This window comes from Pseudomonas sp. TH34 (assembly GCF_016650865.1).
GTDB lineage: Bacteria > Pseudomonadota > Gammaproteobacteria > Pseudomonadales > Pseudomonadaceae > Aquipseudomonas > Aquipseudomonas yamanorum.
The window spans coordinates 57,672-112,160 of sequence record NZ_JAEKFB010000031.1 but is presented as its reverse complement, the minus strand read 5'-3'; the positions used below and the strand labels follow the sequence as shown (position 1 = coordinate 112,160).

General features: G+C 59.9%; 61 protein-coding genes, 1 tRNA gene and 1 pseudogene (2 of these 63 running past the window's edge). 28 read left to right on the top strand and 35 right to left on the bottom strand.

From position 1 onward, the window contains the following. On the top strand, positions 1-618 hold the 3' portion of the coding sequence (locus JFU58_RS23480; protein ID WP_201142505.1) for an AraC family transcriptional regulator. 159 nt of this gene lie to the left of the window's left edge; only the last 618 of its 777 coding nucleotides appear in the window; its start codon lies beyond the left edge, outside the window; its stop codon occupies positions 616-618. Between the two features lie 265 nt (positions 619-883). Next, on the top strand, positions 884-1,309 hold the full coding sequence (locus JFU58_RS23475; RefSeq protein WP_063031704.1) for a GNAT family N-acetyltransferase: 426 nt from the start codon (positions 884-886) through the stop codon (positions 1,307-1,309). Here the strand turns inward: JFU58_RS23475 and JFU58_RS23470 are convergent. The 9 genes and pseudogenes from JFU58_RS23470 to JFU58_RS23430 all read right to left on the bottom strand — a co-directional run bounded on the left by JFU58_RS23470 (position 1,306) and on the right by JFU58_RS23430 (position 9,662). Continuing rightward, complete coding sequence (locus tag JFU58_RS23470) at positions 1,306-2,658, bottom strand: ATP-binding protein (RefSeq protein ID WP_201142504.1); 1,353 nt, start codon at positions 2,656-2,658, stop codon at positions 1,306-1,308. The two genes, JFU58_RS23475 and JFU58_RS23470, sit on opposite strands and share 4 nt — an antisense overlap. Then, complete coding sequence (locus JFU58_RS23465; RefSeq protein WP_201142503.1) at positions 2,634-3,299, bottom strand: response regulator transcription factor; 666 nt, start codon at positions 3,297-3,299, stop codon at positions 2,634-2,636. The genes JFU58_RS23470 and JFU58_RS23465 overlap by 25 nt, the downstream gene beginning before the upstream one ends. Before the next feature lie 85 nt (positions 3,300-3,384). Next, positions 3,385-3,819, bottom strand: a complete 435-nt coding sequence (locus JFU58_RS23460; RefSeq protein WP_201142502.1) for a hypothetical protein — start codon at positions 3,817-3,819, stop codon at positions 3,385-3,387. Between the two features lie 19 nt (positions 3,820-3,838). Next, positions 3,839-4,602 (bottom strand): annotated as a pseudogene (locus tag JFU58_RS23455) (COG4705 family protein). A 58-nt stretch (positions 4,603-4,660) separates the two neighbouring features. Beyond that, positions 4,661-5,716 carry an ABC transporter ATP-binding protein gene (locus JFU58_RS23450; RefSeq protein ID WP_093199091.1) on the bottom strand — a complete coding sequence of 352 codons (1,056 nt, stop codon included), beginning with the start codon at positions 5,714-5,716 and terminating at the stop codon, positions 4,661-4,663. Then, positions 5,713-7,311: an ABC transporter permease gene (locus tag JFU58_RS23445; protein WP_177026033.1), complete on the bottom strand. Its 1,599-nt coding sequence runs from the start codon at positions 7,309-7,311 to the stop codon at positions 5,713-5,715. Before JFU58_RS23445 ends, JFU58_RS23450 begins: the two co-directional genes overlap by 4 nt. 3 nt (positions 7,312-7,314) lie before the next feature. Next, positions 7,315-8,331: an iron ABC transporter substrate-binding protein gene (locus tag JFU58_RS23440; protein ID WP_201142501.1), complete on the bottom strand. Its 1,017-nt coding sequence runs from the start codon at positions 8,329-8,331 to the stop codon at positions 7,315-7,317. A 178-nt stretch (positions 8,332-8,509) separates the two neighbouring features. Continuing rightward, a complete protein-coding gene (locus JFU58_RS23435) occupies positions 8,510-9,013 on the bottom strand; it encodes an SPOR domain-containing protein (RefSeq protein ID WP_063031691.1) in 504 nt (167 codons plus the stop codon). Between the two features lie 103 nt (positions 9,014-9,116). Further along, a complete protein-coding gene (locus tag JFU58_RS23430) occupies positions 9,117-9,662 on the bottom strand; it encodes a DUF4410 domain-containing protein (RefSeq protein ID WP_017478821.1) in 546 nt (181 codons plus the stop codon). 332 nt (positions 9,663-9,994) lie between these two features. Between JFU58_RS23430 and JFU58_RS23425 the strand changes: the two genes are divergently transcribed. From JFU58_RS23425 to pcp, 3 genes are read left to right on the top strand one after another with little or no spacing between them, the layout of a single operon-like run. Next, the gene (locus JFU58_RS23425) at positions 9,995-10,708 is read left to right on the top strand and encodes a DUF969 domain-containing protein (protein ID WP_063031689.1); all 714 of its coding nucleotides are present in this window, start codon (positions 9,995-9,997) and stop codon (positions 10,706-10,708) included. After that, complete coding sequence (locus JFU58_RS23420) at positions 10,705-11,655, top strand: DUF979 domain-containing protein (RefSeq protein WP_063031687.1); 951 nt, start codon at positions 10,705-10,707, stop codon at positions 11,653-11,655. The genes JFU58_RS23425 and JFU58_RS23420 overlap by 4 nt, the downstream gene beginning before the upstream one ends. 7 nt (positions 11,656-11,662) lie before the next feature. Then, positions 11,663-12,310 (top strand): pyroglutamyl-peptidase I, encoded by a 648-nt coding sequence (pcp, locus tag JFU58_RS23415; RefSeq protein ID WP_201142500.1) that lies wholly within the window; start codon positions 11,663-11,665, stop codon positions 12,308-12,310. Here pcp and JFU58_RS23410 read toward each other — a convergent pair. From JFU58_RS23410 to JFU58_RS23390, 5 genes are all read right to left on the bottom strand, one after another. Next, positions 12,303-13,715: a heavy metal sensor histidine kinase gene (locus tag JFU58_RS23410; protein WP_201142499.1), complete on the bottom strand. Its 1,413-nt coding sequence runs from the start codon at positions 13,713-13,715 to the stop codon at positions 12,303-12,305. The genes pcp and JFU58_RS23410 overlap by 8 nt on opposite strands. After that, entirely contained in the window at positions 13,712-14,383 is a 672-nt protein-coding gene (locus JFU58_RS23405) for a heavy metal response regulator transcription factor (RefSeq protein ID WP_063031680.1), read from the bottom strand. The genes JFU58_RS23410 and JFU58_RS23405 overlap by 4 nt, the downstream gene beginning before the upstream one ends. A gap of 51 nt (positions 14,384-14,434) precedes the next feature. Further along, positions 14,435-14,683, bottom strand: coding sequence for a DUF2790 domain-containing protein (locus tag JFU58_RS23400; RefSeq protein WP_017478827.1), 249 nt, complete (start codon positions 14,681-14,683; stop codon positions 14,435-14,437). A 111-nt stretch (positions 14,684-14,794) separates the two neighbouring features. Further along, complete coding sequence (locus JFU58_RS23395; RefSeq protein WP_063031677.1) at positions 14,795-15,565, bottom strand: alpha/beta fold hydrolase; 771 nt, start codon at positions 15,563-15,565, stop codon at positions 14,795-14,797. 162 nt (positions 15,566-15,727) lie between these two features. Then, positions 15,728-15,940, bottom strand: a complete 213-nt coding sequence (locus JFU58_RS23390; RefSeq protein WP_063031676.1) for a hypothetical protein — start codon at positions 15,938-15,940, stop codon at positions 15,728-15,730. A gap of 243 nt (positions 15,941-16,183) precedes the next feature. Here JFU58_RS23390 and JFU58_RS23385 point away from each other — a divergent pair, with 243 nt between their 5' ends. Next, complete coding sequence (locus JFU58_RS23385; protein WP_201142498.1) at positions 16,184-16,858, top strand: HAD-IA family hydrolase; 675 nt, start codon at positions 16,184-16,186, stop codon at positions 16,856-16,858. A 60-nt stretch (positions 16,859-16,918) separates the two neighbouring features. On the opposite strand, the gene JFU58_RS23380 is transcribed toward JFU58_RS23385, so the two are convergent. After that, a complete protein-coding gene (locus JFU58_RS23380) occupies positions 16,919-17,179 on the bottom strand; it encodes a hypothetical protein (protein WP_063031672.1) in 261 nt (86 codons plus the stop codon). A gap of 169 nt (positions 17,180-17,348) precedes the next feature. Here JFU58_RS23380 and JFU58_RS23375 point away from each other — a divergent pair, with 169 nt between their 5' ends. Next, the gene (locus JFU58_RS23375) at positions 17,349-17,807 is read left to right on the top strand and encodes a DUF2214 family protein (protein WP_201142497.1); all 459 of its coding nucleotides are present in this window, start codon (positions 17,349-17,351) and stop codon (positions 17,805-17,807) included. Between the two features lie 120 nt (positions 17,808-17,927). Here JFU58_RS23375 and csrA read toward each other — a convergent pair whose 3' ends face one another. Then, positions 17,928-18,122 carry a carbon storage regulator CsrA gene (gene csrA, locus JFU58_RS23370; RefSeq protein ID WP_003192511.1) on the bottom strand — a complete coding sequence of 65 codons (195 nt, stop codon included), beginning with the start codon at positions 18,120-18,122 and terminating at the stop codon, positions 17,928-17,930. A gap of 248 nt (positions 18,123-18,370) precedes the next feature. On the opposite strand from csrA, the gene JFU58_RS23365 reads away from it, so the two are divergent. Then, positions 18,371-18,763, top strand: a complete 393-nt coding sequence (locus JFU58_RS23365; protein ID WP_093199074.1) for a penicillin-binding protein activator LpoB — start codon at positions 18,371-18,373, stop codon at positions 18,761-18,763. Between the two features lie 43 nt (positions 18,764-18,806). Here JFU58_RS23365 and JFU58_RS23360 read toward each other — a convergent pair whose 3' ends face one another. The 3 genes from JFU58_RS23360 to JFU58_RS23350 all read right to left on the bottom strand — a co-directional run bounded on the left by JFU58_RS23360 (position 18,807) and on the right by JFU58_RS23350 (position 21,070). Further along, positions 18,807-19,496 (bottom strand): endonuclease, encoded by a 690-nt coding sequence (locus JFU58_RS23360; RefSeq protein WP_201142496.1) that lies wholly within the window; start codon positions 19,494-19,496, stop codon positions 18,807-18,809. Positions 19,497-19,500: 4 nt separating this feature from the next. Continuing rightward, on the bottom strand, positions 19,501-19,752 hold the full coding sequence (locus JFU58_RS23355) for a DUF1654 domain-containing protein (protein WP_201142495.1): 252 nt from the start codon (positions 19,750-19,752) through the stop codon (positions 19,501-19,503). A gap of 229 nt (positions 19,753-19,981) precedes the next feature. Beyond that, positions 19,982-21,070: an asparaginase gene (locus JFU58_RS23350; protein ID WP_003219965.1), complete on the bottom strand. Its 1,089-nt coding sequence runs from the start codon at positions 21,068-21,070 to the stop codon at positions 19,982-19,984. A 567-nt stretch (positions 21,071-21,637) separates the two neighbouring features. On the opposite strand from JFU58_RS23350, the gene JFU58_RS23345 reads away from it, so the two are divergent. Genes JFU58_RS23345 through JFU58_RS23315 form a run of 7 tightly spaced genes read left to right on the top strand, consistent with a single transcriptional unit; the run spans position 21,638 to position 28,605 of the window. Further along, on the top strand, positions 21,638-22,597 hold the full coding sequence (locus JFU58_RS23345; protein WP_063031662.1) for a sugar ABC transporter substrate-binding protein: 960 nt from the start codon (positions 21,638-21,640) through the stop codon (positions 22,595-22,597). Positions 22,598-22,655: 58 nt separating this feature from the next. After that, positions 22,656-24,209, top strand: coding sequence for a sugar ABC transporter ATP-binding protein (locus JFU58_RS23340; RefSeq protein WP_201142494.1), 1,554 nt, complete (start codon positions 22,656-22,658; stop codon positions 24,207-24,209). After that, a complete protein-coding gene (locus JFU58_RS23335) occupies positions 24,206-25,183 on the top strand; it encodes an ABC transporter permease (RefSeq protein ID WP_063031658.1) in 978 nt (325 codons plus the stop codon). Before JFU58_RS23340 ends, JFU58_RS23335 begins: the two co-directional genes overlap by 4 nt. A 3-nt stretch (positions 25,184-25,186) precedes the next feature. Further along, positions 25,187-26,209 (top strand): LacI family DNA-binding transcriptional regulator, encoded by a 1,023-nt coding sequence (locus JFU58_RS23330; protein ID WP_063031656.1) that lies wholly within the window; start codon positions 25,187-25,189, stop codon positions 26,207-26,209. A gap of 23 nt (positions 26,210-26,232) precedes the next feature. Beyond that, a complete protein-coding gene (gene rbsK / locus JFU58_RS23325) occupies positions 26,233-27,150 on the top strand; it encodes a ribokinase (protein WP_063031654.1) in 918 nt (305 codons plus the stop codon). Next, positions 27,147-27,551, top strand: a complete 405-nt coding sequence (gene rbsD / locus JFU58_RS23320; RefSeq protein ID WP_201142493.1) for a D-ribose pyranase — start codon at positions 27,147-27,149, stop codon at positions 27,549-27,551. The genes rbsK and rbsD overlap by 4 nt, the downstream gene beginning before the upstream one ends. A gap of 25 nt (positions 27,552-27,576) precedes the next feature. Then, positions 27,577-28,605, top strand: coding sequence for a nucleoside hydrolase (locus tag JFU58_RS23315; protein WP_201142492.1), 1,029 nt, complete (start codon positions 27,577-27,579; stop codon positions 28,603-28,605). A gap of 33 nt (positions 28,606-28,638) precedes the next feature. Here JFU58_RS23315 and JFU58_RS23310 read toward each other — a convergent pair whose 3' ends face one another. Continuing rightward, entirely contained in the window at positions 28,639-28,851 is a 213-nt protein-coding gene (locus JFU58_RS23310) for a hypothetical protein (RefSeq protein WP_201142491.1), read from the bottom strand. Between the two features lie 143 nt (positions 28,852-28,994). On the opposite strand from JFU58_RS23310, the gene JFU58_RS23305 reads away from it, so the two are divergent. After that, positions 28,995-29,300, top strand: a complete 306-nt coding sequence (locus JFU58_RS23305; protein ID WP_063031647.1) for a hypothetical protein — start codon at positions 28,995-28,997, stop codon at positions 29,298-29,300. A gap of 147 nt (positions 29,301-29,447) precedes the next feature. Then, positions 29,448-29,768: an I78 family peptidase inhibitor gene (locus tag JFU58_RS23300; RefSeq protein ID WP_017478844.1), complete on the top strand. Its 321-nt coding sequence runs from the start codon at positions 29,448-29,450 to the stop codon at positions 29,766-29,768. Between the two features lie 73 nt (positions 29,769-29,841). Here JFU58_RS23300 and JFU58_RS23295 read toward each other — a convergent pair whose 3' ends face one another. Both JFU58_RS23295 and JFU58_RS23290 read right to left on the bottom strand, forming a co-directional pair. Continuing rightward, a complete protein-coding gene (locus tag JFU58_RS23295; RefSeq protein ID WP_003179963.1) occupies positions 29,842-30,054 on the bottom strand; it encodes a cold-shock protein in 213 nt (70 codons plus the stop codon). A gap of 289 nt (positions 30,055-30,343) precedes the next feature. Next, a complete protein-coding gene (locus tag JFU58_RS23290) occupies positions 30,344-30,658 on the bottom strand; it encodes a hypothetical protein (RefSeq protein WP_081253185.1) in 315 nt (104 codons plus the stop codon). 364 nt (positions 30,659-31,022) lie between these two features. Between JFU58_RS23290 and thrS the strand changes: the two genes are divergently transcribed. From thrS to JFU58_RS23245, 9 genes are all read left to right on the top strand, one after another. After that, positions 31,023-32,945, top strand: coding sequence for a threonine--tRNA ligase (gene thrS / locus JFU58_RS23285; RefSeq protein ID WP_003219944.1), 1,923 nt, complete (start codon positions 31,023-31,025; stop codon positions 32,943-32,945). After that, positions 32,945-33,496 carry a translation initiation factor IF-3 gene (gene infC, locus JFU58_RS23280; RefSeq protein ID WP_169875357.1) on the top strand — a complete coding sequence of 184 codons (552 nt, stop codon included), beginning with the start codon at positions 32,945-32,947 and terminating at the stop codon, positions 33,494-33,496. The genes thrS and infC overlap by 1 nt, the downstream gene beginning before the upstream one ends. A 59-nt stretch (positions 33,497-33,555) precedes the next feature. After that, positions 33,556-33,750: a 50S ribosomal protein L35 gene (gene rpmI / locus JFU58_RS23275; protein ID WP_002553160.1), complete on the top strand. Its 195-nt coding sequence runs from the start codon at positions 33,556-33,558 to the stop codon at positions 33,748-33,750. A gap of 28 nt (positions 33,751-33,778) precedes the next feature. Further along, positions 33,779-34,135, top strand: a complete 357-nt coding sequence (gene rplT, locus JFU58_RS23270; protein WP_003219940.1) for a 50S ribosomal protein L20 — start codon at positions 33,779-33,781, stop codon at positions 34,133-34,135. Between the two features lie 109 nt (positions 34,136-34,244). After that, a complete protein-coding gene (gene pheS / locus JFU58_RS23265) occupies positions 34,245-35,261 on the top strand; it encodes a phenylalanine--tRNA ligase subunit alpha (protein WP_063031643.1) in 1,017 nt (338 codons plus the stop codon). A gap of 26 nt (positions 35,262-35,287) precedes the next feature. Then, positions 35,288-37,666 carry a phenylalanine--tRNA ligase subunit beta gene (gene pheT, locus JFU58_RS23260; RefSeq protein ID WP_201142490.1) on the top strand — a complete coding sequence of 793 codons (2,379 nt, stop codon included), beginning with the start codon at positions 35,288-35,290 and terminating at the stop codon, positions 37,664-37,666. 3 nt (positions 37,667-37,669) lie between these two features. Next, complete coding sequence (gene ihfA / locus JFU58_RS23255) at positions 37,670-37,972, top strand: integration host factor subunit alpha (RefSeq protein WP_002553164.1); 303 nt, start codon at positions 37,670-37,672, stop codon at positions 37,970-37,972. Beyond that, the gene (locus tag JFU58_RS23250) at positions 37,953-38,309 is read left to right on the top strand and encodes a MerR family transcriptional regulator (protein ID WP_003219935.1); all 357 of its coding nucleotides are present in this window, start codon (positions 37,953-37,955) and stop codon (positions 38,307-38,309) included. Before ihfA ends, JFU58_RS23250 begins: the two co-directional genes overlap by 20 nt. Before the next feature lie 90 nt (positions 38,310-38,399). Continuing rightward, positions 38,400-38,476 (top strand) — tRNA-Pro (locus JFU58_RS23245). A gap of 129 nt (positions 38,477-38,605) precedes the next feature. Here JFU58_RS23245 and JFU58_RS23240 read toward each other — a convergent pair. The 8 genes from JFU58_RS23240 to JFU58_RS23205 all read right to left on the bottom strand — a co-directional run bounded on the left by JFU58_RS23240 (position 38,606) and on the right by JFU58_RS23205 (position 47,538). Next, positions 38,606-39,877 (bottom strand): OprD family porin, encoded by a 1,272-nt coding sequence (locus tag JFU58_RS23240; RefSeq protein ID WP_201142489.1) that lies wholly within the window; start codon positions 39,875-39,877, stop codon positions 38,606-38,608. A 73-nt stretch (positions 39,878-39,950) separates the two neighbouring features. After that, positions 39,951-41,156, bottom strand: a complete 1,206-nt coding sequence (gene mhpT / locus JFU58_RS23235; RefSeq protein ID WP_201142488.1) for a 3-(3-hydroxy-phenyl)propionate transporter MhpT — start codon at positions 41,154-41,156, stop codon at positions 39,951-39,953. An 82-nt stretch (positions 41,157-41,238) separates the two neighbouring features. Continuing rightward, a complete protein-coding gene (gene dmpG / locus JFU58_RS23230; protein ID WP_201142487.1) occupies positions 41,239-42,258 on the bottom strand; it encodes a 4-hydroxy-2-oxovalerate aldolase in 1,020 nt (339 codons plus the stop codon). A 10-nt stretch (positions 42,259-42,268) separates the two neighbouring features. Beyond that, entirely contained in the window at positions 42,269-43,204 is a 936-nt protein-coding gene (locus JFU58_RS23225; RefSeq protein ID WP_201142486.1) for an acetaldehyde dehydrogenase (acetylating), read from the bottom strand. A gap of 32 nt (positions 43,205-43,236) precedes the next feature. Continuing rightward, positions 43,237-44,031 carry a 2-keto-4-pentenoate hydratase gene (mhpD, locus tag JFU58_RS23220; protein WP_201142485.1) on the bottom strand — a complete coding sequence of 265 codons (795 nt, stop codon included), beginning with the start codon at positions 44,029-44,031 and terminating at the stop codon, positions 43,237-43,239. A gap of 14 nt (positions 44,032-44,045) precedes the next feature. After that, entirely contained in the window at positions 44,046-44,909 is an 864-nt protein-coding gene (locus JFU58_RS23215) for an alpha/beta fold hydrolase (RefSeq protein WP_201142484.1), read from the bottom strand. A gap of 15 nt (positions 44,910-44,924) precedes the next feature. Then, positions 44,925-45,878 carry a 3-carboxyethylcatechol 2,3-dioxygenase gene (gene mhpB / locus JFU58_RS23210; RefSeq protein WP_201142483.1) on the bottom strand — a complete coding sequence of 318 codons (954 nt, stop codon included), beginning with the start codon at positions 45,876-45,878 and terminating at the stop codon, positions 44,925-44,927. 1 nt (position 45,879) lies between these two features. Next, positions 45,880-47,538, bottom strand: a complete 1,659-nt coding sequence (locus JFU58_RS23205; RefSeq protein ID WP_201142482.1) for a bifunctional 3-(3-hydroxy-phenyl)propionate/3-hydroxycinnamic acid hydroxylase — start codon at positions 47,536-47,538, stop codon at positions 45,880-45,882. 134 nt (positions 47,539-47,672) lie between these two features. Here JFU58_RS23205 and JFU58_RS23200 point away from each other — a divergent pair, with 134 nt between their 5' ends. Further along, on the top strand, positions 47,673-48,464 hold the full coding sequence (locus tag JFU58_RS23200; RefSeq protein WP_201142481.1) for a DNA-binding transcriptional regulator: 792 nt from the start codon (positions 47,673-47,675) through the stop codon (positions 48,462-48,464). A gap of 155 nt (positions 48,465-48,619) precedes the next feature. After that, positions 48,620-48,781, top strand: a complete 162-nt coding sequence (locus JFU58_RS23195; protein ID WP_201142480.1) for a hypothetical protein — start codon at positions 48,620-48,622, stop codon at positions 48,779-48,781. Between the two features lie 272 nt (positions 48,782-49,053). Here the strand turns inward: JFU58_RS23195 and JFU58_RS23190 are convergent, their stop codons facing one another. The 5 genes from JFU58_RS23190 to JFU58_RS23170 form a co-directional block, all read right to left on the bottom strand. Then, the gene (locus JFU58_RS23190; RefSeq protein ID WP_242488324.1) at positions 49,054-49,920 is read right to left on the bottom strand and encodes a SphA family protein; all 867 of its coding nucleotides are present in this window, start codon (positions 49,918-49,920) and stop codon (positions 49,054-49,056) included. Between the two features lie 170 nt (positions 49,921-50,090). Further along, the gene (dmpG, locus tag JFU58_RS23185) at positions 50,091-51,110 is read right to left on the bottom strand and encodes a 4-hydroxy-2-oxovalerate aldolase (protein WP_201142478.1); all 1,020 of its coding nucleotides are present in this window, start codon (positions 51,108-51,110) and stop codon (positions 50,091-50,093) included. Positions 51,111-51,120: 10 nt separating this feature from the next. Next, positions 51,121-52,059, bottom strand: a complete 939-nt coding sequence (locus JFU58_RS23180) for an acetaldehyde dehydrogenase (acetylating) (protein ID WP_201142477.1) — start codon at positions 52,057-52,059, stop codon at positions 51,121-51,123. A 183-nt stretch (positions 52,060-52,242) separates the two neighbouring features. After that, the gene (locus JFU58_RS23175; RefSeq protein WP_201142476.1) at positions 52,243-53,793 is read right to left on the bottom strand and encodes a bifunctional 3-(3-hydroxy-phenyl)propionate/3-hydroxycinnamic acid hydroxylase; all 1,551 of its coding nucleotides are present in this window, start codon (positions 53,791-53,793) and stop codon (positions 52,243-52,245) included. Continuing rightward, positions 53,790-54,489 carry the 3' portion of an alpha/beta fold hydrolase gene (locus JFU58_RS23170; RefSeq protein WP_201142475.1) on the bottom strand. Its footprint extends 125 nt past the window's final position, so 700 of the gene's 825 nt are visible here — the last part of the coding sequence; its start codon lies off the right edge, out of view; the stop codon is at positions 53,790-53,792. The genes JFU58_RS23175 and JFU58_RS23170 overlap by 4 nt, the downstream gene beginning before the upstream one ends.

Genomic DNA, 54,489 nt, shown 5'->3' with positions numbered 1-54,489 from the left:
TTGGCCAACCGCACCCTGGTGCAGCGGTGCGGGTTGAAGGACTTGCAACCGTTGCTCGGGAAAACCAGTGCCGAGGTCTTTCCCGCGCAGTTGGGGCCCGGCTATACCGAACAGGATCGGCGGGTGCTGGAGCAGGGATTTGTGCTGGAAGACCAGCTGGAATTGCACCTCTACGGCACCCGCGAGCCGGGTTGGTGCCTGACCCACAAATGGCCGCTGTACAGCCGCGACGGCGCGATCATCGGCCTGGCGGGCATCTCGGTCGACCTGCAAACCGCCAGCGAAACCCACCCGGCTTATCAACGGCTGGCGGCGGTGGACGAGTACATCCGGGCGCATTTCAATCGGCGTGTCACCCTGGGTGAATTGACGCGGATTGCCGGGATTTCAGTGGCGCAGCTGGAGCGCTACTGCAAGCGCGTATTCCACCTCACGCCGCGCCAGATGATCCAGAAGGTCCGCCTGGAGCATGCGCACCGCTTGCTGCATACCGAGCTGCCGATCACTGACGTGGCGTTGCAGTGTGGGTACACCGACCACAGTGCGTTTACCCGGCAATTCAAGGCGTTGACCGGGTTTACGCCGCGCCAGTATCGTCAGGCGACCGGTGGGCAGTGATGTCTAATTGGATCTACGTGAATGTCATGAGCAGCGGTGGCGCCAACAAGGAGGGTGCCAACGCTCTTCGCAGTTGCGCAAATCTGGTCAGTTTTATCCCTGCCGTTGGCGCGATTTATCAAGTCATCCAGTCCGTGCCCGTGAGTGGCTGCGTGGTGGATATCACCGACAAAACTACCGGGCACTCTCCTGATTCGTTCAGAAGAGAAGCGGTCGTGCCCGTCTTCAACCATAGCCGTGTTCAAACTGTCAGGAGTCCAACGAGATGGAATCGGCGATAGAGTTATCTTTCGAGGTTACCGAGCAAGAGCGCCAGGCCATTCTCCAGCCGCTGCGGGAATACAACATCAGCCAATGCGGCGAGAACCCGTTCGAAACCTTCGGGCTGTTGTTGCGCGATCCCGTGAGCGAGGAAGTGGTAGGCGGCCTCTACGGGAAAATCTCCTATGGCTGGATGTTCGTTGAGCTCTTGAGCGTGCCGGAATCGCTGCGCACCCAAGGCATGGGGTCGCGGCTGATGCGCGCGGCGGAGGCGCTGGCACGAGAGAAGGGCTGTGCGGGGATCTGGCTGGACACCTTCAGCTTCCAGGCGCCCGGGTTCTACCGGAAGCTGGGTTTCAGCGAGTTCGGGCATATCGCCGACTACCCGCCAGGGCACACGCGCCACTTTTTCCAGAAGCATCTGGCTTAGCGCTTACAGGCAAGGCTCACCGTGACACACAACCCGGTGTTGTTGATTTCATCGGTGAAGCCCAATTGCACCCGCGCTCCGGTTCGCTCGGCGATCGCCTTGACGATCGAAAGGCCGAGCCCCGAGCCGGCCTCTTCAGTCCCCAGGCTGCGATAAAACGGATCAAACACCCGCGCTTGTTCATCGGCCGCGATTCCCGGCCCGGTGTCCTTGACCTGCAACCGCGCGAAGCCCTGCACCTGCTCAACCGACAGATCCACTCGCCCGCCTTCGGGGGTATAGCGGATCGCGTTGTCCACGAGGTTCTTGACCAGGGTGAACAGGTCCAGCTCGTTGATAATGACCTGCACGTCCTCGACACCTTCCGCACCGATATCGATGCGCTTGCGTTCCGCCAATGGCAGCAGGTCTTCCAGCACCTGGCGATACACCGCGTGTACGGAGACCGGCGCCTGTGGCCGGTTTGCGGCAGATTGCGCGGCGGCCAGGGTCAGCAACTGATCGATCAATTTGCGCCCGCGCTCAATGCCCCGAATCAACGGGAGCAGGCGGTCGCGGGCTTGGGTTGGCATCTCGCTGGCCGACAGTCGCTCGGCTTGCAGCGACAGCGCCGTCATCGGCGAGCGCAGCTCATGGGCGGCGTCGGCAACAAAGCGCCGCTGGCTGTCCATGGACTGCGCAACGCGTTCGAGCAGGCGATTGATGGCGACGACAAATGGCCGTACCTCGGTGGGCAAATGCTGTTCATCAATCGGGTGCAGTTCCTGTTCGGCTCGCTGGTCGATTTCCGCCGCCAGGGTGGCGATGGGGCGAAACAGTTTGCGCACCAGGTCGCTGACCACCAATAGCAACACCGGAAACAGGATCAGGAACGGCAACAAGCTGCGCCAGGCGCTCTCGCGGGCGTCCTTGTCGCGGCCGCCGGTTTCCTGGGCGACGGCAATGCGCTCACCGCGTGCGGTGGTGCGGACCAGCACGCGAAACGCTTCGCCGCCGACCTCGACCGTGGACAAGCCATCGGCCAGGCTCGTGGGCAGCGGCAGCGGTATCACCTCATCGTTGCCGGCCACTGCATGCTTGCCGTCGGCCAGGTATTGAATGATCACCCTAGACTCTTCGTCATCGCCTTCGATGCCTTGGCCTTCGGGGTAGCGCAGGGTCATGTGCTGGCGGTCGAACAGCACGGCGACCTGGCGCAGGGTATCGTCCTGCAGTTCGTGGGCCTCATCGAAAGCCGAGACGAACGCGAACACGCTGGCGAGTGCCGCTACCAGCAGAATCGCCAGCGCAAGCGCCACGGAAAGCCTGAGCTGGACGGACTCGGTCAAACGTTTTTTGAAACCATCCATCCCATGCCCCTGACGTTCTTGATGACGTGGCTGCCCAGCTTGCGCCGCAGGGCGTGGATTAGAAACTCGATGGCGTTGCTTTCCACCTCATTGCCCCAGCCATACAGGCGGTCTTCGAGTTCGCTGCGCGAGAGGATTGCTCCCGGACGGATCAACAAGGCCTGCAACAGCGCGAACTCGCGGCTGGAGAGGGCCACGCCGCTGTGTTCGTCGGTGCTGGCTTCCTTGGAGAGCAAGTCCAGTGAGACCACGCCATTGCCCAGCAAGGGCAGCGCGGCGCCGCCCTTGCGCCGCAGCACCGCGCGCATGCGCGCCAGCAGTTCGGCCATGTCGAAGGGTTTGAGCAGATAATCGTCAGCGCCGCCGTCGAGCCCGCGCAACCGGTCGTTGAGGCTGTCCCGGGCGGTGATGATCAGCAAGGGCACAGGGTTGTTGCGCGCGCGAATACTGGACAGCACGTCGAGACCGTCCTTGCCGGGCAGGCCGAGATCCAGCAGCACCAGGTCGTAGGCATGGGTGTCCAGTGCGGCGAGGCCGGTGAGGCCGTTCTTGACCCAGTCGGCGGCGTAGCTCGCGTCGGTGAGGGCGCGCTGGATTGCGTCGCCAATCATCGGGTCGTCTTCAACCAGCAATATCCGCATGAAGCGCTCCTGCATGAAAGAGGCGCGAGGGTGGACCGTCGCGCCTGTAGTGAAGCACCTATGGGGCGGTTTGTCCGCCGAGGGGTTATGGCTTGGCTTTCATTGAGTCAAACGCTTGCATCAACGTGTCCATGGCGGCCTTGCAATCGGCCTGGTTCGGGGTGCCGGCACGCAGCGCGTCCAGGGCGTGGTCGATAGCCTTGTCCAACACATGCCAATCACTGGCGGCGCGGGGTTTGATCCCGGCTTCGGCCGAGTCCCAGGTGGTTTCCAGGTCCTTGATCCGGGCTTTGGCGCCGGGCAGGTCATTCTTGCTGACGAGGGCGATCACGTCCGCCGCGATGGTGCGGAACTCGCTCAGGTCGCCCAGTTTCGAGCCCGACTGACTTTGGGTGGACACGGCATTGCCGGTGGTTGCAGCCGGCTTGTCGGCAGGTTTCGAACAGCCGGCGGCGATGCCCAGCAAAGCGATCGACAAGACGATGGCAACGCGGCGAATAAGGTTGTGTGCAATACGCATGAGGACGTTCCTGATGGAGTTATTGAGTGATGGATTTACGGTGGCCGACGCTGATTTGGGCGGCGGTCACCAGCAGGACGATGACGCAGAGGAATATCGCGCTGGTCCAGGTGGCGCCCATGCCCAGGCCGCCATAGGTCTTGGCCTGGGTCAGCAAGTCACCCAGTGACGCGCCGAACGGACGGGTGAGGATGTAGGCGATCCAGAAAGCCGGCACCACGTTGGCCCCCATGCGCCAGGCCAGCAGCGTGGCGGCGATCAGGGCGGCGAAGATCACGGCACCAAGGGTGAAACCCAGGCCCAGTGCCTCGGTAGCCAGGTCGCCGGCGGCGGTGCCGAGGGCAAAGGTGCAGAGCACCGTGGCCCAATAGAACAACTCCCGTCGCGGGGTGACGATTTCACGGATCGAGAGGGTGTGCTCCGACCGGTACCAGACCAGGAAGTTGACTGCCAGTAACACCGAGAAAATCGCCGTGCTGGTGTAGAGGCTGACGTCGAGTTTGTCGGTGAGGATGTCGGTAATCTGCGTACCGACGATGCTCACCAGCACCACCGTCAGCCAGTAGATCCAGGGCGTGTAGGCCTTGGTGCGCAGTTGGTAGAACAGCGCGATCGCCAGCAGCGTCGCCATGCCGACGCTGGTCCAGCCGACGCCGAAACCGGCGTCGACGGCGAGAAAGTCGGCGCCGTTTCGCCCACGGTCGTCGACATTACTTTGATCACCCAGAATGACAGCGTCACCTCGGGCACTTTGTTCAGCCAACGGGCTGCTGTGGCATTCATCGGGGTTACCTCTCCTGTACGCGGCAAGTGGCGCAGGGGAGAAGGTACGGCACGACACTTAGCTGGGACTGAGGTCCGTCAGTACGTGTGCCCGGCCTACGGTTGTGAGGTGCACGACACTGCCGGTCGGCGGTGCCTGCAGCCCGGAACTGCGCACCAGCAAGGATCGACCTGTGCCCGATTGCAGCGCCACGGTCAGGGTGCAGGTGTTGCCGCCAAAATCACGCTCGGTCACCACGCCCTGACAGCCTTCAGTCGCTGGCTCGCCCAGGCTGATGTGCAGTTGCTCGGGGCGCAACATGATCTGTGCCAGCCCGTGGTTGCCCAGGCTGTTGACCGCGATGCGGCCCAGGTCGCAATGGGCCCAGCCACCTTCGATGCGGGCGGGCATCAGTACGGCATCGCCGAGAAACAGGGCGGTCTGTTCGTCCCTGGGAAACTGATACAGGTCCATCGGATTGCCGGATTGCACCAGGCAACCCTGACGCATCACCGCCAACTGATCGGCGAACGACAGGGCTTCGCTCTGGTCGTGGGTCACCAGAATGGTGGTCACACCCGCGTCTTCCAGGAGCCTGGCGACCATTTTGCGCATCGCCGCGCGCAAGCCGGTATCCAGGGCGGAAAAGGGTTCATCCAGGAGCATCAGCCGTGGCTGTTGTGCCAGGGCCCTGGCCAGCGCCACACGCTGTTGTTGGCCGCCAGAAAGCTCATGGGGCCAACGCTTGGCCATGCTGGCGTCAAGCGCCACGCTGTCCATCAGTTCGGCAATTCGCTGTTGCCGCACATCGCCCTTGGCTTTGAGGCCGAAGCCTATGTTGTCGGCCACCGTCATGTGCGGGAACAACGCGCCATCTTGCGGCACATACCCGATCAGGCGTTGATGGGCCGGGACTTCATGCTGCTCATCCACCAGTACCTGGCCATTGAGGGTGAGGCTGCCGGAATCGGGAAACTCGAAGCCGGCAATCATCCGCAGCAAGGTGGTTTTGCCTGAACCGGAAGGCCCGACGATAACCGTCCGGCTGCCGGTGGGCACTGACAGGTTGATGTTTTCCAGGGCGCGTTGGGTGCCGAAGGATTTGCAGATCGCGGTGAGTTCGAGAGCGTTCATCGGCCAGCCGTGCGTTTGGATTGGTGATAAAGAAGACCGGTCAGCGGCAGCGACAGCAGGATCATCAGCAGCGCATACGGGGCTGCGGCTGCGTAGTCGATTTCACTGGTCATGGCCCAGAAACCGGTGGCCAGGGTGCGGGTACCGTTGGGGGCGAGCAACAGGGTAGCGGTCAGCTCGTTGGTGATTGCCAGGAACACCAGCGCGGCCCCGGCGGCGGCACCCGGTGCGGCCAGGCGCAAGGTGATCAGCCATAGGGCGCGGCCAGGAGAACGGCCGAGGCTGCGGGCCATGTTTTCCAGCTCTACCGGTGCCTGGGCGATACCGGCGCGCAAGCTCACCAGCGCCCGTGGCAGGAACATCAGCATATAGGCCAGCAGCACAGTGATCGTGGTTTGGTAAATCGGCCGGGCGAAGTGGATAGTCACCGTCACCAGGGCCAGCGCCACGACGATACCGGGCAGCGAGCTGGTGATGTAGTTGCAGCTTTCCAGCACCCGCTGCAAGCGGCCTGGTGCACGAATCGACAGCCAGGCAATCGGCACCGCTGCGCAGGTCGTCAGCACCGCACCGGCGATGCCCAGCAGCAGGGTTTGCTCCAGCGCCGGCAGCAATTCCCCCAACTGCCAGACCTCGCGGCCACCGGCAATCAACCATTTGCCCAGGGTGATCAGCGGCACGCCGAGGGCCAGCAGGCAGGTCACGGTTTGCAGGCCCAGGGCGAGGGCGGTGGTGCCCGCCTTCAAGCGTACGATTCGCTGTTCCCGTGCGCTGCCCGAGCCGACACGGGCGTAACGGGCATTGCCCCTTGCTGCGGATTCGGCGGTGAGCATCGCCAGGCAACACAGCGCGAGTACCGCCGCGAGCATGTTGGCCGCCGGGCCATTGAAGGTGGACTTGAACTGATCGAAGATCGCCGTGGTGAAGGTGTCAAAGCGGATCATCGCGTACAGCCCGTATTCGGCCAGCAAGTGCAGGCCCACCAGCAGCGCGCCACCGCAGATCGCCAGGCGCAATTGTGGCAGCACCACCCGGAAAAACACCGCCCAGGGTTTTAGCCCGAGGGATTCGGCCACGTCCTCGATGGCAGGGTCGAGCCGGCGCAGTGTCGCCGCCACTGGCAAGTAGAGAAACGGGAAATAGGCAATCACCGACACCAGCACGCCCGCCGGCAGGCCGTGAATCGATGGCACCAGGCTGACCCAGGCGTAGCTGTGAACAAACGCCGGTACCGCGAGCGGCGCGACGGCCAGTAGCGACCAGGCGCGACGCCCGGGCAGGTTGCTGCGCTCCGTGAGCCAGGCCAGCGCGACGCCCAGCACCACGCACAGGGGCAGGGTGATCAGTACCAGCAACACGGTATTGACCAGCAATTCGCCCACTCGCGGTCGTAACACCAAGGCAGCGATCTGCGCCCAGCCAATCTGCCAGGACACGCCGATCACAAAGGCTATCGGCAACAGTGCCAGCAGTGAGACCCATACGGATAAACCGGTCACCCACGCGCCGCCGCGGCCTTTGAACAGGCCACGGGAGCGTCGGGCAGAACGGGCGGGCAGCGCGTGCGCGATACCCGGCGGCAGGGATTCAGGCAGCAATCAGAGCAGTCCGGCCTGGGTCATGAGTTCGACGGCTTTTTTGCTGTCGAGTTTGGACGCGTCGACTTTCGGCGCATCGAGTTGCGCCAGCGGCACCAGTTTCGGGTTCGACTGGGCACCCTGGCCCACGGCGTATTCGAACGAGTTACCGCTCTCGAGAATCGCCTGGCCGTCTTTGCCGGTGATCCACTTCAGGAACGCCTGCGCTTGTTCCGGGTGTTTGCTGGAGGCCAGCACGCCGCCACCGGAGATGCTGACGAAGGCACCCGGGTCCTGGTGCTTGAAATAGTGCAGCGCGGTGTTCTTGCTGTTTTCGCCGGTCTTGGCCTGATCGACGAAGCTGTAGTAGTGATAGATCACGCCGCTGTCGACCTGGCCGGCGTTGACGGCTTTAAGCACTGCGCTGTTGCCGCGATAGATGGTGGCGTTGGCTTTCATCGCCTTCAGCCAGTCGAGGGTGGCGGCTTCGCCTTTGAGCTCCAGCACGGCGGCGACGATAGCCTGGAAGTCGGCACCGGCCGGGGAGGCGGCCCAGCGGCCTTTCCAGCTTGGCGCGGCGAGATCGAGCAAGGACTTTGGCAGGTCAGCTTCTTTCAAGGTGTTCGGGTTGTAAACAAATACCGTGGAGCGTGCGGCGATCCCCAGCCACTTGCCGTGGGCCGGGCGATAAGCGGCGCCGACCTGTTCCAGCGTGCCCGGTGCCACGGGCGCGAACAGCCCTGCATTATCCACCAGCACCATGGCCGGGGAGTTTTCAGTGAGGAATACGTCTGCCGGCGAAGCGCTGCCTTCCTGAACGATCTGGTTGCCCATCTCGGTGTCGTCGCCATTGCGCACGGTCACCGGAATGCCGGTTTCCTGGGTAAAGCCTTCAACCCAAGCCTTGGTGAGGCTTTCGTGTTGGGCGTTGTAGACCACGATGCCCACCGAGTCGCTCGCCGCATAGACATGTCCGGCGCTGACCAATGCAGTGGCCAACAGGGCCTTTTTCAGAAAGGAAGGGATGCGGGTAATCATGCCGGGCGAACTCCTGGGCTCTTATCGTTGGGCGATGCAATTAATTCCCGGGGCAATAGGAATCATTTGCATGTTTTGGCGCGGCGAATGTAGAGCGGGGAATGAGAAAAAAACGTCAAATAAATCGTTAATCCTCGTGATAAGAACTCGCGAAGCGGGTCTGCATCATGGCAGAGCGTTATCTCGCTACAGACCGCCAGGTCACCAGGCCGTCCAGGCCATGATCGGACTTCAAGTACCGAAGCACATTCTGCGCCTGGGCCTTCTCCTCAAACGGGCCGACAAAGGCGTGAGGTGCCTCATCGAGCACGGTGGGTACATCGAGCGCCTGCAACTGCGCAACCAGCTCGCCAAACGCTGTGTCGGTATCGGCGGAAAGACGCACGACCCAGCCGCTGCGATATTTCAGGGGGATGGGCTCTACCTCGGCGCCACAGTGCTTGCAGTGCGCGGCGGCGGCTTTGATCGGGCTGGAACAGGCAGGGCAGGGGCGCAGGTCTTCGTGTACCAGGGCGTCTACACCGGTCTTGGGAACGCGTGGCATCAGCAGGAGGACGATCAGGGGGATCAAGGGCACGAACAGCCCTATCGCAAACCATCTTGGCCCTGATCTGCCGCGCTCGCTGGCGAGGTAGGCGGTCACGGCGGTGACTGCCAGCCAAAGGGAAAGGTAGATGCTCATGTGCACGTCCTTGTCTTGATTTAGCGGGAGTGATGGCGACGCTGAGCCTGTTCAGCCCCGCGTCGCCATCGGCAGCGCAAACAACAGGGAGGCCGCCAGGTGCTTACTGCGCCTTGGCGTTCTTGATGTCCGCAATCACCTGCTTGGCAATCGCCTGGACCTGCTTCTGGGTCATGGCCGACGCCACGCCTTCCCAGGCTGATGACTCGGTTTCATAAGTGCGTGCGCCCAGCGGTGCACCGGATTTCAAGTCGGAAAAGTCAGCTTTCGAGAACACCCAGGCATTACCCACCAATGCCCCAGCAGCGTAGCGGCTGCCGGCCGTCAGGTAACGAAACTTGCTGACGTTAATGGTGATGCCCACCCCGTCGGCACTGCCGGTGTTGATGGTGGGTGTTTCCTTGAGGCTATAACCGGCTTGTTGCGCCTCGGTTTGCAGGGCCGCGCCCCATTGTTGCTTGAGCAGTGGCCAGTCCTGGTTTTGCTCGACAGTGGTGTTGCCTTTGAAGCTCACGACCAGGTTTTGTTTAGCCGATTCCGGGATGGCCAGGGTGTCTGCACCACCGCTTTTTACCTTGGCTGCACAGCCACCCAGCATCGAGAGGGCAACAGCGAACGACAGGGCGTAAAGCGCCTTGGAGGTTTTCATTGAATTTCCGTATCCACAACAATTGAGAAAGGGGGAGGCCACCGCATCGGATGGGGCGGCTACGATGCTTGAACCTCCCGGCGTCTGGCAAGCGATGACTGCCAAATGCCCTCTAACACTTCAAACACCCACAAACTTTATTGGATTGCAGCAACAATTTTTCTTGTTGGACACCTCCCTCCCCAAGCAGCAAAGATGCCGCCACTGACGCTCGACCTTCCAGGTCAACAATAAAAAATCGAGCCGGGCTGCACGCCGTTTTCTTGCAGTGAACCCTTTGTTCACTACCTGCTTTACTGGCGCCGCAGCGCGCACTTAAGGACCTCACCACCATGCAAACTGTTGTGAACCTATGGCCGCTGATTGGCGTACTCGTCATCGTGGTCGGCTTTGTGTTGCGCTTCAATCCGCTGCTGGTCGTCACGGCGGCAGCGATTGCCACCGGGTTTGCCGCCCACTTCCCGCTGGAAAAGATCCTCGCCACCATGGGCGACGGCTTCCTCCAGACCCGCGCCTTGCAATTGATCCTGTTGTTGCCCCTGGCCGTCATCGGCTTGCTGGAGCGCCATGGCTTGCGCCTGCATGCGCAAAACTGGATCGCGCGTTTTGAGCGGGCCACGGTCGGGCGCTTGCTGATCATCTATCTGTTTGTGCGTGAATCCACAGCGGCCATGGGCCTGACGAGCCTGGGCGGGCACCCGCAGATGGTGCGCCCGTTGCTGGCGCCGATGGCGGAAGGCGCGGCGGAAAAACGCTATGGCAAACTCCCCGACAAGCTTCGCCACAAGGTCCTGGCCATGTGTGCCGCGACCGACAACGTGGGGCTGTTTTTTGGCGAGGATATCTTCGTCGCCTTTGGTGCGATTGCGCTGATGCACACCTTCCTGCTGGGTTCGGGCATTGATGTCGAGCCTCTGCACATCGCGGTCTGGGGCATTCCGACGGCGATCTGCGCCTTCATCATTCATGCCATCCGATTGCATCGCTTTGACCGAATGCTGACCCGAGAGCTGTCACCGGCCAAGCAGTCGGAGGCGGTGCAATGATCATTTCCATTGAGTACCTGTATTGGCTGGCTGGCATTCTGCTGGTGATCACCTCCGGGATGATCCTGATGGATCGCACCCACCCCAAGCGCTGGTCGAGTTCGTTGTTCTGGCTGCTGTTTGCCATTCCGTTCCTGGTGGGGGAGCGTCTGCCCTCGGTAGTGGTCGGCGTGGGCGTGGTGGTGATGGCGCTCATCGCGGGCCTGGGCGGCGTAGGCCGCGGCGCGCATGCCCAGTTGCATGACAAGGCCGCACGGGCCAGCGCTGGTCGCCTGGGGCATAAACTGTTTATCCCGGCCTTGGCCATTCCGTTGACCACGGTGATTGGCTCGGTGCTGCTCAAGCACACCGAAATCGGCGGCGTACCGCTGCTGGACCCGAAGAACACCACCTTTGTCTCTCTGGGCATCGGCTGCCTGATTGCACTGGCGCTGGCCTGCTGGCTGACGCGGGACACCCCGGTGCAAGCCCTTCGCGAATCCCGGCGCCTGACCGAAGCACTGGGCTGGGCGATGGTGCTGCCGCAGATGCTGGCGATGCTAGGGTTGTTGTTCAACGAAGCGGGCGTGGGCACGGCGGTTGCGCACATCACCACCACCTACATCAACCTGGATTACAAGCTGGTAGCGGTGATGGTGTATGTGTTGGGCATGGCGCTGTTTACCGTGATCATGGGCAATGGCTTTGCCGCCTTCCCGGTGATGACCGGCGGCGTGGGTGTGCCGGTGCTGGTGGGTATCTACGGCGGTAACCCGGCAGTGATGGCCGCCATTGGCATGTTCTCCGGTTACTGCGGTACGTTGATGACACCCATGGCGGCCAACTTCAATATTGTCCCGGCAGCGTTGCTGGAGCTGCCGGATAAAAACGCGGTGATCAAGGCGCAGATGCCGACCGCGTTGATGATGCTGGTGGTCAATATTGTCCTGCTCTACCTGCTGATGTGAGGCTGTAATGCGCACTGTATTGCTGACGGGTTTCGAACCGTTTGACCAAGACCTTATCAACCCGTCCTGGGAGGCGGTACGCCTGTTGGAGGGTGTGCAGTTGGGCGCTGATGTGCGGATTGTCGCGCGGCAGTTACCCTGCGCTTTTGCCACGGCGGGCGAGCGCCTGGCTCAGCTGTTGGCCGAACATCGCCCGCAGATGGTCATTGCGGTCGGGCTGGGCCCCGGGCGCAGTGATATTTCCATCGAGCGGGTCGCGATCAACCTCAACGACGCGCGTATTCCGGACAACCTGGGTCAGCAGCCTGTCGACACGGAAGTGGTGCCCGGCGGCCCTGCGGCCTACTTCGGTACCTTGCCGAGCAAGGCCATGGTGAGGGCCGTGCGCGAGGCCGGCATTGGGGCCAGCGTGTCGCAAACCGCCGGCACTTTCGTGTGCAATCAGGTGTTCTACCTCTTGCAGCACGCACTCGCCGGGTCAGGGGTACGTAGCGGTTTCATCCATGTGCCGTGGCTGCCCGAACAGGTGGCGGGCCGCGTACCCGAGACGCCCTCGATGGCATTGCCGATGCAGGTTGAAGGGTTGCGGATTGCGCTGCTGACGGCCTGGAATACCCAGGTGGATATCACTGAAGCGGGTGGCCAAGTCAGCTGAGGTTTTCGGCTTCGCGTCCCGGGAAAAACAACGCGAAGCACGTCACACCGTCCTCGCTGCTGACGCTGTAGCGCCCGTTGTGCAACTGCATGATGGTCGCGACGATGGACAGCCCCAGCCCATTGGAGTGCGCCGAGCGTTCCCGGGATTCATCCACCCGATAAAACCGCTCGAACAACCTCGGCAAGTGCTCCGCCGGGATGGTTGCCCCGTGGTTAGTCACCGTCAGGCTGATGCCCTCGGCGCCGGGCGTGGCCTGAATCAACAGCTCGGAACTCGGCGCACCATATTTGATGGCGTTGGCGCACAGGTTGGCCAGGGCGCGGCGCAACAGCATCGGTTCGGCCCAGATCATGCCTTCGCCCTGGGCAAGGATGCGGATGTCGACATCGCCCGCCAGGCCTTCGAAGTAGTCGGCCATGCGTTCCACTTCATCGGCCGCATCCAGTGCCTGGCGTTGGCGCAGGGCGCTGGCGGGGTCGGTACGGGCCAGGAACAGCATGTTGTCGAGCATGCGCGCCAGGCGTTCAAGCTCTTCGACGTTGGAGGCCAGCAGTTGCTGGTAGGCCTCGACGCTGCGGTGTTGCTGCAACGCCACCTGGGTTTCCCCCAGCAAGTTGTTGATGGGCGTGCGCAGTTCGTGGGCCATGTCGGTGGAGACCTGCCCCAATTGCACAAAGCCCTTGGCCAGGCGTTCGAGCATGGTGTTGAACGAATCAATCATCGGCAGCAATTCTTTGGGGGCGCCCTGGCTGTCGAGGCGCGCGGCAAGGTTGCCGACGCCGATGCCCTGGGCATGCACCGCCAGGCGCCGCAACGGCAGCAAGCCACGATGCACCATCAGGTAACCGACCACCGCCAGTACCAACGCGGCGATGCTGGCGAGGATATAGACACTCAGCCGGTAGCTGGCGAGCACGGCGGTGCGCTCGGTCATCAAGCGCCCGGTGGTGACTTGCAGGCTGCCCAGGTCGCCCGAATCAATGGTGGCGGCCAGGGTGGAGAAGGGCACGCCATTCACCCCGGGCAAGTGCTGCACGTCGGCGAATTCCAGGGTGTGGTCCCTGGGTACCGGTTTGACGGTGGGCATGTCGATGTTGCCGGGGTTCACCTCCAGCAGCGGCTTCTGCCCGGGCGCGGCAATGCTCAGCACCGATTCGCGGTTGCCGAGCATGTTCTGGAACAGCTCTGGCTTGGTCTTGATCAGGTCCAGGGTGTTGCTGTCGTTCAGCAGGTTGCGCAGTTGGTCGACGCGGTAAATCAGCGCGGCATCGTCCCGGTGGACCAGCTCGCGCTCAAGGTCGCGGTACAGCGCCACGCCGAGGGTCGCCAGCAGGGCGAACGCCAGTAAGGCAAAGATCAGCGCCAGGCGCAGTGTCAGGGAATAATGCCGAGGCTTACTCATGGCTGCGTATCGAAGCGGTAGCCGATGCCGCGCACGCTGTGGATCAGCTTGAGCTGGAACGGGTCGTCGATTTTCAGGCGCAGGCGGCGCACGGCCACGTCGACCACATTGGTGTCGCTGTCGAAATTCATGTCCCACACCCGCGAGGCGATCAGCGAACGCGACAGTACCTGGTCCTGGTGGGTGGCGAACAAGTGCAACAAGGCGAACTCCTTGTTGGTCAGGGTGATGCGCACACCGCCGCGGGTGACGCGGCGCTTGAGCACGTCGATCTGCAGGTCGGCGATCTGCAGTTGTTCTTCTTCACGGCTTGGCCCGCGCCGGGTCAGGGTGCGCAGGCGCGCCACCAGTTCGGCGAAGGAAAACGGCTTGATCAGGTAATCGTCGGCGCCCAGTTCCAGGCCCTTGATGCGGTCGGCAATGTCGTCCCGGGCGGTGAGGAACAGCACCGGTGTGTCGGCTTCCTTGCGCAGGCGACGCAGCACTTCCCAGCCGTCCATCTTCGGCATCATCACGTCCAGCACGATCACGTCGAACGGGGTTTCCAGGGCCTGGTGCAAACCGTCCACACCGTCGCGGGCGAGGCTCACGGAGTAACCCAGTTCCTGCAGGCCGTTAAGCAGGTAGTTGCCCGCCTTGGGCTCGTCTTCGACTACGAGGATATTCATGGGAGTTGCCCTGGTGATGTGCCGGTGTTTCGTGGCGCAAGTGTAGCCCGATCAATTGTCATTGGGGCAGCCGATGCCCTGTACTTGATAGTCCAGCACGTGTTCGCGGCCCTGGCTGTCGAGGTAGTCGAGGCGGGCGGGGACAATGCCGCACTGGCCGTAGGTGTCGGTGCTCGACAGCACTTTGGCCACGTCCATGTGCATGAAGAAGCCGGGCGTGTCATGGATGACCGGGGTGGTATCGGCAAACGCCGAGCCGGTGGCGAGGAGGGCAGCAAAGCCGAGGATAAACAGTTTCATGGCGGTATCTCTCTTTAAGGGTTGGCTGCCGGTATCCGGCAGTGAGTTCACAGTAACCAGGCGACACAAACAGCCAACCAACAGGATGATGACAAGATCGTAATGAAGGGATCAGGGCTGGCGGCCGGAGGCTTCGAGGATCAGGTCGGTGATTTCCTTGGCGTGGGAAACCAGCGACAAGTGGCTCGACGGCACTTCGATGGTGGTGGCGTTCATGCGCTTGGCGAGAAAGCGTTCCAGGTCCGGATTGATGGTCTGGTCGTTGCTGGACACCGCATACCAGGACGGTTTGGTGTGCCAGGCGGCGTTGACGGTGCGGCCGCTGAACAGGGTCTTGGCGATCGGTTGTTGTACGGCGTACAACTCCATGGCCTTGGCGCGGGGCACGTCGGCGGCAAAGTATTTGAGGAAGGCGTCCTGGTTCAGGGTCAGGTAGCCGTCGTGCTCCACCACACCGGCACGTACGGGTGTGCTCGGGTACTTGGCGGACAGGGCGACGAAGTCTTCGTTGGCGTCCGGAGCGCGGGCGGCGACGTACACCAGAGAGCTGACCTTGGGGTTGACCCCGGCGTCGCTGACCACGGTGCCAGCGTATGAATGGCCGACCAGCACGGTAGGGCCGTCCTGTTGATCGAGTACGCGATTGGTGGCGGCAACGTCATCCGCCACCGAGGTCAGCGGGTTTTGCACCGCGGTTACGTGCAAGCCGGCGGCCTGTAGGCGAGTGATCACTTCGGACCAGCTGGAACCGTCAGCCCAGGAGCCGTGTACCAGCACTACGTTATTGGCTTTCACCGGTGCAATCGGGCCGGCCACGGCGGCGCCGGCACCCAGCATCAACAGGCTGGCAGCGATCAGGCAGAGTTTGCTTACAGGTTTCATCGGGCGGGCTCGCTTCTTTATCAGTGGGAAGTTGGGTCACCCGCTGTGGGTGACTGACGACTTCACTGTATGAAGTGAGGGTGCTGGCAACACTGACAGCTTAATGACAAGTTTGTAATGCAATGGGCAGCCTGGAAGCTGCCCTTGTTGGACGGTGACCCTTCAGACAGTACGGGCTGCCTGCAGGCGTTCAGCGCCACCTTCCGCCAGGCCGCGTTCGTGCAGGCGGTCGGCGCCGCCCTCGGCGAGCAGATGGGACGGCTGGTCTTTGACCGCGGCGGCGTGGGTGTTGGCCGACGCCATGGATGACAGCCCAAGGCCCGCGACGACAGCCAGGCCGAATACCAGGGACGATGCTTTCAAGAGATTGAACATGATGAGGCTCCTACGAGTGAGCCAGCCGGATTGGCTGGTGGTCGTAGTTAATCCCCGGGGTGTATCCGCCATGTGTGCCCGGGCGTGGCGAAATGCGGGTTCGCGTATCCAGACAGGGTTCCCATACAGTCCGATACAAACCACGGGAAGGTTTACAGCGTTTGGGGTGATCCGTAGATTGCATCGGGCAAGTGGTTCGTCAGTACCCAAGACCGGGCGACGAAAACATGAGGAAACCGAGCAGTGTCCACCCGCGATTCAGCTGTATTCGCCAACCGTTACCGCGCTTTCCTGTTCGATATGGATGGCACGCTCCTGAACTCCATTGCCGCCGCCGAGCGGGTATGGGCGACCTGGGCTGAACGCCACGGGCTGGATGTCGCGGCCTTTCTGAGGACCATTCATGGCGCCCGGGCCATCGATACCATCACCCGTCAGGCATTGCCCGGGGTTGACGCGCAGGCGGAGGCGCAATGGATCACCGAGGCTGAACTCGAGGATGTAGAAGGGGTGGTGTCGATTGCCGGCGCGGTGGAATTTCTCAACGCGCTGCCCGGGGATCAATGGGCGCTGGTCACGTCCGCACCCAAGGCATTGGCTCTGCGCCGTATGCAGGCGGCCGGGATCAACCCACCGGCGGTGTTGGTCAGTGCGGAGGATGTCGCCAGCGGCAAGCCGGATCCGGCCTGTTATGTGCTCGGTGCCCAACGGTTGGGAGTGCCGGTGCAGGACTGCCTGGTGTTTGAAGATGCCAGCGTCGGGATTCGTGCCGCAGAGGCGGCGGGGGCCGACGTGATGGTGGTGACCTCGACGCACCATACGCCTATGGTCACGGAACACCCCTCGATTGCCGGGTACGAGCATTTACAGGTTTTGCGGGACGAAGCCGGGCTGTTGCACCTGCAGCGCCTGACGTAAAAAAGGCCGATCCGGTTAACCGGATCGGCCTCCTTCATAAACGGACGGTTCCACAGACGGTCAGGACGAGGCTTTCCGGCGATCACTGTGAGGGGCTCGTCGACACAATTTTCGATGAATGGCAGCCTGGAGGGGCTGGAGGCAGAAGACAAACAAGTACGCGCCCAGGAACAGGGTCAGGTCCAACCAGGAGTAGGCATTATCGGAGATGCCCTCCATTTCGTACCGCACGGCATACTCCAGTCCGAAAAAGACCACGGCGATCAGCCCGGCGATCGTCCAGGACTTGGATAAAGAAGGCTGTTTATCAGGACGCCTCATCAACGTGCTCCTTGGCGCGCTGCAGACTGTAAAAGATTTGTCACGGGATTCGGCTCTGGAAAACTCAACAAGTTCCATTTGTATGCAAGCTGTTTCATGCGTAAAGGGCACCCAGCGGCTATTACTGTGAAGGGTTCCTGCCTTCCGTCATGCAAAGGGAGTACGCCTTATGTTCGTTCAGTGGTTTCTTGCAGCCGTCCATTTACTGGCATTCGCTATGGCATTGTCGGCTGTGCTAGCCCGCGGCAAGGCCTTGCGCAGCCTGGTGGAGAGTGAACCATCCACCGTGCGTCGCGTATTGATCACGGACAACATCTGGGGCGTCAGCGCCCTGATTTTATTGATAACCGGTGGCCTGCGGGCGTTTGGCGGCTATGAAAAAGGCCGTGATTATTACCTGCACCAGCCGTTGTTTCACGTGAAGATGACGCTGCTGGTATTAATTTTGTTACTGGAGCTCGCGCCGATGATCCGCTTTATCAAATGGCGCATCGCTTTGGCTCGCGGCGCGCATCTCGATTTGCACCAGGCAGGTCTTTTTGCGCGCATCAGCCACCTGCAGGCGTTGCTGGTGGTGCTGATGATGATTGCAGCGACGGGAATAGCACGTGGCGTAGGCCTGGGGTAACAGTGGGCTGGCGCTGGAATGAGGGAATAGGGCGCGCTGGCCACGGGAAGCCGCGAACAGGCTAAAGGAGGTTTTCGCCAGCCGTTACAGTGAACGAAAGGGCTGGCTACTGGAGGCGCTTCAAGGTGTCTGGTTTTTATCCGGAGCCGTCAGGCCCGCCTGGATACGTTGGTAGATCTCCTCGCGATGCACGGCAACGTCCTTTGGAGCATTGATGCCGATTCTTACTTGCTGGCCGCTAACGCCCAGGATGGTGATAGTAATGTCATCACCGATGTTTATGCTTTCACCGACTTTGCGGGTGAGTATCAGCATGGACTTCTCCTTGATTGCTTTGAAGGACACATGTTTCAGACAGGGCAGATGTCGGATGTGTGTAGCTTACTGCGAAGCGCTTCCCTGTGGCTGCCTCTTTTAGGACGCATAGAGGCGGCATTAATTCCCATGCCGCCATCATACAGGTCTGCGATACATGATTCGCATTGTTTAAGCCAACGTTTATGACGGCCAGAATAGACAGTGAATGATAAAGTCGCCTCTTTGATCCTCTAAGGAGCAGGGTAGTGCGTAAAGTAGCGATGGCAATTGCGGTGTTGGCATTGGCCGGTTGCGGTGAAGGTAAAAGTGTCGATGCCCCCAAGGCCAGGCCCGCCGTTGCCGAGGCGCCCGCCCAGGCCCAATCAGCGGCCGGTGCGATCGCCGCTCAAGAGTGGGATGTATGGGTGGGGCCACCGGATCACAAGCTGCAAGCGATAACTGACCTGACCGCGTGGTTGCTGGAACACGGTTTCAGTTTCTATCTGACAAAGGAAGACGGTAAGGATCAGGTGCTGTTGGGCCCGTTCAGCACCAAGGCCGAGGCAGAGGCCAAGCAGGTGCAGTTGACCGAGAAACTCGCCACTGCGAAGAAAAATGACACCGTGTCCGAGGTCATCGAACACAAGGTTGCGCAGTAAAGGATCGGCAAGCGGGAGTCCATGGCGCTCCCGCTTTTTACATTCAACCGCAGGCTTTCAAGTTCACCGGGCCGACAAATTCATTGCCGCGCCCCATCACGCACGCCACGGTTTGATTGCGCTGGCGTTCCCAGGGTTGTACCGGGTAGGTCTTGTTCCAGGCTTCGTAGAGTTGGCGGTCCTGCTTCGACAGGCGCAGGCCATACTGCTTGCTCATATAGAAGTACGTACGGGCGATCATCCCGCGAATGGACGGGCGGGGCATGACCTTCTTGGCCTTGAAATCCACCTGGGTCAGGCACGATCCATATTGCCCGCTTTGTACCGGCAGCCAGCCAAAACTGAAATTGTTCCGGTCGCCATTGACCTCGCCGATACTCGGCACCAGGTTGTGCAAGTCGGCTTCAGCGCGCTTGTACACCGCATCCTTGCGGGTGCAGTTCTTGCGCCCGCCATCCTGCCAGCACTGGCGCTGATGGCCGATCTGCCAGGCCGGAACAATGTGTTCCCATTCAATGCGTGCTGCCCGGTTGGCGTTCTTGCGCGGGACATAGCCGCAGGCTTTCAGGTCCACCCGGTTACCGTTGTATTTGCAGCCGCAATAAAATTCCGTGGATTGCGGTTCATACAGCTTCCAGGCGATTTTCTTGGCTTCGCTGAACGTCTTGGGCGCTTGGGCGTGAGCGGTGACAGCAAAAAACACAATCAACAGACTGATAAAACGGACACTCATTGACTCAATCTTCCTTCGGCACAACCCAGAAAATCTGCACGCCACCGTCATCGCGATAAGCGAGGGTGACGTTGTCGTTTTCTGCGATTTCCTCCAGTAGTCGTGCCCACTCGTCTTCCGGTTCCTCGGGCAAACGGAAGATCAACGCCGCCTTGTTCTTCTGGGCGTTGGTGGAATTGATGATTTTTTGCACGCGAATGGCCAGGCGTTGATAGGCGTCAGGCGCTGCGGGTGCTGCGGAAGAGGGCTTTGCCACGGAGTATTCCTTATTAGGCTGTACGTGCATACAGTATTTAACTGTGGGCAATTTCGCAACTGCTTAAAATCCAAGAAGTTCTTCTGACAGTGGTTTTGCCGATTTGGTGTAGGAGGGCTTTGGTTCTCAACGGTTTATTGCGCGGGGGGTAAAGCGGGGGAATTTGGACCCGCTCGCGGTGCGCCACGAGCGGGATGGCCCAACCGTTACCGGCCGGGCCTGGGAGCGATCAATATTCCCAGAACATCCGTTGCAGTTCCTTGCTGTCCTGGGTCTTGGTCAGGGCGACCATGGCCAGGATGCGGGCTTTCTGCGGGTTCAGATCATGGGCAACTACCCAGTCGTATTTGTCGTCAGGCTGTTCGGCGTTACGCAGAACGAAACCGCCGGCATTCACGTGGGAAGAACGAATGATCTGCACGCCTTGCTTGCGTAGTTCCTGCAGGGCTGGCACCACCTTGGACGATACTGAGCCATTGCCGGTACCGGCGTGGATGATGGCTTTTGCGCCGGCCTGGGCCAGGGCCTTGTAGGCGGTGTCGCTTACGTTGCCATAGGAGTAGGCGATTTCGACGTCCGGCAGACTTTTGATGGTCTTGATGTCGAATTCCGAGTTCATGGTGTGGCGTTTGGCTGGCAGGCGGAACCAGTAGGACTTGCCTTCCACCACCATGCCCAGCGGGCCCCATGGGCTCTTGAACGCTTCAGTCTTGATGTTGATCATTTTGCTGACGTCGCGACCCGACTGGATCTCGTCGTTCATGGTGACCAGCACGCCTTTGCCGCGGGCGTCTTTGCTGCCGGCGACGGCAACGGCGTTGTACAGGTTGAGCATGCCGTCAGCCGACATGGCGGTGCCTGGGCGCATCGAGCCGACCACGACGATTGGCTTGTCGGTTTTTTCCACCAGGTTGAGGAAGTAGGCAGTCTCTTCCAGGGTGTCGGTACCGTGGGTGATCACGATGCCGTCGACGTCCTTGCTGTCGGCCAGCTCGGCGACGCGGCGACCCAGTTGCAGGAGATTTTCGTTGGTGATGCTTTCGGAGGCAATTTGCAACACTTGCTCGCCGCGTACATTGGCGATCTGACTAAGCTCAGGAACACCGGCGATCAGTTGTTCGATGCCGACTTTGGCGGCCTGGTAGGTCGCGCTATTGGCTGCGCTGGCGCCAGCGCCGGCGATGGTGCCGCCGGTGGCAAGGATCACCACGTTGGACAGTTTTTGCTGGGTTTCAGCTTCTTTTGCCTGAGCAGCAACAGGGAACAACAGCAGGAGGGCTAACGCGCCCGGGACGAAAGTTTTCAACGCAGATTTCATTATTCTTCTCTCTAGTTTTTGATGAGTGCTGATGCAGGTTCATCTAGAAACACCCGGGCGGTTCTGTACGCCGCGAGGTGCTGAGTAAGAGCAGGATTTGTACCAGCGGTATTTTGTTTGGTAATAGAATTTAACCTATTGATTTATATCTATATTTATTTGATTTTTAAGCAAGGGACTTCGTCTTTTGTCCGGCTTTCCGAACAAAACGGCGTGCGAATGTTCGGTTGTCCGAAAAGGATGACGGAAAAGTTTGGTTTTAAACTCAGAAGGCACATCGCGACCTGTCGTTTCAGAGAACGATCAAGCGGCATCGATGTTTAGGGAGGACAGCCAATGGCTGCGAGGGCAGGGCGTAGAGCGGATTCATCAAAAGGCTGTTTTCTCCCGTTGACAAATCCCGACAAGCTTCTCATAGTTTGATCTAACGCAAACGTTTGCGAGATGTTTCACGGGCTGCTCTTGGCGTGTCGTGAAAGCTCGTATCAGTCGCCCGGGTGGGATGGCTGCCGAAGCGTTCTTCGGTGCAAGCGTTGCTCACAATAATCATAAGATCGGAGTGAACCCATGAAGCTGCCATTCGCTGGACGTCTTCTTGCTGTCGCTGTGCTTGCTGCCGCATCCGCTGCCCTGCCTCTTTCCTCTGCATTTGCTGCCGAGACCGCCGCCAAACCCAAGGTCGGCCTGGTCATGAAATCCCTCGCCAACGAATTCTTCGTCACCATGCAGGACGGCGCCAAGTCTTACCAGAAAGAACACGCCGCCGATTTCGACATGATCACCAACGGGATCAAGAACGAAACCGATACCAGTGCCCAGATCGATATCGTCAACCAGATGATCCTCGCCAAAGTAAACGCCATCGTGATCGCGCCTGCGGACTCCAAGGCGTTGGTTACTGTTCTGAAGAAAGCCTCCGATGCAGGCATCAAGGTCGTCAACATCGACAACCGCCTTGATCCGCAAGTGCTGAAAAGCAAAAACCTCGATATCCCGTTTGTAGGCCCGGATAACCGCAAAGGGTCCAAGCTGGTGGGCGACTATCTGGCCAAGCAGTTGGCTGCAGGTGACAAGGTCGGCATCATTGAAGGTGTGCCGACCACCACCAACGCCCAACAGCGTACCGCAGGCTACAAAGATGCGATGGACGCCGCCGGCATGAAGATCGTCTCCACCCAGTCGGGTAACTGGGAAATCGACCAGGGTCAGAAAGTCGCATCCGCCATGCTGAGCGAATACCCGGACCTCAAGGCATTGTTGGCCGGTAACGACAACATGGCGCTGGGCGCTGTCTCTGCCGTACGTGCGGCAGGCAAGGCCGGCAAGGTGTTGGTCGTGGGCTACGACAACATCGAAGCCATTAAACCCATGCTGCAGGACGGCCGCGTATTGGCGACCGCCGACCAGGCAGCTGCCCAGCAAGCGGTGTTCGGTATCCAGAACGCGCTCAAGCTGGTCAAGGGTGAAAAAGTCGACGCCAAAGACGGCGTAATCGAAACCCCGGTCGAACTCGTCCTCAAGAAGTAATTCCCCGGCAGCACCAAACAGCGTCCGCTCACTCGAGCGGACGCCTGGAGACGTTCCTATGTCATCTTCCGCACCGAACGCTGTCCTCTCGGTCAGCGGTATCGGCAAGACCTATGCCCAACCGGTTCTGTCCGACATCACCCTGACGCTCAATCGTGGGGAAGTGTTGGCGCTTACCGGTGAAAATGGCGCGGGGAAAAGCACCCTGTCGAAAATCATCGGCGGGCTGGTCACGCCGACCGACGGCCAGATGCAGTTCAATGGCCAGGCCTACACGCCGGGAAGCCGGACCCAGGCTGAAGAGCAGGGCATCCGCATGGTCATGCAGGAGCTCAACCTGTTGCCGACCCTTACCGTCGCCGAAAACCTGTTCCTCGATAACCTGCCCAGCCACGGTGGCTGGATCAGCCGCAAGCAACTGCGCAAGGCCGCGATTGAAGCCATGGCGCAAGTTGGCCTGGACGCCATCGACCCGGACACTCTGGTCGGCAGCCTCGGCATCGGCCACCAACAGATGGTCGAAATTGCCCGCAACCTGATCGGCGATTGCCACGTATTGATCCTCGATGAACCCACGGCGATGTTGACCGCCCGTGAAGTCGAGATGCTGTTTGAACAAATCACCCGCCTGCAGGCCCGGGGCGTGGCGATTATCTATATTTCCCACCGGCTCGAAGAGCTTGCCCGTGTCGCCCAGCGCATTGCAGTACTGCGTGACGGCAAGCTGGTGTGTGTCGAGCCGATGGCCAACTACAACAGTGAGCAACTGGTCACGCTGATGGTGGGCCGCGAACTGGGCGAGAAAATCGACCTGGGCCCGCGCACCATCGGCGCGCCGCTGTTGACGGTCACAGGCCTGACCCGCTCGGACAAGGTCCGCGACGTGTCCTTTGAAGTGCGTGCCGGCGAGATCTATGGCATCTCCGGCCTGATCGGTGCTGGCCGTACAGAGTTGCTGCGCCTGATCTTCGGTGCCGATATCGCCGACAGCGGCACCGTGGCCCTGGGCACACCCGCACAAGTCGTCAGCATTCGTTCGCCTGCCGACGCGGTCGGTCATGGCATCGCCCTGATCACCGAGGACCGTAAAGGCGAAGGCCTGCTGCTGACGCAATCCATCGGCGCCAATATTGCCTTGGGCAACATGCCGAAGGTCTCCAGTGCTGGCCTGATGAACAGTCGTGACGAAACCGCCTTGGCCAAGCGCCAGGTCGACGCCATGCGCATCCGCAGTTCCAGCCCGGCGCAATTGGTGTCGGAGCTGTCGGGCGGTAATCAGCAGAAGGTGGTGATTGGTCGCTGGCTGGAACGCGACTGCGAAGTGATGTTGTTCGATGAGCCGACCCGGGGCATCGACGTTGGCGCCAAATTCGATATTTATGCGCTGCTCGGCGACCTGACCCGCCAGGGCAAGGCGCTGGTGGTGGTGTCCAGCGACCTGCGTGAGTTGATGCTGATCTGCGACCGCATCGGCGTGCTTTCCGCCGGGCGCCTGATCGAGACCTTCGAGCGCGACAGTTGGACCCAGGACGAATTGCTTGCCGCTGCTTTTGCCGGCTATCAGAAACGTGATGCGCTGCTCAATGACGCAGCGCCTAGGAATACCCCATGAAAACCATTTCCTCCCCTGCAAAACGTGGCGGCAACTTTTACGGCCTGGGCACTTACCTTGGCCTGGCCGGTGCTTTGCTGGCGATGATCGCGTTGTTCTCGTTCCTGAGTGACCACTTCCTCTCGTACGACACCTTCAGCACCCTGGCCAACCAGATTCCCGACCTGATGGTGTTGGCGGTGGGCATGACCTTCGTGCTGATCATCGGCGGTATCGACCTGTCGGTGGGGTCTGTGTTGGCCCTGGCCGCATCGGCCGTCAGCGTAGCGATTCTCGGCTGGGGCTGGAGCGTGTTGCCGGCAGCCATACTGGGCATGGGCTGCGCCGCGTTGGCCGGGACTATCACCGGTTCCATCACCGTGGCGTGGCGCATCCCGTCGTTCATCGTGTCTCTGGGCGTGCTGGAAATGGCCCGCGGCGTGGCGTACCAGATGACCGGCTCGCGCACCGCATACATTGGTGATTCGTTTGCCTGGCTGTCGAACCCGGTGGCCTTCGGGATTTCGCCTTCTTTCATCATCGCGTTGCTGGTGATCATCGCCGCGCAGCTTGTGCTGACGCGTACCGTGTTCGGTCGCTACCTGATCGGCATCGGCACCAACGAAGAGGCCGTGCGTCTGGCGGGTATCAATCCAAAGCCCTACAAGATCCTGGTGTTCAGCCTGATGGGCCTGCTGGCCGGCGTGGCGGCACTATTCCAGATTTCGCGCCTGGAAGCTGCGGATCCAAACGCCGGTTCCGGCCTGGAATTGCAAGTGATTGCCGCCGTGGTGATCGGCGGTACCAGCCTGATGGGCGGGCGCGGCTCGGTGATCAGTACCTTCTTCGGCGTGCTGATCATCTCGGTACTCGCGGCAGGGCTGGCGCAGATTGGCGCCACCGAACCGACCAAACGTATCATCACCGGTGCCGTGATCGTGATTGCGGTGGTGCTGGATACTTACCGCAGCCAGCGCGCCAGTCGGCGAGCCTGAGCCATGGCAACGATCAAGGATGTGGCGGCGCTTGCGGGGATTTCCTACACCACGGTGTCCCATGTGGTGAACAAGACGCGCCCGGTCAGCGAGCCGGTACGGATCAAGGTCGAGGCGGCCATCAAGCAGCTCGACTATGTACCCAGTGCGGTCGCGCGATCGCTGAAGGCCAAGACTACCGCGACCATCGGCCTGTTGGTGCCCAACAGCCTCAACCCGTATTTTGCGGAACTGGCCAGGGGCATCGAGGATTACTGCGAGCGTAACGGCTATTGCGTGATCCTCTGCAACTCCGACGATAATGCCGAAAAGCAGCGCAGCTACTTGAGGGTGCTGTTGGAGAAGCGCATCGACGGCTTGATCGTGACCTCGGTAGGCGGTGATGACAGCGGCCTGGCAACGGGCCTGAAAGCGGTGCGTACGCCGATGGTCATCGTCGACCGCGCGCTGGACGGGATCGATGTGGACCTCGTGCGCATCGACCACGAACAGGGCGCCTACCTGGCGACCCGTCATCTGTTGGATTTGGGGCACCGCGACATTGCCTGCATTGGTGGCCCGAGCCATACCCGCGTGGCGCAGATGCGTATGGCGGGTTACTACCGCGCGCTGGCCGAGGCGGGGCTCGAAGTGCCGGCCGGTCGTGTGCTGGAGAGTGACTTCACCAGCACCGGTGGTTACGCGGCGGCAGCGCAATTGCTGGCGGATAATCCCCCCAGTGCGATTTTTGCCGGCAACGACATGATCGGCTTCGGCGTATTGCGCGCGGCTGCCGAACGTAATATCCGCGTGCCCGGTGAGCTGTCGGTGATCGGGTTCGATGATATTCAAATGAGCCAGTACGTGTACCCGGCGCTGACCACGGTGGGCCAGTCGATCCTGCAACTGGGAGAGATGGCGGCCGAGATTTTACTGCGACGAATTGCGACACCCCAATTGCCGATCGATCAACGCATCGTGACGCCGAGTATTGTTCTGCGCGAGTCGACGGCGCCGTTGGCCGGTGTGTTTGCCCAATACCGCTGAACCGAATTGATGAGTACTGATGTATGCCAGCAAAAGTAGTGGTAATAGGCAGCCTGAACATGGACCTGGTCACCCGGGCCAGTCGGCTGCCCCGCGCCGGTGAAACCCTGATCGGCCAATCGTTTTCCACCGTTCCCGGCGGCAAGGGCGCAAACCAGGCGGTCGCTTCGGCGCGTCTTGGGGCCGAAGTCGCGATGGTCGGTTGCGTGGGTACCGATGCCTACGGCGCGCAATTACGCGACGCATTGTTGGTGGAAGGCATCGATTGCCAGGCCGTCAGCACCGTCGACGGTTCCAGCGGTGTGGCGCTGATCGTGGTGGATGACAGCAGCCAGAATGCGATCGTTATCGTCGCCGGTAGCAATGGCGAGCTGACTCCGGCCAAGTTACAGACCTTTGACAGCGTGCTGCAGGCTGCCGACGTGATTGTCTGCCAGCTTGAGACGCCGATGGACACTGTCGGCCATGCCCTCAAGCGCGGTCGCGAACTGGGCAAGACGGTGATCCTCAATCCGGCGCCGGCCAGCGGTCCGCTGCCTGAGGATTGGTACGCCGCCATCGATTACCTGATTCCCAACGAAAGCGAAGCCTCGGCCTTGAGTGGCGTGGTGGTGGATTCACTGGACAGCGCCAAGGTCGCTGCTACGCGTCTGATCAAGGCCGGTGCCGGCAAAGTCATCATTACCCTCGGCTCCGAGGGCGCATTGTTTGCCGATGGCCAGGGCTTTGAGCACCTGATGGCGCCCAAGGTCAAGGCGGTCGATACCACGGCTGCCGGTGACACCTTCGTCGGTGGTTTTGCGGCAGCGCTGGCCAGCGGCAAAAGCGAGGCCGAGGCCATTCGTTTTGGCCAGGTGGCTGCTGCGCTGTCGGTCACCCGTGCGGGTGCGCAACCCTCCATTCCTACATTGCATGACGTCCAAGGTTTTGTGCCCTCATGAAAAAGACTCCCTTGCTTAATATCGCGCTGTCGCGGGTGATTGCGTCCCTTGGCCACGGCGACATTCTGGTGATCGGTGATGCCGGCCTGCCGGTGCCACCGGGTGTTGAACTGATCGACCTGGCGCTGACCCAAGGTATCCCGGATTTCGTCAGCACCTTGCGCATTGTTCTCAGTGAAATGCAGGTGGAAAGCCACGTGCTGGCGGAAGAAATCCTGCTCAAGCAACCGCCGGCCCTGGCTGATCTCAATACCCTGACCGAACAGGCCGCTCTCGGCGAGCGCCGCCTGCTCAGCCATGAAGAGTTCAAGCAGCTCAGCCGCAAGGCGAGGGCGGTGGTGCGCACCGGTGAGTGCCAGCCTTACTGCAATATCGCGCTGGTCTCCGGCGTAACGTTCTAGAATTCCCAACGACAAGGAGTGCGTCATGCAACGTGGTACCCAAACCCTGCGACACCTTTTCCGGAGTGTGCTGCTTTTGTCCTTCCTAACTGCTGCAAGCGCCCACGGGGCGGAAAAAATCGACCTGATCATCGATACCGACCCCGGTGCGGACGATGTGGTGGCCTTGCTGTTCGCCATGGCTTCGCCCGATGAGCTGAGCATCCGCGCGCTGACCACCGTTGCCGGTAACGTGCGCCTGGACAAGACCTCCCGCAATGCGCGCCTGGCTCGTGAGTGGGCAGGGCGCGAGGACATCCCGGTATACGCCGGTGCGCCGAAACCGATGCTGCGCACGCCGATCTACGCCGAAAACATCCACGGCAAGGAAGGCATCTCCGGTGTCACCGTGCATGAGCCGAAAAAAGGCCTGGCCGAAGGCAATGCTGTTGATTATCTGATCAAGACCCTGAGCACCGCCAAGCCCCACAGCATCACCATTGCCATGCTCGGTCCACAGACCAACCTAGCGCTGGCGTTGAACCAGGCGCCGGAGATCACGCAAGGCATCAAGGAAGTGGTAGTGATGGGCGGCGCGCACTTCAACGGCGGCAATATCACGCCGGTGGCCGAGTTCAACCTGTTCGCGGATCCGATAGCGGCCGAGATCGTGCTCAAAAGTGGCGTCAAGCTGACTTACCTGCCGTTGGACGTGACCCACAAGGTCCTGACCAGTGACGCACGCCTGAAGCAAATCGCTGCGCTGAACAACAACGCGAGCAAGGTGGTCGGCGATATTCTCAATGAATACGTCAAAGGCGACATGGAGCACTACGGCATCCCGGGTGGCCCGGTGCATGACGCTACCGTCATTGCCTACCTGCTCAAGCCTTCGCTGTTCAGCGGCCGTGAGGTCAATGTGGTGGTGGACAGCCGTGAAGGCCCGACCTTCGGCCAGACCATCGTTGATTGGTACGACGGCCTGAAACAACCGAAGAACGCATTCTGGGTTGAAAACGGCGATGCCCAGGGCTTCTTCGATCTGCTGACCGAGCGTCTTGGTCGCCTGAAGTAAGCGCTTTACCGGTCGGCGTTCGTCGGCCGGGTCTTATTCGCGCTCGGGGTCTGGCGCCCCCATGTGATTGGTCGGGTATTTCTCGAATACCTGGCCGATGAATGCCTGCGCGGCCTGAGTACCCAGTTCCTTGACCAGCAGGTCGATACCGATGATTGCCAACTCCTCCGGGCTGCCCGGGCTATAGGAGCTTTGCCCTTGGGGCCACTTGGCTTTGATGTCGGCGTGGATCGTGACGATGGTCATGGGTGTCTCGCGAGGCTGGAAGGCGGTTGGTGCTGTCTTGCGAGTGGAGTTAACCATTTTGCGCAGCGTTTGGCACTGCTACTTAGGCATGAGGGGAGGGCTGTGCGACACTGTCCGCCTGTTTAATTGCCAGGGCAAACCGCGTGCAGATCGATTTGAACAACCCCGAGAACCTGACGCTGGAGGCTGTGAAACAGTTGCTGGCCTCCGCCAGTGACAACGTTCACACCCAATTGCGCGTCACCAAAGCCGGCATTGCCTACCTATCTTCGGGCGTGGTGGGCGGTGTTGATATCGACGGCCTGCTGTTTCGTCTCGAAACCTGGGCGGCGGGTTCCGGTTATGTCGGCAACGTCGCAGCCAGCGACGAGGTGTGGGTGATGCAGATTTTCAATGCGCTCAAGCAGAACTGGCCGACGCCGCCGTTTGATTACATCGACATTTACTGAGCGCGTTCATATCTGGTGACGATTGATTCGCTGGTACCCAGCGTCGACTCAGGCAGACTGGCCAACGGCCAATTGTGACAATTCGGAAACCAATCGGCCAAACCGCGGTCGCACGGTCTCTGCCCATTTTTTCTTAAAGGAGGCTTCATGCCTTGGAAGCTCGCATCATTCGGTACTTTGTTGGCTGCGCTTGTCTTGACGGGTTGCAGCACCCCGGGTACCTCTGAGCCAGCCAAAGACACTGCCGTGACCGATGCTGGTCATAGCCGCTGTGAGGCGAAGGCTGCCGAGTTCGCAATCGGCCAGAAGGCTTCGCCGCAACTGCTGGAACAGGCCCGTAGCCGCGCCGGTGCGCAGAACGCACGTATTCTCAAACCAGACGACATGGTCACCCTGGAATACCGCTCCGATCGCCTGAATCTCAATACCGATGACAACCTGGTGATCAATCGCGTCAATTGCGGCTGATGGCTTCGGCGCTTTTCTCCAGGCCATAAAAAACCCCGTCACATGGACGGGGTTTTTTTAGTTCGGCGCAGAATTACTCTGGGCGAACCTGTGCAGCTTGCATACCCTTTTGGCCTTTCTCAGCCACGAAGGAAACGGTTTGGCCTTCTTTCAGGCTTTTGAAACCGTCGCTTTCGATAGCTTTGAAGTGTACGAACAGGTCGTCACCGCCACCTTGAGGAGTGATGAAGCCGAAGCCTTTTTCATCGTTGAACCATTTAACGGTGCCGGTTTGGCGATTAGACATGGTGTATCTCCAAGAAACATATATTTTCAGTAGTGCTGTGCTGCTCAGGCCAACTGGGCACACCGAGCTATCATAGTCGAAATGTTCGGCTTGGGAGCCCCCCCAAGGCATTGTTTGCTATTCAATCGCGTTGCGTTTCATGCCTTGGTTGGCTGAAAGCCCCGATCTACGGGGCTTCTAAGCGAAATATCAGCTAGTAAAAAAAGCCGTAAAAGCTGCGTAATTTGTGAGAAATGGCAGTTTTCAGGGCGATTTCTGGTCCTTTAGCCGGTCTGGCGGGGTGTAAAAATTACTTTTTCTTCACGACTTTGCAGGACGAAATAGCCGCGACAGCTTTGTTTTTCAGCGCGGGATCTGCGTTCTGGTTGGTCATGAGTTCCTTGATCTCGGCACTGCTCAATTCGGCATTGATCTTGTCCGCGCCACATTCGCAATGGTCTTTGGCGGTTTTGGCATCAACGCTTTGCTGAGCGGCTGAACTGCAATCCTTGATGAAGCTGTCCCGTGCACCGGCAGGCCAGTTCGACGGGGCTGCGGCGTGCGCACCCAGGGACATGAGGGTCAGGGATGCAGCAAGGGCGAAAGTCGAGGTAAAACGCATAATGAAATGCTCCTGGAGTCATGGACGAACGGTGATTCTCGGTGTGTTTGAGGCTCGCCGTACAGTTCAAGTTCACTTTTGCCCCTAAAAGCCGGGAATTTGCGTTTCGTTAAGCGGCGCCGACGCCATGACCGTTCATCTGTGCTAGCATCTTCCGCTTGGCTATTTTCCGGCGCGCCCTATGCCGCCTCGCCAAGGTCTTTTTTGTTTAACTCCAGTCACTCTGGTTCGATTACCGGTTGGCCGAAAGGCTCCTGCCGCTGTAAGGCAGGCGTTCATCATTGAACGGCCTGGTGTTGGATCTTGTACTGGCTCATCCCAACCCACGTGACCTTTGGTAGGGGTCACCACTAGGAGAGGAGGCGCCATGCCAACTATTACTCTTCCCGACGGCAGTCAACGTTCATTCGATCATTCGGTTTCCGTAGCCGAGGTCGCCGCATCCATTGGTGCTGGCCTGGCCAAGGCCACCGTGGCCGGCAAGGTCGACGGCAAGCTGGTTGACGCCAGCGACCTGATCACCGGCGATGCCAGCCTGCAAATCATTACGCCCAAGGATCAAGAGGGGCTGGAGATCATTCGCCACTCTTGTGCGCACCTGATTGGCCACGCGGTCAAGCAGCTGTACCCAACCGCGAAGATGGTCATCGGCCCGGTCATCGACGAAGGCTTCTATTACGACATCGCCTACGAGCGTCCTTTCACTCCGGACGACCTGGCGGCCATCGAGCAGCGCATGCACGCGCTGATCGAAAAAGATTACGACGTCATCAAGAAAGTCACTCCGCGTGCCGAAGTGATCGACGTGTTCACTGCTCGCGGCGAAGACTACAAGCTGCGCCTGGTGGAAGACATGCCGGATGAGCAGGCCATGGGCCTGTATTATCACGAAGAATACGTCGACATGTGTCGTGGCCCGCACGTGCCGAACACGCGCTTCCTCAAGTCGTTCAAGCTGACCAAACTCTCCGGTGCCTACTGGCGCGGTGACGCGAAGAATGAACAACTGCAGCGGATCTACGGCACTGCCTGGGCTGACAAGAAGCAGCTGGCAGCCTACATCCAGCGCATCGAAGAAGCCGAAAAACGCGATCACCGCAAGATCGGCAAGCGCCTGAACCTGTTCCACCTCCAGGAAGAAGCGCCGGGCATGGTGTTCTGGCACCCGAACGGCTGGACTCTGTACCAGGTGCTCGAGCAGTACATGCGCAAGGTTCAGCGCGACAACGGCTACCTTGAGATCAAGACGCCGCAAGTCGTTGACCGCAGCCTGTGGGAGAAATCCGGGCACTGGGCCAACTACGCCGACAACATGTTCACCACTCAGTCGGAAAACCGCGACTACGCCATCAAGCCGATGAACTGCCCGTGCCACGTACAGGTGTTCAACCAAGGCCTGAAGAGCTACCGCGAGTTGCCGATGCGCCTGGCCGAGTTCGGTGCCTGTCACCGTAACGAGCCATCGGGTGCTCTGCACGGCATTATGCGCGTGCGTGGCTTCACTCAGGATGACGCCCACATCTTCTGCACCGAAGAGCAGATGCAGGCCGAATCCGCTGCGTTCATCAAGCTGACCATGGACGTTTATCGCGATTTCGGCTTCACCGAAGTCGAAATGAAGCTGTCCACTCGTCCGGAAAAACGCGTGGGTTCCGACGAGCTGTGGGATCGCGCCGAAGCTGCACTGGCCGCAGCACTGGACAGTGCGGGGCTTGCGTACGACCTGCAGCCGGGCGAGGGTGCGTTCTACGGTCCGAAGATCGAGTTCTCGCTGAAAGATTGCCTTGGTCGCGTCTGGCAGTGTGGTACCCTGCAGCTCGATTTTAACCTGCCGATCCGTCTGGGAGCCGAATATGTCTCCGAAGACAACAGCCGTAAACACCCGGTTATGCTGCACCGGGCGATCCTCGGCTCGTTCGAACGGTTCGTCGGGATCCTGATCGAGCACTACGAGGGTGCATTCCCTGCGTGGCTGGCTCCGACCCAGGCAGTGATCATGAATATCACTGATAAACAGGCAGATTTTGCCGCTGAAGTTGAAAAAACTCTCAATGAAAGCGGATTTCGTGCCAAGTCCGACTTGAGAAATGAAAAGATCGGCTTTAAAATCCGCGAGCATACTTTGCTCAAGGTTCCCTATCTTTTGGTTATCGGAGATCGGGAAGTCGAGATGCAGACTGTCGCTGTGCGTACTCGTGAAGGTGCTGACCTGGGCTCGATGCCCGTCGCCCAGTTCGCTGAGTTCCTCGCGCAAGCGGTTTCCCGGCGTGGTCGCCCAGATTCGGAGTAATTATTATTAAGCGTGAAATGAGACAAGATAAACGAGCTGCACCGAAAGCCCCGATCAACGAGAATATCTCGGCACGCGAGGTTCGGTTAATTGGCGCTGACGGCGAGCAGATTGGCATCGTCTCGATTGATGAAGCGCTTCGTATTGCTGAAGAGTCCAAATTGGACCTGGTGGAAATCTCCGCCGATGCAATCCCACCCGTTTGCCGGGTGATGGACTACGGCAAGTCGATCTTCGAGAAGAAGAAGCAGATTGCCGCGGCGAAGAAGAACCAGAAGCAGATTCAAGTAAAAGAAATCAAGTTTCGTCCAGGGACGGAGGAAGGGGATTACCAGGTAAAACTGCGCAACCTGGTACGTTTCCTGAGTGATGGGGACAGGGCCAAGGTATCCTTGCGATTCCGCGGCCGTGAGATGGCCCACCAGGAGCTGGGGATGGAACTCCTCAAGCGGGTTGAAGCTGACCTGCTCGAGTACGGTTCGGTCGAACAGCATCCTAAGATGGAAGGACGCCAGCTTATTATGGTCATCGCCCCGAAAAAGAAGAAGTAATCAATAGGGCACGGCAGGCCTTCTGATTATGTTTATCAACTGAATGCGGAGTACCGAACATGCCAAAGATGAAAACTAAAAGTGGTGCTGCTAAGCGGTTTCTGAAAACTGCTAACGGTATCAAGCACAAGCACGCTTTCAAGAGCCACATCCTGACTAAAATGTCGACCAAGCGTAAGCGTCAACTGCGCGGTAGCAGCTTGCTGCATCCGTCTGACGTTGCAAAAGTCGAGCGCATGCTGCGCCTTCGTTAATTTTAGTCAAGAATAGAGGAAGTAACTCATGGCTCGTGTAAAGCGTGGCGTCATGGCGCGTAAGCGCCACAAGAAAATTCTGAAACTTGCTAAAGGCTACTACGGCGCGCGTTCACGCGTATTCCGTGTTGCCAAGCAAGCGGTTATCAAGGCTGGCCAATACGCCTACCGTGACCGTCGTCAGAAAAAACGTCAGTTCCGCGCTCTGTGGATCGCTCGTATCAATGCTGGTGCACGTGTTAACGGTCTGTCCTACAGCCGTTTCATCGCTGGCCTGAAAAAAGCGTCCATCGAGATCGACCGTAAGGTTCTGGCTGATCTGGCAGTGAACGAAAAAGCGGCGTTTGCTGCGATTGTCGAGAAAGCTAAAGCCACCTTGGCTTAAGTACCCCCGACAGTCACCCTGGGTCGCTTCCGCGGCCCAAGGTGTTAAACGTCTTAAATAGGGGAAGAGCCTTCAAGCTCTTCCCCTATTTTGTATCTGGAGTCTGTACATGGAAAACCTGGATGCGCTGGTCTCTCAAGCACTAGAGGCTGTGCAACGCGCAGAAGATATCAATGCCCTGGAGCAAATCCGGGTTCACTACCTTGGCAAAAAGGGTGAATTGACTCAGGTGATGAAGACCCTGGGGAATTTGCCGGCTGAAGAGCGTCCGCAAGTCGGTGCGCTGATCAACGTGGCCAAGGAGCGTGTTACAGAGGTTCTCAATGCGCGCAAGGCGTCGCTCGAGGAGGCCGATCTTGCGGCCAAGCTCGCCGCCGAGTCCATTGACGTAACCCTGCCTGGCCGTGGCCAGACCTCGGGCGGTCTGCATCCGATTACCCGGACTCTGGAACGTATCGAGCAGTTCTTCACCCACATCGGCTACGGCATTGCCGAAGGCCCTGAGGTCGAAGACGACTATCACAACTTCGAGGCGCTCAACATCCCAGGCCACCACCCGGCCCGGTCGATGCATGACACCTTCTATTTCAATGCGAACATGTTGCTGCGCACCCATACCTCGCCGGTACAGGTCCGCACCATGGAATCGCAGAAGCCGCCGATCCGCATCGTCTGCCCAGGCCGTGTGTACCGCAGCGACTCCGATATCACCCACTCGCCGATGTTCCACCAGGTCGAAGGCCTGCTGGTTGATCGCGACATCAACTTCGCCGACCTCAAAGGCACCATCGAAGAGTTCCTGCGGGTGTTCTTCGAGAAGGAGCTGGCGGTGCGTTTCCGTCCCTCGTTCTTCCCGTTCACCGAGCCATCCGCTGAAGTCGATATGGAATGCGTGATGTGCAGCGGTAAAGGCTGCCGCGTCTGCAAACAGACCGGCTGGCTGGAAGTGATGGGTTGCGGCATGGTTCACCCCAACGTGCTGCGCATGTCCGGGATCGACCCGGAAGAATTTTCGGGCTTTGCCTTCGGCATGGGCGTTGAGCGTCTGGCCATGCTGCGTTACGGCGTGAACGACTTGCGTCTGTTCTTCGACAACGACTTGCGGTTCCTCGCGCAATTTCGCTAGTCGTAACGGATCTTTAGGAGAGCAGGATGAAATTCAGTGAACAATGGCTGCGTGGCTGGGTAAGCCCGCAGGTAAGTCGCGACGAGCTGGTTGCCCGTCTGTCGATGGCCGGCCTTGAGGTCGATAGCGTTACGCCGGCCGCCGGTGTTTTCAGTGGCGTGGTAGTGGGCGAGGTGCTGAGCACCGAGCAACACCCGGACGCTGACAAGTTGCGTGTGTGCCAGGTCAGCAACGGCGCGGAAACCTTCCAGGTCGTGTGCGGAGCGCCAAACGTGCGTCCGGGCCTGAAAATCCCGTTCGCCATGATCGGTGCCGAACTGCCAGGCGACTTCAAGATCAAGAAGGCCAAGCTGCGTGGCGTTGAGTCCAACGGCATGCTGTGCTCCCAGGCGGAGCTGCAGGTCGGTGAAGGCAATGATGGCCTGATGGAACTGCCGGCCGACGCGCCGGTGGGCCAGGACATCCGTGTCTACCTGGAACTGGAAGACGCGAGCATCGAGGTCGACCTGACCCCGAACCGCGGCGACTGCCTGTCCCTGGCGGGCCTGGCGCGTGAAGTCGGTGCGCTGTACGCCGCGACCGTCACCCGTCCGGTGGTTGCAGCCGTACCTGCCGTGCACGACGAAGTGCGTTCGATCGAAGTGCTGGCCCCTAACGCCTGCCCACGTTACCTGGGTCGTGTGATCCGTAACGTCGACCTGTCCAAGCCAACCCCGCTGTGGATGGTTGAGCGCCTGCGTCGTTCCGAAGTACGCAGCATCGATGCTGCCGTCGACATCACCAACTACGTGATGCTGGAACTGGGTCAACCGCTGCACGCTTTCGATCTCGCTGAAATCAATGGCGGCATTCGCGTGCGCATGGCCGAGGAAGGCGAGAAGCTGGTACTGCTCGACGGCCAGGAAGTCAGCCTGCGTGCCGACACCCTGGTGATTGCTGACCATTCCCGCGCCCTGGCGATTGCCGGCGTGATGGGTGGCGAGCACAGCGGCGTGTCCGCAACCACTCGCGACATCTTTCTCGAAAGCGCTTTCTTCGATCAGATCGCCATCGCTGGCAAGGCCCGTTCCTACGGCCTGCACACCGACGCCTCGCACCGCTACGAGCGTGGCGTGGACTGGCAACTGGCCCGTGAAGCCATGGAGCGCGCCACTGGCCTGTTGCTGGAAATCACTGGTGGCGAAGCCGGCCCGATCATCGAAACCGTCAGCGAGCAGCACCTGCCGTCGGTTGCACCGATCGTCCTGCGTGCCAAGGCCGTTGAGCAAATGCTCGGCCTGGTGATCGAGCCGGTTGAAATCGAGCGCCTGCTATCGGCACTCGGCCTCGGCATCTCTGCAGGTGAAGCAGGGCAGTGGCACGTAGAAGTGCCAAGCCATCGCTTCGATATCAGCCTGGAAGTCGACCTGATCGAAGAGCTGGCCCGCCTGTACGGCTACAACCGCCTGCCGGTTCGTTACCCGCAAGCGCGCCTGGCCCCGCAGCCGAAAGCTGAAGCCCGTGCACACCTGCCGGAACTGCGTCGCCTGCTGGTTGCCCGTGGTTATCAGGAAGCGGTGACCTACAGCTTCATCGATCCGAAGCAGTTCGAACTGTTCAACCCAGGTGTCGAGCCGCTGTTGCTGGCTAACCCGATCTCCAACGACATGGCCGCCATGCGCTCGTCGTTGTGGCCTGGTTTGGTAAAAGCGCTTTCCCACAACCTGAACCGTCAACAAGACCGTGTGCGCCTGTTCGAAAGCGGTCTGCGTTTTGTCGGTCAGTTGGACGGCCTGAAGCAAGAGCCGATGCTGGCTGGCGTCGTCTGCGGCAGCCGCCTGCCGGAAGGCTGGGCACAAGGCCGCGAGACCGTCGACTTCTTCGACGTCAAGGCCGATGTGGAAGCGGTGCTGGGCTTTGCCGGTGCGCTGGATGCCTTCACCTTCACCCCTGGCAAACACCCGGCGTTGCACCCGGGCCAGACTGCACGTATCGAACGTGAAGGTCGCCTGGTGGGCTTCGTTGGCGCGATTCACCCTGAACTTTCGAAAACGTTGGGGCTGGACCGTCCAGTCTTCGTTTTTGAGCTAGTCTTGGCTGAAGTGGCATCGGGCAAAATGCCTAAATTCAGCGAGTTGTCGCGTTTCCCTGAAGTGCGACGTGATCTGGCGCTGATTGCCGATCAAGGCGTCGCGGCCAGTGCTGTTCTGGACGTAATCCGTGAAAATGCAGGGGAATGGCTGACAGACCTCAGGCTATTTGACGTCTATCAGGGTAAAGGCATTGATCCGCATAGAAAAAGCCTTGCAGTTGGCTTGACCTGGCAGCATCCATCGCGCACTCTTAATGACGATGAGGTGAATACGACGACACAAAATATCCTCACCTCGCTCGAACAAAGGTTGAACGCCACGTTAAGGAAGTGACGTATGGGGGCTTTGACGAAAGCTGAGATGGCGGAACGTCTGTATGAAGAGCTGGGCCTGAACAAGCGCGAGGCCAAGGAATTGGTCGAGCTGTTTTTTGAAGAAATCAGGCACGCTCTTGAAGACAACGAACAGGTCAAATTGTCCGGTTTCGGCAATTTTGACCTGCGGGACAAACGCCAGCGGCCTGGCCGCAATCCAAAAACGGGAGAAGAAATCCCGATCACGGCTCGCCGTGTGGTCACCTTTCGTCCAGGGCAGAAGTTGAAGGCCCGAGTTGAGGCTTATGCTGGAACCAAGTCATAACGACGAACTGCCCGTCATCCCAGGCAAACGCTATTTCACCATTGGTGAAGTCAGCGAGCTCTGTGCGGTAAAACCGCACGTGCTGCGCTATTGGGAGCAGGAGTTTCCTCAACTCAACCCCGTCAAACGCACCGGGAACCGTCGGTATTATCAGCGCCAGGATGTGCTGATGATCCGACAGATCCGCGCGTTGTTGTACGACCAGGGGTTCACCATCAGTGGCGCGCGCCAGCGTATGTCCGGTGATGAAGCCAAAGACGACACCACCCAGTACAAGCAAATGATCCGCCAGATGATCTCCGAACTCGAAGATGTGCTGGTGGTTTTGAAGAAGTAATTCCGGCTTTTAAAATACTTCCACATTTCAAATGCTTGCGGTATATTCCTGATCGCTTCGTTGCGAAGCGAACCCAGTAACACGCCTAGTCGGGGCGTAGCGCAGTCCGGTAGCGCACTAGCATGGGGTGCTAGGGGTCGAGTGTTCGAATCACTCCGTCCCGACCATATAATTCAAGGGGTTGCGAGATTTTATCTCGCGACCCCTTTTTATTTTTGGTCGTGTTTACCCCTACAAAACGACTGGCTCTGGGCAGAATCTTTTGTCAGGCGGACTTCCACTGCTTTGTATGAAACTCACCATAGCTTCCATGTGTAATCGACATTCACCCGTAGCTCATTGTCGTCCCTGTGGCTGGCCTGGGCGGTAAAGTCGTTGCGGTACCAAGCGTTGCGCACGCGCAGGGCCAGGCCCTTCAACGGAGTGCCCTGCAGCACGTAGGACAGTTCGATATCCTTTTCGCTTTCTGTCAGGTTTGAGCCGCCCAGCTTGGCCAATTCAATATTGTCGCCGCTCACGTAGCGCAGCATGCCATTGAGCCCCGGCAAGCCCATGGCCACGAAATTGTAGTCATACCGTACCTGCCAACTGCGCTCCTTGGGGTTGAGAAACTCGGAGCTCAGAGTGCCTTCGGTGATGACCAGCGGCTCGGTGCCGAACAGGTAGGGCATGGCAGTCTTGCCGGTTAGTTGCATGTAGCCGGCACCGAATTTGTGAGCTCCCACGGCGTACGTCAGCATTAGTGCCGCATTACGGTTGTCTACCGGGCCGGCCTTGGCTGCGCCATCTTCCCCGGTGACGAACAGACGAAAGTCGCTTTTCAGGCTGCCGGGGCCCATCGGACGAGTATCGACAAAGCCGTAGAAGTCCTTGCGGTACAGGTCAGCGAGCTCCGCGTGGTAATACTTCAATGTCAATTGCGGCGACCAGGCATAGTCGCCGCCGAGGAAGGAAAAACGGTCCGACTCGGCGGCACCATTGAAGCGTCCGTTGGGTGAGGCCACCGACATCTTCTGGTAGTCGGTGGAGTCGCGTAGGTTAATGCGATCCAGCCAGCCGACGTGCAGGGTCAGGTTGTCGATTTCCTGGGACTTGAGGTACGCGCCACGGAAGGTCTGTGGCAGCAAGCGAGTAGGGCTGGCGAAGGCGATTGGCAGGAGCGTACTGATGGTGCCCAGTTGCAACTCGCTTTTCGATGCCCTGACCTTGGCGGTCAGGCCCAGCTCCGAATATTCACTGGCCGGCTCCCGGGTGGTGGGGTTGTACGGCAGCAAGCCAGTGCCCGTGCGATCAGGCGAAGAATCCAGGCGCACACCCAGCAACCCCGAGGCGTCCAGACCGAACCCCACCGGCCCTTCCGTATAACCGGAGCGCACGTTGAGAATGAAACCCTGGGCCCACTCGCGGGCGGCGGCCTGAGGGGTTGCGTTCACGTAGTTACGATCGAAGTAAAAGTTGCGCATCGTCAGATCGGCGTGGCTGTCATCGACAAAATCGCTGGCACACGCCTGGCCGAAGGATAAAACGCAGGTGCAGGCGCTGAGCGCCCGAAGAGAAGTCTTGAGCATGCCGGTGTTCACTTTTATTGTTGTTGGGGGTGAACCCGTACCGTTTCCGGCACGGGGTGTTACGCGGGAGTTGTCAGTCAGGCTGAGCGCCGTTGCGGCGCACTGACAGGTAAAACATCGCCACTGCGGCGATGACGATTCCCGGCGCCGAAGCCAGCATCACCCCGGCCGTGCCGGTGCCCAAGGCGAGCATCTTGCCGGCCACCAGCGGGCCGCTCATTGCGCCGAGTCTGCCGATGGCCACGGCACTGCCCACGCCTGTGGCGCGTACCGATGGGCGATAGAAATGCGGTGCCAAGGCGTACAGCACGCACTGCCCACCGGTTGCGAAAAAGCCGGCGACGAAGCCTGCCACCAGCATGCTCTCCAGACGGTTGGCCAGTCCCAGGGCAGTCAGCGAGGCGAGGATGCCCAGATAGATCAATGCTGACAGTGCCCAAGCAGGCAGGCGGTCCATCACCCAGCCCAACATCAACGTACCGACCGCAGCGCCAAGCTGTAGAGCAAACATCACCCAACTGGCCTGGCGGCCGCTGAAACCCTGGCCGACCAACAAGCTGGGCAGCCAGTTGATCAAGATGTACACAACCATGAGCGTAAAGAAATAACTCACCCAGATCATTGCGGTCGGCAGGGCCGCGTCCTCGCGGAACAGGCCCCGGACCACGCCGATGGGCGCGGCGTCCTGGACGCTTCGAAACTGCGCCGATTCCGGTAGATAAAGCCCCAGCAGAGGCACGATCAACAGCGGTACCAGGCCTCCGACGTAGAACACCACCTGCCAGCCACCGGCCAATTGAGCGATGCCAATGCTGGCCGCCACCGCAGCACCCAGCGGCACGCCGCAATACATCAGGCTCACGGCCATGCCACGCAGACGCGGACCAGCCACTTCACTGGTCAGTGCGATCAGGTTGGGCAAGGCGGCGCCCAAACCCACGCCCGTGAGGCAACGGGCAACCAGCAAGCTGTTGAAATCCCAGGCCATGGCCGTGACCAGCGAGAACAGCCCGAACAGGGCCACCGACGCCATCAGTACACGTTTGCGGCCGATGCGGTCAGCCAGCAGGCCGCCCAGGAAAGCACCGGGCAGCAGGCCGAAAATTCCGGCACTGAAGACCCAGCCCATGTGTAATTTATCCAGCTCGAAAGCGGCCGCCATGCCTTGGGCAGCGATCCCGGAGGCCTGCAGATCAAGGCCCTCCATCAGGGCCACGAGGAAACACAGACCGATGGTCCGCGTCATGTGCAACGGTGTTGTCAGTTTTAGCGCAGTCATGGGCAGTACCCGTTTTATTGTTGTATGGGCAAAACAGGGCCGACCGACCGCTGCGTGGGCGGTCAGCCGGTGTGGTGCTCGGTCAGCGTTTGAGCAGATCCAGCGCGACGTCGACGATCATGTCTTCCTGACCGCCAACCATCCGCCGCTTACCCAGTTCGACGAGGATGTCGAGGGTCTTGAGGCCGTACTTGGCCGCAGCGATTTCGGCGTGGCGCAGGAAGCTTGAGTAGACGCCGGCATAGCCCAGCGCGAGGGTTTCGCGGTCAACCCGAACCGGACGGTCCTGCAACGGACGAACGATGTCATCGGCCGCGTCCATCAGCGTGTAAAGGTCGGTGCCGTGGTTCCAGCCCAGGCGCTCGGCGGCGGCGATAAACACTTCCAGCGGCGCGTTACCGGCCCCGGCACCCATGCCCGCCAGGCTGGCATCAATGCGATCGCAACCTTCCTCGACGGCGGTGATCGAGTTGGCCACGCCCAGGCTCAGGTTGTGGTGCGCATGCATGCCGGTTTCGGTTTCCGGCTTGAGCACCGCCTTGAAGGCACGGAAACGGTCGCGGATGTCCTGCATGTTCATCGCCCCGCCAGAGTCGGCCATGTACACGCAGGTCGCGCCGTAGCTTTCCATCAACTTGGCCTGGGCCGCCAACTGCTCGGCCGGGATCATATGGCTCATCATCAGGAAACCGACGGTGTCCATGCCCAGCTCGCGGGCGTATTCGATGTGCTGCTTCGACACGTCGGCTTCGGTGCAATGGGTGGCGATGCGCACCACCCGGGCACCAGCGTTGTAGGCCGCTTTCAAGTCATGCACCGTGCCGATGCCAGGCAACAACAAGGTCGTGATTTTGGCGTGACTGATGACATCGGCCGCGGCCTCGATCCACTCAAGGTCGGTGTGCGAAGCGAAGCCATAGTTGAAGCTTGAACCTTGCAGACCATCACCATGGGCGACTTCGATCGAGTCGACTTTGGCCTTGTCCAGGGCACGGGCAATGTCCTGCACATTCTGGATCGAATACTGGTGGCGAATCGCGTGGCTGCCGTCGCGCAGGGTGACGTCGGAGATGTAGAGTTTTTTGCTGGGATTAAAGGTCATGTCGGTCTCCTCAGGCGTTCAGCATCGACTGCGCCATGCGCTCGGCGGTGGCCAAGGCTGCGGAGGTCATGATGTCGAGATTGCCGGCGTAGGCTGGCAGGTAATGGGCGGCACCTTCGACTTCGAGGAACACCGAAGTCTTGAGGCCAGAGAATTTGCCGAGGCCCGGAATATTCAGCGGTGCGTCTTCAGGGATTACGTCGAACTGGACTTTTTGCTTCAGGCGATAGCCCGGCACATAAGCCTGAACGGCGGCCGCCATCTCGACGATCGAGGCCTCGACCAGCGCCTGATCGGCGGCTTCGGACAACACAAACACCGTGTCGCGCATGATCAACGGCGGTTCGGCCGGGTTCATCACGATGATCGCTTTGCCCTTGGCGGCGCCGCCGATCACTTCGATGGCCTTGGAGGTGGTTTCGGTGAATTCGTCGATGTTGGCGCGGGTGCCGGGACCGGCAGATTTGCTGGCGATCGAGGCGACGATTTCGGCGTAATGCACCTTGGCCACGCGCGACACCGCCGCGACCATCGGAATGGTTGCCTGGCCACCGCAGGTGACCATGTTGACGTTGAGTTGGCCGAGATTCTGTTCCAGATTCACCACCGGCACGCAGTACGGGCCGATGGCGGCGGGCGTCAGGTCGATCAGGCGAATGCCGGGTTTGATCGAGCGCAGGAAGGCGTCGTTCTTCACATGGGCGCCGGCCGAGGTGGCATCGAAGACGAATTCGATGTCCTTGAAGACGTCCATGCGGGTCAGGCCTTCGACGCCTTCATGGGTCACGGCTACTCCCATGCGCTGGGCGCGGGCCAGGCCGTCGGAGGCCGGGTCGATACCGACCATGACCGCCATTTGCAGATGCTTGGCATTGCGCAGAATCTTGATCATCAAATCGGTGCCGATGTTGCCGGAGCCGATGATGGCGACTTTGAGTTTGTTCATTGTTGTTGCCTCATTTTCACGCAAGTCGCCGATCATTCGGCGCTGAACTGAACACCGACACGACCGATACCCTCGATCTCGGCCTCGAATCGATCGCCCGCCGCCACCGCCACCATCGGCCCAAGTGCCCCGGTCAGAATGATGTCGCCGACCCGCAGCGGATCGCCCAGGCGCGCCATGGTTTGCGCCAGCCACACGGCGGCATTGAGAGGATGGCCGAGGCATTCGGCGCCGCTGCCGCTGGACACTTCTTCGCCATTTCGGGTCATGCGCATGCTGGCCTGGCACAGGTCCAGGCCATCGAGGCGACGGGCCGGGCCGCCGAGTACGAAGCAGCCGCTTGAGGCGTTATCAGCGACGGTATCGACGAAGCGGATGTTCCAGCCCTGCACGCGGCTTCCGACGATTTCCAATGCCGGGACGACCCAGCCGGTAGCCGCCATCACGTCGGCAAACGTAGTGTCGGCACGCGGTAGATCACGCTCCAGAATCAGCGCAATTTCGGCTTCGATCTTCGGTTGCAGCACGCGGCCCACTGGTACGGTTTCGTTATCGCCGTAGCACATGTCGGCGAACAGGGTGCCGAAGTCCGGTTGGTCGACGCCCAGTTGCGCCTGGACCTTGGGATTGGTCAGGCCGATCTTGCGCCCGACCACGCGCCGGCCGCTGGCCACGCCGTGTGCGACATTCAGCCGTTGAATGGTGTACGCAGCCTCGGCGCTGTCTTCGCCGATCTGCTCGCGCAGGGGCGCAATGGCTTCGCCGTCAGCCTCGGCCTGGCGCAGGTTAGTGGCCAGCCGTTCCAGGGTGTCTTGAATAAGGGTCATGTCAGCCTCGGTGATCAATGGGTCAGGAAGTCCAGGACCATGCGGTTGAAAGTCTCGGCGTGTTCCCACTGGGCCCAGTGGCCGCAGCGATTGAACACATGCAGTTGAGCATGGGGCAGGCCGGCCAACAGGCGCAGGCCAGTGTCCATGGGCACGAAGCGGTCTTCGCGGCCCCAGACGATCAGAGTTTGGGTGGTGATCTCGTGCAGGCGATGGCTGAAATCCGGAAACTGCTTGGGGTTGAGGGTGCTGCTCTTGACGAAGTTTTCCAGGTGGTCGCGGCGCGCAAGGATGTTGTCCAGGCGGGTCTGGAACAGTTCGTCGGTCATGCTGCTGGCGTCGAAAACGAAGACGTTCATCATCTTCTTCAGGTTTTCGATGGTCGGTTCGCGGTACAACGCGCCGATCAGCTTGATGCCCTCGGTAGGCTGTGGGACGAAGGCGCTAGGGCCACCGGTGCCGCCGCCCATCAAGACCAGTTTGCCGATGCGCTCCGGGTAGGCGAGGGCAAACGCCACGGTGCTGTGCCCGCCCATGGAGTTGCCGATGATGTGCACGCGGTCCAGATTCAGCGCATCGACCAAACCCTTGAGGGCCTGGGCGTTGAGGTCCGAACGCGAGCCGTCGCAAACGATCGGGTCGCTTTTGCTCCAGCCTGGGCAGTCCATGAGGATCACGCGATAACCGGCGTTCACCAGCGGTTCGATGTTGCGGTGGAAGTTGGCCCAGCCGCTGGCGCCGGGGCCGGAGCCGTGGAGCATGACCACGGTTTCGGTTCCCTGACCCACGTCGTTGTAATGCAGTTGCAGGTCCAGTTCGCCTTCCTTGATACGGGCAAAACGGCTGGTGGACGCTTCGGTGAATGCAGTGGCAGTCATGACAGTTCCTCGGATTCAGTGGTTGTTGTTCAGCGGCTGGGCGCCAAGGGCGGCGAAGCCTGCGATCCATTCGGGAATCGGACGGTAGTAGCGGCCTTCGCTCTGATAAGGGCCGAAGGCGGATAGTGCAGCGAAGGCAGCGACCCAGGTTTTCACTTCGTGGGTGGACTTGCCGGCCAATGCCGACAGCTCGTCATTGCCCAGTGCATCGAGGTCGCTTAGCCGACCCTGTTCGAGGGTGTCGAGAAACTGCCGGTCCCACGTAGGGTTGAGCGGGTGCAGGCTGTATTGGTCTTCGACGAAATCCCGGGCTGCCTGAATGACCCGCTGCTGACGCGCCTGGCGTTCATCGGCAGGCAAGTTGCGGCCGCTGCCCATCAGGCGATCGGCCATGCGCGCATCGACCCTCGCCAGTTCCGGAACCGGAGGCTGGTGGGACAAACCACCGGAAGCGAGAAACAGCACGCGTTTGTTCAGCGTCAGCGCCCACTGGCCGATGGCTTCACCGAGCAGGCGCGCACGCTTGAAACCGGGCAAAGGTACGGCCACGGAGTTGATGAACACCGGAATCACCGGGCAGCTTTGCAAACCGCCAAGCAATAATTCCAGCGGCTGGGCGAACGCGTGATCGACCTGCATACGATAGGAAACGGCAGCGTCGACACCCGCATCGAGGACCGCCAGGGCGCAGGATTCGGCCAGCGCTTTGGGTACGTCCAAGGGGCCGACGGCGGTGTCGAAATCACCAATGGCGTGGGCGGCCATGCCGATGCAGAAGGCCGGCATCACGTCGTAGAAAAAACCGTTGTAGTGGTCGGGGCCGAAGAGCACGATCAGTTCCGGGTCGAAGCGGGTGATGCGCTCGCGGGCGTCGGCGATCATGCCGTCGACTTCGGCCAGCACGTCAGGCGTCGGGTCGACGTAACCCACCAGCGGCGTGTGCGACAAGCAGTGCAGATAGGCGCTCATCTCAAGCTACCTTGCTGGCAATGATCGCCGCGGCAGGTTGCGGCAATGCCTTGAGGGCCAGGGCCAGTTGATCGCAGGTCTGGCCGACGGTTTGCGGAATGGCCAACCCGGCGAGGAAGCGGTCCGGGCGCACCAGGGCGATGGACGCCGAGCCCCGGGCGAACCACTCCTTGAGACGGCCGGTGCTGTCGCCGACACGGATCACACCCTGGCTGACGTCACTGGCGGCTTTGAGCTGAACGTCGGGCAGCACCTGGATAAAGCGCGTGCCCAGTGCTTGCCATTGCTCGATTTGTGCGGCTGTCAGGCCCCAGGTCGGGTCGCAGCCCCAGGCAATAATCGCGAAGTGCTCGCCGATCACTTCATCCAGCAACATGGTGTCGCCAGCTTCGGTCAGTACCCGCGGCTGAATGAACATCTTGCCTACGGGTGAGCTTTTTTCGCTGGGTACGATCAACGCGCCCTGGGTGTATTGCGGCATCGGTTTGAAGCGCATTTCCACGAAGTAGCGTTTGATGGGCGGCACATAATTGAGCAGCCATGACACACCGTCACGCAAGGTGCCCTGCCAGCGCTTGGGCGGTGCCAACACGTGGCCGGCCAACACAGACAAGTCGATCATCGCCTTCGCGTGGTCACGACGTTCCTGTTCATAGCTGTCGAGCAGGCTGTCGGCGGCCAGACCTTTGATCACCAGCGAGAGTTTCCAGGCCAGGTTGGAGGCGTCGCGCATGCCGCTGTTGTAACCCTGGCCCTGCCATACCGGCATGATGTGCGCGGCATCGCCGGCCAACAGCACCCGGCCCTCACGGAACTTGCCGGCCAAGCGGGCGTTATGGGTATAGACGCGGCTGCGGATCAGTTCGATGTTGTCTGGATTCGGCAGCACCTTGGCCAGCAACTTACGCATGTTCTCCGGTTTGCTCAGCTCGGCTTCTGTCTCGCCGGGCATCACCATGAACTCAAAACGGCGCACGCCATGGGGTAGGGCGGCGGAAACGTAAGGGCGTACCGGGTCGCAGCACAGATAAACATGCGGCGTGCTCAACGGGTCGTTGGCAATGTCGACGACGATCCACTGATTTGGCGCGGTTTTGCCTTCGAAGCTGATGTCCAGGCTGCGCCGAACCAGGCTATTGCCGCCATCGCAACCAATCAGATATCGGGCATGCAGGCGTTCGCTGCGGCCGTTCTGATCCTTGAGGTTGAGCACCACAGCGCTGTCGTTTTGTTCAAAGCTGTCGAGCTCACGGCTGAACAGCACCTTGACGTTGGCAAAACGCTGCAAGCCTTCGAACAGGACACGGTCGGCCAGGGGCTGGATGAAAGCATTGCGCCGCGACCAGCCGAACTCATCGGTCTTGGGCTGTATGTCGGCAAAGCAGCGACCCTTGGGCGTCAGGAAGCGCATGGCGTGCCAGGGGGTAGTGTGCGGCAGCACGTTGTCGGCCAGACCGACGGCCTGGAACGTACGCAGGCTTTCGTCGTCCAGACCGATAGCGCGGGGGTAATCGATCAGGCTGTCGAGCTTTTCCACTATGGTGACATTCACACCACATTGGCCCAGGTAATTGGCGATCATCAAGCCAACAGGACCGGCGCCGACGATCGCGACGTCAGTGGTCAGTTCCAATGTGGAAGGCGTGGGGGCAGAACTCATGGGTATCTCCGTACAGCGCTTTTGGATTTCTTGTTGGGCGCAGTATGGAAATCACGGGGCTGGTCGACAACGACAACCCTTGTTAGTGTGCACTGGATGCACATGTTTGATTTAAAACAATAAAGAGGCCGAAGATGAGCGAGACCGAATACAAAGCCGTGCGCGGTCTGATGCGCGGTCTGGCACTTATCAATGGTTTGAATCGCTTCGATGGCGGGGCGAGTACGGCGCAACTGGCCGAGCAGAGCGGACTGCATCGCACCACGGTCCGACGGTTGCTGGAGACCTTGCAGGCAGAAGGTTATGTGCGGCGCAGTGATTCAGATGATAGCTATCGACTGACGTTGAAGGTCCGCGAACTCAGTGAAGGTTTTCGCGATGAGCAATGGATCTCCTCAGTCGCCGCACCCTTGCTCGGTGAGTTGCTGCAGAAAGTCGTCTGGCCCACCGACCTGTGCACACTGGACGGCGATGCCATGGTGATTCGCGAGACGACCCATCGCTTCAGCCGCCTGTCGTTTCACCGCTCCATGGTTGGCCGGCGTCTGCCGTTGCTGATGACCGCGACGGGGCGCGCGTACTTTGCGTACTGCTCGCCCGCTGAGCGAGAAGAACTGATTGAGTTGATGATCAGCCGTGAAGATGAACAGTCGGCGCTGGCTGCGGATCGCCGTTTTGTCGATCGGCTGGTGGAGCACACCTTGGCCAAGGGGTATGGCGAAAACAACTCGCACTGGGGCCTGGAACGCAAGATTGCCGCCATTGCGATCCCGGTCATGCACGAGGAGCGGGTGATGGGCTGCCTGAATCTGGTGTACATCGCCAAGGCGATGCCCATTGAGGAAGCTGCGCGCCGTTACCTGCCGGCGATGAAGGGCGTAGTGAAACAGATCCAGGCTCAATTGGCTGATGTTTCCTGCGTATGAAAGCCAACTCACTGGGTAAGGATTACTGGTGTTGGGGGTAGTAAACGTCAGTTGCCTGCACGCTGCGCCGATCGCACTCTGACAGTGAAATACCCATGCAGATCGCAGTCGCTGCGGACGAACAGGCCGGAGCCACGAAGGAAGTGAATCTGCACATGCACCGCCTACACGACATGACCCGCGACAAGCGGCGGAGTGCGGTTCATACCCGCAGTAGCGGAGAGCACTTGCAGCAAGTGGCCAACAACCAGCAAGCCCTGGTGCTGCGTTTCCGCCGATTGCAAGATCGACCTAGTTGCTTCCTCACCCCGCTTTGAGCTGAGCGACCGGGCCAAGCTACTGAAGATGATGCGCCAGGTGGCGCAACGCATAACCGACGGGGCGACCAAGTTCAGCCTTCCCAACGGATCGATTCAGTTCAAAGTTCCGAGCTAAATGATGGTTCTTTGCCCACGCGGCTTAACAACTTCGCTCCCACTCTTGAAGCGGTGCCGGTTGGATTTGATGGAGTAGCAAATGATAATTCAGCAGCCTTCATGGAGGCACCGAGCGTTTATCGAACCCGGCGCCTGCAGTCTTTACAATAGGCTTAGAGAGGAATTACTAACTTCAGCCAGTATGCGTTTCCTTGCGCCCGGTTACGCACTTCGGTTTCTTGTTGCCACTTAGCTGTGACGAACCAACCATCTGAAGAGCTGTATTTGATAGATGGGCCAATAGCAAAAGCACGTCCCTTATTGTCTTCGACGCGATCTCCGTCCTGCTTGTCGTCGGTCGTCTGGCGATATGCGTAACCACCTATGCCCAATACCCAGCCATCAGCGACGCCCCAGCCAACAGAGTAGTCAACATGAAGTTCCTGACCAGACCTATAGTCGGTATCCGGATTCTCCATATTGAAGTCGTACATTATTTTGGCGTCAGCATTCAGCCCCTGCGGATCGACATAGGTGAGGGCCAGAACTGGCTCAAACATCCAATGGTTACGCCCAAGGTTAGCAATGTCGTTGCGATCATAGCTACCAGTCGGTGCAGTGACATCCAAGCCGTATATAACGTGCAAGTTCTGGCTGTAGTGGTAGCCCAGCCCGACGCCAAAGGTCATATCGCCTAACCCCTGCTTGCGCTGGCTATCCCCATTGACCCTAACCTTCACCTCGGCCAACGGAGCCATCACATGCGATGCCAACGTACCACCGAGGATAGTAGTGTCGCTCACCCAAATTAAGCGCGGGACAACAGCATTGCTTTGGACACGGAAATCAACGGGTAGTTTACGACCATCATTGCCCCGGAGGTTATTAGCCTCGTAGTGCTGAGCGAAAATCAGACTGTAAAAACCCGGCGGAGGCAGGAAGCCCGATAAATAGTTATCCGCCCCCATTGGGTAGACGGAGGTTCCTCCTTCAGTGGCAGAGCTAGGGGAGGAGAAAAGAGTCGTCCCCGCCAGAGCCATGGCGACTGAGAACGAGCGAAACAGTGCAGTTTTATTATTATTTTTCATAGTTCACCTAGTTGTTCACGCGAAGGCTTAGCTACTGACTACAGTCAGTGGCGCAAAGATTGTGGAGTGGGGGCTTCCGTCTTATGCAGGCAATCCGGGTGGATAACCGCCCCGCAAATCGATTAGGTCTGCAGGAGATCGAGGGCGACGTCGACGATCATGTCTTCCTGACCGCCGACCATGCGGCGTTTGCCCAGTTCGACGAGGATGTCGAGGGTCTTGAGGCCGTATTTCGCGGCGGCGATTTCGGCGTGGCGCAGGAAGCTCGAATAAACGCCGGCATAACCTAGCGCCAGGGTTTCGCGATCGACCCGAACCGGTCGGTCCTGCAACGGGCGAACGATGTCGTCGGCGGCGTCCATCAGCGTGTAAAGGTCGGTACCGTGGTTCCAGCCCAGACGCTCGGCGGCCGCGATAAACACTTCCAGCGGCGCGTTACCGGCCCCGGCACCCATGCCCGCCAGGCTGGCGTCGATGCGGTCGCAACCTTCCTCGACGGCGGTGATCGAGTTGGCCACGCCCAGGCTCAGGTTGTGGTGGGCGTGCATGCCGGTCTCGGTTTCCGGCTTGAGCACCGCCTTGAAGGCACGGAAACGGTCGCGTACATCCTGCATGTTCATCGCACCACCGGAGTCAGCCATGTACACGCAGGTGGCGCCGTAGCTCTCCATCAACTTGGCCTGGGCCGCCAACTGCTCGGCCGGGATCATATGGCTCATCATCAGGAAACCGACGGTGTCCATGCCCAGCTCGCGGGCGTATTCGATGTGCTGCTTCGACACGTCGGCTTCGGTGCAATGGGTGGCGATGCGCACCACCCGGGCACCAGCGTTGTAGGCCGCTTTCAAGTCATGCACCGTGCCGATGCCAGGCAACAACAAGGTCGTGATTTTGGCGTGACTGATGACATCGGCCGCGGCCTCGATCCACTCAAGGTCGGTGTGCGAAGCGAAGCCATAGTTGAAGCTTGAACCTTGCAGACCATCACCATGGGCGACTTCGATCGAGTCGACTTTGGCCTTGTCCAGGGCACAGGCAATGTCCTGCACATTCTGGATCGAATACTGGTGGCGAATCGCGTGGCTGCCGTCGCGCAGGGTGACGTCGGAGATGTAGAGTTTTTTGCTGGGATTAAAGGTCATGTCGGTCTCCTCAGGCGTTCAGCATCGACTGCGCCATGCGCTCGGCGGTGGCCAAGGCTGCGGAGGTCATGATGTCGAGATTGCCGGCGTAGGCTGGCAGGTAATGGGCGGCACCTTCGACTTCGAGGAACACCGAAGTCTTGAGGCCAGAGAATTTGCCGAGGCCCGGAATATTCAGCGGTGCGTCTTCAGGGATTACGTCGAACTGGACTTTTTGCTTCAGGCGATAGCCCGGCACATAAGCCTGAACGGCGGCCGCCATCTCGACGATCGAGGCCTCGACCAGCGCCTGATCGGCGGCTTCGGACAACACAAACACCGTGTCGCGCATGATCAACGGCGGTTCGGCCGGGTTCATCACGATGATCGCTTTGCCCTTGGCGGCGCCGCCGATCACTTCGATGGCCTTGGAGGTGGTTTCGGTGAATTCGTCGATGTTGGCGCGGGTGCCGGGACCGGCAGATTTGCTGGCGATCGAGGCGACGATTTCGGCGTAATGCACCTTGGCCACGCGCGACACCGCCGCGACCATCGGAATGGTTGCCTGGCCACCGCAGGTGACCATGTTGACGTTGAGCTGATCGAGATTCTGTTCCAGATTCACCACCGGCACGCAGTACGGGCCGATGGCGGCCGGGGTCAGGTCGATCAGACGAATACCCGGTTTGATCGAGCGCAGGAACACATCGTTCTTGACGTGGGCACCGGCCGAGGTGGCATCGAAGACAAAGTCGATGTCCTTGAACACGTCCATGCGGGGCAGGCCTTCAACGCCTTCATGGGTGGTGGCCACGCCCATGCGCTGGGCGCGGGCCAGGCCGTCGGAAGCCGGGTCGATGCCGACCATGACCGCCATTTCCAAATGCTTGGCGTTACGCAGGATCTTGATCATCAGGTCGGTGCCGATGTTGCCGGAACCGACGATGGCGACTTTAAGTTTCTTATCCACTGCTTATGACTCCATGTAGATATCAAGAACCGTAACCGTGATGCCATCCGGGGGGATCTCGGCAAAACGCGGGCGCAAGCCCCCCGGACCAAAAGTGAAGAGCGGTCCATGTATCATTCGAAAGAAGGGCCGCTAGACAGGCGGCCTTGCGGGTTATCCCCTAGGCACCACCGATCCGGCCGGTCAGCGACCTGCCAAATCCTCTGGCACGTTTAGGTTTCCACTGGCGGCCAGGACGATCTTGTCCGGACGGACCGCGACAACATCGACCCCATGCTTGTCGAGCCAGTCAATTAGTTCGCCGTCAATATCGATCAAATCGCTGTCGGCCTGGGCGTGCTGATCGACCGAGCGTAAGGCGACAAACCGCGCTCCTAGCTCTTCCCATGTTGCCCTCTGCGCAGAAGTAAGTTTGCTGGCGGGGTCGACGTTGGCGCCAAGCAATACGATACCTTCGCCGATAAAATCGTCGAGCAGGCCGAGTAGGCCCCTGCAATTGGCTGCACGCGGCTGTGGCAGAAGCTTGCCGACCACTTCCTTGCTACCCTCGCCCTTCTGCAGCCAGCCCTGCTGATAGTGTGGCGGGCGCAGCACAGCCGGCAGCTCGCCAGAGGCGCGTTCGGCTTCCAGCATCGCGTTTATCTGTTCGTCAGACAGTTCGCGCTTGATGATCATGCCCAAGCCGACCGAGGTCTGCGTATAACGATCCACGTCTGGTGCGCGTTCGATCTCGTAGGTGTCGAGGATGGACTCTGGCAGGCGTCCTCCTAGCACTTCAGCCAGTTTCAGGCAGATGTTCTGAGTATCGCGGATGCAGGACTGCATACCCGACCCGGCCCATGGTGGCATCAGGTGCGCCGCGTCGCCGCAGAGAAAAGCGCGCCCTTCACGCCAGCGCTCGGCAAAGCGCACATGGTGGTTGTAGAAGGCCTGCTGGTGGATGCTTACTTCGTTTTCGGTCACGCCGAGCGAGTTGAGCAAACGCCACAATTGTTCGTGGGTCTGAAAATCTGCGTCCGTCTCGTCGGGATTGAGCGGAAACTCCCAGCGATGGTTGCCCATCGACAATGCGATATCGACCACAGGGCGTTTCTTGTCCGACCAGAACGTGAGCATATGTCGGTTCGGCCACCAACGTTTGACGCGGCAGTCGATCACCACCCAGCGTACCGGTAACGTGTCGCCGATCAATTTGATGCCCAACTGCTCGCGGGTCTGACTAGAGCCACCATCACAGGCCAACACATAACGCGCGCGGACGGTTTCGACCTCGTCAGTTTCCAGATTCTTTATCCTGACCGTCACGCCGTCATCGTCTTGGTCGAGCGTGACCGTCTCCCACCCGTACTTTACGCTCACGCTCTTATAGCGCTCGGCACCTTCGCGCAGAACCCGTTCCATCTCTGGCTGGTAGATGGCATAGGAGGTGGCATGGCCAAATTCGCCCGGCGGAAAAGGCGTCGAGGTCAACTCGCGCCCTTCGTAGTCCAACCAGCGCAGCGAGTGAGTCACATCCATGATGGTTTTCATCTTCTCGGCCAAGCCCATGTCTTGGAAGATGCGCATGGTCCAGTCGTTCACCGTGACCGCACGAGCCCTGGAATAGATGTCCTTGCTGCGCTCGATGGCAATAGTTTTCACCCCGAGCTTGCCAAGGACGTTGGCAGCGGCAACGCCGCCTGGGCCATAGCCGATAATGGCGACGTCTGTATCGAATCTTGTTTGGCTACTCATGGGGCAAGAAATCCTTCGACAATACGGTTGAATTCATCGGCGTGTTCCCACTGCACCCAGTGGCCGCACTGTGGCATCACCAGAAGTCGGGCCCGTGGAATCTGTTTCATCAAGGTGAAACCTGCGTCCAGCGGCATCACTCGGTCTTCTCGCCCCCACAGGATTAGAGTTTCATGCGGCAACCGGGTCAGCCGCGCGTCGCGCCACAGCTCCTCGGGCATGCCGCCTGGCCCCGGACGCATCGGTGGCTGAGCAACTATGCGTGGGTCCATCGCCGCCTCGAAGCGCTGTTCCAACAAATCGTCGGTAAGCGCTCCTGGATCAAAGACCATTTGGCTGGTGAAACTCCTGAGCCGTTCTAGGGAAGGACCGGGACCATCATAAAAGCCGACCAGAGTCTTGATTCCTTCAGTCGGGAATACCGAACTTACCGGTGAGCCACCCCCAGGCCCCATCAGTACCATGCGGTTGATGCGCTCCGGTGTCTCCAAGGCGATCTTCAGGGCGATCATGCCGCCCATTGAGTTGCCGACGAAATCGGCCTTGTCGATGCCGAGTGTGTCGAGCAGGCCGACTATCATTCCAGCCCACCAGCCCGGAATTGGCGCGTCCACTGGCTTCATGTCCGACTTACCGAAACCCGGCAAGTCAGGGCAAATAACGCGATGAGTCCTTGCGAAGTGGGCGATATTGCGA

Bases quoted from the DNA above. Each gene is read 5' to 3' on its own strand.
- JFU58_RS23430 (WP_017478821.1), bottom strand. From the start codon at position 9,662: ATGAAAACCTCCAAGGCGCTTTACGCCCTGTCGTTCGCTGTTGCCCTC.
- dmpG (WP_201142487.1), bottom strand. From the start codon at position 42,258: ATGACCTTTAATCCCAGCAAAAAACTCTACATCTCCGACGTCACCCTG.
- rplT (WP_003219940.1), top strand. From the start codon at position 33,779: ATGGCTCGTGTAAAGCGTGGCGTCATGGCGCGTAAGCGCCACAAGAAA.
- ihfA (WP_002553164.1), top strand. From the start codon at position 37,670: ATGGGGGCTTTGACGAAAGCTGAGATGGCGGAACGTCTGTATGAAGAG.
- rbsK (WP_063031654.1), top strand. From the start codon at position 26,233: ATGCCAGCAAAAGTAGTGGTAATAGGCAGCCTGAACATGGACCTGGTC.
- JFU58_RS23295 (WP_003179963.1), bottom strand. From the start codon at position 30,054: ATGTCTAATCGCCAAACCGGCACCGTTAAATGGTTCAACGATGAAAAA.
- JFU58_RS23420 (WP_063031687.1), top strand. From the start codon at position 10,705: ATGATCATTTCCATTGAGTACCTGTATTGGCTGGCTGGCATTCTGCTG.
- JFU58_RS23330 (WP_063031656.1), top strand. From the start codon at position 25,187: ATGGCAACGATCAAGGATGTGGCGGCGCTTGCGGGGATTTCCTACACC.
- JFU58_RS23395 (WP_063031677.1), bottom strand. From the start codon at position 15,565: ATGAAACCTGTAAGCAAACTCTGCCTGATCGCTGCCAGCCTGTTGATG.
- JFU58_RS23380 (WP_063031672.1), bottom strand. From the start codon at position 17,179: ATGAGGCGTCCTGATAAACAGCCTTCTTTATCCAAGTCCTGGACGATC.
- pcp (WP_201142500.1), top strand. From the start codon at position 11,663: ATGCGCACTGTATTGCTGACGGGTTTCGAACCGTTTGACCAAGACCTT.
- JFU58_RS23405 (WP_063031680.1), bottom strand. From the start codon at position 14,383: ATGAATATCCTCGTAGTCGAAGACGAGCCCAAGGCGGGCAACTACCTG.
- JFU58_RS23300 (WP_017478844.1), top strand. From the start codon at position 29,448: ATGCCTTGGAAGCTCGCATCATTCGGTACTTTGTTGGCTGCGCTTGTC.
- JFU58_RS23340 (WP_201142494.1), top strand. From the start codon at position 22,656: ATGTCATCTTCCGCACCGAACGCTGTCCTCTCGGTCAGCGGTATCGGC.
- JFU58_RS23345 (WP_063031662.1), top strand. From the start codon at position 21,638: ATGAAGCTGCCATTCGCTGGACGTCTTCTTGCTGTCGCTGTGCTTGCT.
- JFU58_RS23450 (WP_093199091.1), bottom strand. From the start codon at position 5,716: ATGAACGCTCTCGAACTCACCGCGATCTGCAAATCCTTCGGCACCCAA.
- JFU58_RS23400 (WP_017478827.1), bottom strand. From the start codon at position 14,683: ATGAAACTGTTTATCCTCGGCTTTGCTGCCCTCCTCGCCACCGGCTCG.
- dmpG (WP_201142478.1), bottom strand. From the start codon at position 51,110: ATGACCTTTAATCCCAGCAAAAAACTCTACATCTCCGACGTCACCCTG.
- JFU58_RS23375 (WP_201142497.1), top strand. From the start codon at position 17,349: ATGTTCGTTCAGTGGTTTCTTGCAGCCGTCCATTTACTGGCATTCGCT.
- JFU58_RS23440 (WP_201142501.1), bottom strand. From the start codon at position 8,331: ATGATTACCCGCATCCCTTCCTTTCTGAAAAAGGCCCTGTTGGCCACT.
- JFU58_RS23205 (WP_201142482.1), bottom strand. From the start codon at position 47,538: ATGAGTTCTGCCCCCACGCCTTCCACATTGGAACTGACCACTGACGTC.
- JFU58_RS23175 (WP_201142476.1), bottom strand. From the start codon at position 53,793: ATGAGTAGCCAAACAAGATTCGATACAGACGTCGCCATTATCGGCTAT.
- JFU58_RS23225 (WP_201142486.1), bottom strand. From the start codon at position 43,204: ATGAACAAACTCAAAGTCGCCATCATCGGCTCCGGCAACATCGGCACC.
- JFU58_RS23350 (WP_003219965.1), bottom strand. From the start codon at position 21,070: ATGAAATCTGCGTTGAAAACTTTCGTCCCGGGCGCGTTAGCCCTCCTG.
- JFU58_RS23250 (WP_003219935.1), top strand. From the start codon at position 37,953: ATGCTGGAACCAAGTCATAACGACGAACTGCCCGTCATCCCAGGCAAA.
- csrA (WP_003192511.1), bottom strand. From the start codon at position 18,122: ATGCTGATACTCACCCGCAAAGTCGGTGAAAGCATAAACATCGGTGAT.
- pheS (WP_063031643.1), top strand. From the start codon at position 34,245: ATGGAAAACCTGGATGCGCTGGTCTCTCAAGCACTAGAGGCTGTGCAA.
- mhpD (WP_201142485.1), bottom strand. From the start codon at position 44,031: ATGACCCTTATTCAAGACACCCTGGAACGGCTGGCCACTAACCTGCGC.
- JFU58_RS23310 (WP_201142491.1), bottom strand. From the start codon at position 28,851: ATGACCATCGTCACGATCCACGCCGACATCAAAGCCAAGTGGCCCCAA.
- pheT (WP_201142490.1), top strand. From the start codon at position 35,288: ATGAAATTCAGTGAACAATGGCTGCGTGGCTGGGTAAGCCCGCAGGTA.
- JFU58_RS23195 (WP_201142480.1), top strand. From the start codon at position 48,620: ATGCACCGCCTACACGACATGACCCGCGACAAGCGGCGGAGTGCGGTT.
- JFU58_RS23460 (WP_201142502.1), bottom strand. From the start codon at position 3,819: ATGCGTATTGCACACAACCTTATTCGCCGCGTTGCCATCGTCTTGTCG.
- JFU58_RS23435 (WP_063031691.1), bottom strand. From the start codon at position 9,013: ATGAGCATCTACCTTTCCCTTTGGCTGGCAGTCACCGCCGTGACCGCC.
- mhpB (WP_201142483.1), bottom strand. From the start codon at position 45,878: ATGAGCGCCTATCTGCACTGCTTGTCGCACACGCCGCTGGTGGGTTAC.
- JFU58_RS23425 (WP_063031689.1), top strand. From the start codon at position 9,995: ATGCAAACTGTTGTGAACCTATGGCCGCTGATTGGCGTACTCGTCATC.
- mhpT (WP_201142488.1), bottom strand. From the start codon at position 41,156: ATGACTGCGCTAAAACTGACAACACCGTTGCACATGACGCGGACCATC.
- rbsD (WP_201142493.1), top strand. From the start codon at position 27,147: ATGAAAAAGACTCCCTTGCTTAATATCGCGCTGTCGCGGGTGATTGCG.
- JFU58_RS23240 (WP_201142489.1), bottom strand. From the start codon at position 39,877: ATGCTCAAGACTTCTCTTCGGGCGCTCAGCGCCTGCACCTGCGTTTTA.
- thrS (WP_003219944.1), top strand. From the start codon at position 31,023: ATGCCAACTATTACTCTTCCCGACGGCAGTCAACGTTCATTCGATCAT.
- JFU58_RS23315 (WP_201142492.1), top strand. From the start codon at position 27,577: ATGCAACGTGGTACCCAAACCCTGCGACACCTTTTCCGGAGTGTGCTG.
- JFU58_RS23200 (WP_201142481.1), top strand. From the start codon at position 47,673: ATGAGCGAGACCGAATACAAAGCCGTGCGCGGTCTGATGCGCGGTCTG.
- JFU58_RS23470 (WP_201142504.1), bottom strand. From the start codon at position 2,658: ATGGATGGTTTCAAAAAACGTTTGACCGAGTCCGTCCAGCTCAGGCTT.
- rpmI (WP_002553160.1), top strand. From the start codon at position 33,556: ATGCCAAAGATGAAAACTAAAAGTGGTGCTGCTAAGCGGTTTCTGAAA.
- JFU58_RS23465 (WP_201142503.1), bottom strand. From the start codon at position 3,299: ATGCGGATATTGCTGGTTGAAGACGACCCGATGATTGGCGACGCAATC.
- JFU58_RS23475 (WP_063031704.1), top strand. From the start codon at position 884: ATGGAATCGGCGATAGAGTTATCTTTCGAGGTTACCGAGCAAGAGCGC.
- JFU58_RS23190 (WP_242488324.1), bottom strand. From the start codon at position 49,920: ATGGCTCTGGCGGGGACGACTCTTTTCTCCTCCCCTAGCTCTGCCACT.
- JFU58_RS23410 (WP_201142499.1), bottom strand. From the start codon at position 13,715: ATGAGTAAGCCTCGGCATTATTCCCTGACACTGCGCCTGGCGCTGATC.
- JFU58_RS23335 (WP_063031658.1), top strand. From the start codon at position 24,206: ATGAAAACCATTTCCTCCCCTGCAAAACGTGGCGGCAACTTTTACGGC.
- JFU58_RS23215 (WP_201142484.1), bottom strand. From the start codon at position 44,909: ATGACTGCCACTGCATTCACCGAAGCGTCCACCAGCCGTTTTGCCCGT.
- JFU58_RS23390 (WP_063031676.1), bottom strand. From the start codon at position 15,940: ATGTTCAATCTCTTGAAAGCATCGTCCCTGGTATTCGGCCTGGCTGTC.
- JFU58_RS23360 (WP_201142496.1), bottom strand. From the start codon at position 19,496: ATGAGTGTCCGTTTTATCAGTCTGTTGATTGTGTTTTTTGCTGTCACC.